General features: G+C 39.8%; 52 protein-coding genes and 1 pseudogene (2 of these 53 cut by a window edge). 16 read left to right on the forward strand and 37 right to left on the reverse strand.

Annotated elements, in window-relative coordinates:
* From U735_RS0122545 to U735_RS0122625, 17 genes are all read right to left on the reverse strand, one after another.
* A protein-coding gene (locus U735_RS0122545) for an efflux RND transporter periplasmic adaptor subunit (RefSeq protein WP_031445985.1) crosses the window boundary here: on the reverse strand, positions 1 to 1,028 show its 5' portion. The gene continues 52 nt to the left of window position 1, outside the view; the window shows 1,028 of its 1,080 coding nt (coding positions 1-1,028); the start codon lies at positions 1,026 to 1,028; the stop codon falls past the left edge of the window.
* Between the two features lie 48 nt (positions 1,029 to 1,076).
* Positions 1,077 to 2,381, reverse strand: coding sequence for a TolC family protein (locus U735_RS0122550; protein WP_031445986.1), 1,305 nt, complete (start codon positions 2,379 to 2,381; stop codon positions 1,077 to 1,079).
* A 93-nt stretch (positions 2,382 to 2,474) separates the two neighbouring features.
* A complete protein-coding gene (locus tag U735_RS0122555; RefSeq protein ID WP_051892298.1) occupies positions 2,475 to 3,377 on the reverse strand; it encodes a hypothetical protein in 903 nt (300 codons plus the stop codon).
* A 74-nt stretch (positions 3,378 to 3,451) separates the two neighbouring features.
* Positions 3,452 to 4,126: a DUF6799 domain-containing protein gene (locus U735_RS0122560; protein WP_031445988.1), complete on the reverse strand. Its 675-nt coding sequence runs from the start codon at positions 4,124 to 4,126 to the stop codon at positions 3,452 to 3,454.
* Positions 4,127 to 4,393: 267 nt separating this feature from the next.
* Positions 4,394 to 5,023 carry a DUF2202 domain-containing protein gene (locus U735_RS0122565; protein ID WP_083260587.1) on the reverse strand — a complete coding sequence of 210 codons (630 nt, stop codon included), beginning with the start codon at positions 5,021 to 5,023 and terminating at the stop codon, positions 4,394 to 4,396.
* Positions 5,024 to 5,342: 319 nt separating this feature from the next.
* Entirely contained in the window at positions 5,343 to 6,083 is a 741-nt protein-coding gene (locus tag U735_RS0122570; protein ID WP_031445990.1) for an LOG family protein, read from the reverse strand.
* Positions 6,083 to 7,204 carry an ABC transporter permease gene (locus U735_RS0122575; RefSeq protein WP_031445991.1) on the reverse strand — a complete coding sequence of 374 codons (1,122 nt, stop codon included), beginning with the start codon at positions 7,202 to 7,204 and terminating at the stop codon, positions 6,083 to 6,085. The genes U735_RS0122570 and U735_RS0122575 overlap by 1 nt, the downstream gene beginning before the upstream one ends.
* Positions 7,205 to 7,405: 201 nt before the next feature.
* Positions 7,406 to 8,512 (reverse strand): ABC transporter permease, encoded by a 1,107-nt coding sequence (locus U735_RS0122580; RefSeq protein ID WP_031445992.1) that lies wholly within the window; start codon positions 8,510 to 8,512, stop codon positions 7,406 to 7,408.
* A 10-nt stretch (positions 8,513 to 8,522) separates the two neighbouring features.
* Positions 8,523 to 9,257 (reverse strand): ABC transporter ATP-binding protein, encoded by a 735-nt coding sequence (locus U735_RS0122585; RefSeq protein WP_051892299.1) that lies wholly within the window; start codon positions 9,255 to 9,257, stop codon positions 8,523 to 8,525.
* Complete coding sequence (locus U735_RS0122590) at positions 9,258 to 10,169, reverse strand: ABC transporter ATP-binding protein (protein ID WP_031445994.1); 912 nt, start codon at positions 10,167 to 10,169, stop codon at positions 9,258 to 9,260.
* A 65-nt stretch (positions 10,170 to 10,234) separates the two neighbouring features.
* The gene (locus tag U735_RS0122595; protein ID WP_031445995.1) at positions 10,235 to 10,618 is read right to left on the reverse strand and encodes a hypothetical protein; all 384 of its coding nucleotides are present in this window, start codon (positions 10,616 to 10,618) and stop codon (positions 10,235 to 10,237) included.
* Positions 10,615 to 11,481 carry an HlyD family secretion protein gene (locus tag U735_RS0122600; RefSeq protein ID WP_232233317.1) on the reverse strand — a complete coding sequence of 289 codons (867 nt, stop codon included), beginning with the start codon at positions 11,479 to 11,481 and terminating at the stop codon, positions 10,615 to 10,617. Before U735_RS0122600 ends, U735_RS0122595 begins: the two co-directional genes overlap by 4 nt.
* A 58-nt stretch (positions 11,482 to 11,539) precedes the next feature.
* Positions 11,540 to 12,805 (reverse strand): TolC family protein, encoded by a 1,266-nt coding sequence (locus U735_RS0122605; protein WP_031445997.1) that lies wholly within the window; start codon positions 12,803 to 12,805, stop codon positions 11,540 to 11,542.
* A gap of 113 nt (positions 12,806 to 12,918) precedes the next feature.
* Positions 12,919 to 13,521, reverse strand: coding sequence for a TetR/AcrR family transcriptional regulator (locus tag U735_RS0122610; protein WP_031445998.1), 603 nt, complete (start codon positions 13,519 to 13,521; stop codon positions 12,919 to 12,921).
* 278 nt (positions 13,522 to 13,799) lie between these two features.
* Positions 13,800 to 14,846 carry a c-type heme family protein gene (locus tag U735_RS0122615; RefSeq protein WP_031445999.1) on the reverse strand — a complete coding sequence of 349 codons (1,047 nt, stop codon included), beginning with the start codon at positions 14,844 to 14,846 and terminating at the stop codon, positions 13,800 to 13,802.
* Positions 14,847 to 14,868: 22 nt separating this feature from the next.
* Positions 14,869 to 15,141 carry a heavy-metal-associated domain-containing protein gene (locus U735_RS0122620; RefSeq protein ID WP_031446000.1) on the reverse strand — a complete coding sequence of 91 codons (273 nt, stop codon included), beginning with the start codon at positions 15,139 to 15,141 and terminating at the stop codon, positions 14,869 to 14,871.
* Between the two features lie 42 nt (positions 15,142 to 15,183).
* The gene (locus U735_RS0122625; RefSeq protein ID WP_031446001.1) at positions 15,184 to 15,528 is read right to left on the reverse strand and encodes a rhodanese-like domain-containing protein; all 345 of its coding nucleotides are present in this window, start codon (positions 15,526 to 15,528) and stop codon (positions 15,184 to 15,186) included.
* 589 nt (positions 15,529 to 16,117) lie between these two features.
* Here U735_RS0122625 and U735_RS0122640 point away from each other — a divergent pair.
* From U735_RS0122640 to U735_RS0122665, 6 genes are all read left to right on the forward strand, one after another.
* Complete coding sequence (locus tag U735_RS0122640) at positions 16,118 to 17,338, forward strand: hypothetical protein (RefSeq protein ID WP_031446004.1); 1,221 nt, start codon at positions 16,118 to 16,120, stop codon at positions 17,336 to 17,338.
* A 22-nt stretch (positions 17,339 to 17,360) separates the two neighbouring features.
* Entirely contained in the window at positions 17,361 to 18,056 is a 696-nt protein-coding gene (locus tag U735_RS0122645) for a formylglycine-generating enzyme family protein (RefSeq protein WP_051892300.1), read from the forward strand.
* Positions 18,057 to 18,100: 44 nt separating this feature from the next.
* Complete coding sequence (locus U735_RS0122650) at positions 18,101 to 20,440, forward strand: alpha-glucuronidase family glycosyl hydrolase (RefSeq protein ID WP_031446006.1); 2,340 nt, start codon at positions 18,101 to 18,103, stop codon at positions 20,438 to 20,440.
* 4 nt (positions 20,441 to 20,444) lie between these two features.
* On the forward strand, positions 20,445 to 21,377 hold the full coding sequence (locus U735_RS0122655) for a dihydrodipicolinate synthase family protein (RefSeq protein WP_031446007.1): 933 nt from the start codon (positions 20,445 to 20,447) through the stop codon (positions 21,375 to 21,377).
* Between the two features lie 154 nt (positions 21,378 to 21,531).
* Positions 21,532 to 22,443, forward strand: coding sequence for a dihydrodipicolinate synthase family protein (locus tag U735_RS0122660; protein WP_031446008.1), 912 nt, complete (start codon positions 21,532 to 21,534; stop codon positions 22,441 to 22,443).
* 6 nt (positions 22,444 to 22,449) lie between these two features.
* A complete protein-coding gene (locus U735_RS0122665; RefSeq protein ID WP_031446009.1) occupies positions 22,450 to 23,442 on the forward strand; it encodes a Gfo/Idh/MocA family protein in 993 nt (330 codons plus the stop codon).
* A gap of 125 nt (positions 23,443 to 23,567) precedes the next feature.
* Here U735_RS0122665 and U735_RS25115 read toward each other — a convergent pair whose 3' ends face one another.
* From U735_RS25115 to U735_RS0122725, 11 genes are all read right to left on the reverse strand, one after another.
* A complete protein-coding gene (locus U735_RS25115) occupies positions 23,568 to 26,309 on the reverse strand; it encodes an endo-beta-N-acetylglucosaminidase (protein ID WP_051892302.1) in 2,742 nt (913 codons plus the stop codon).
* 245 nt (positions 26,310 to 26,554) lie between these two features.
* Positions 26,555 to 28,771 carry a DUF7133 domain-containing protein gene (locus U735_RS0122675; protein WP_051892303.1) on the reverse strand — a complete coding sequence of 739 codons (2,217 nt, stop codon included), beginning with the start codon at positions 28,769 to 28,771 and terminating at the stop codon, positions 26,555 to 26,557.
* A gap of 61 nt (positions 28,772 to 28,832) precedes the next feature.
* A complete protein-coding gene (locus U735_RS0122680; protein ID WP_227021008.1) occupies positions 28,833 to 29,921 on the reverse strand; it encodes a bile acid:sodium symporter family protein in 1,089 nt (362 codons plus the stop codon).
* A 26-nt stretch (positions 29,922 to 29,947) separates the two neighbouring features.
* The gene (locus U735_RS25120; RefSeq protein WP_051892304.1) at positions 29,948 to 30,472 is read right to left on the reverse strand and encodes a nuclear transport factor 2 family protein; all 525 of its coding nucleotides are present in this window, start codon (positions 30,470 to 30,472) and stop codon (positions 29,948 to 29,950) included.
* A complete protein-coding gene (locus tag U735_RS0122690) occupies positions 30,466 to 31,392 on the reverse strand; it encodes an RraA family protein (protein ID WP_031446014.1) in 927 nt (308 codons plus the stop codon). The genes U735_RS25120 and U735_RS0122690 overlap by 7 nt, the downstream gene beginning before the upstream one ends.
* 14 nt (positions 31,393 to 31,406) lie before the next feature.
* Positions 31,407 to 31,883: a RidA family protein gene (locus tag U735_RS0122695; RefSeq protein ID WP_031446015.1), complete on the reverse strand. Its 477-nt coding sequence runs from the start codon at positions 31,881 to 31,883 to the stop codon at positions 31,407 to 31,409.
* Between the two features lie 61 nt (positions 31,884 to 31,944).
* Complete coding sequence (locus tag U735_RS0122700) at positions 31,945 to 33,576, reverse strand: aminotransferase class V-fold PLP-dependent enzyme (protein WP_031446016.1); 1,632 nt, start codon at positions 33,574 to 33,576, stop codon at positions 31,945 to 31,947.
* A 242-nt stretch (positions 33,577 to 33,818) separates the two neighbouring features.
* Positions 33,819 to 35,063 (reverse strand): amidohydrolase/deacetylase family metallohydrolase, encoded by a 1,245-nt coding sequence (locus tag U735_RS0122710; RefSeq protein WP_232233318.1) that lies wholly within the window; start codon positions 35,061 to 35,063, stop codon positions 33,819 to 33,821.
* A gap of 60 nt (positions 35,064 to 35,123) precedes the next feature.
* Positions 35,124 to 36,098 carry an SMP-30/gluconolactonase/LRE family protein gene (locus U735_RS0122715; RefSeq protein WP_198036673.1) on the reverse strand — a complete coding sequence of 325 codons (975 nt, stop codon included), beginning with the start codon at positions 36,096 to 36,098 and terminating at the stop codon, positions 35,124 to 35,126.
* A 90-nt stretch (positions 36,099 to 36,188) separates the two neighbouring features.
* Positions 36,189 to 37,961 carry a c-type cytochrome gene (locus U735_RS0122720; protein ID WP_031446019.1) on the reverse strand — a complete coding sequence of 591 codons (1,773 nt, stop codon included), beginning with the start codon at positions 37,959 to 37,961 and terminating at the stop codon, positions 36,189 to 36,191.
* A gap of 13 nt (positions 37,962 to 37,974) precedes the next feature.
* A complete protein-coding gene (locus U735_RS0122725; protein ID WP_031446020.1) occupies positions 37,975 to 39,147 on the reverse strand; it encodes a DUF5009 domain-containing protein in 1,173 nt (390 codons plus the stop codon).
* A 378-nt stretch (positions 39,148 to 39,525) separates the two neighbouring features.
* Here U735_RS0122725 and U735_RS0122730 point away from each other — a divergent pair, with 378 nt between their 5' ends.
* Complete coding sequence (locus U735_RS0122730) at positions 39,526 to 40,587, forward strand: sensor histidine kinase (RefSeq protein WP_051892305.1); 1,062 nt, start codon at positions 39,526 to 39,528, stop codon at positions 40,585 to 40,587.
* Positions 40,588 to 40,759: 172 nt separating this feature from the next.
* On the forward strand, positions 40,760 to 41,509 hold the full coding sequence (locus U735_RS0122735) for a LytR/AlgR family response regulator transcription factor (protein ID WP_051892360.1): 750 nt from the start codon (positions 40,760 to 40,762) through the stop codon (positions 41,507 to 41,509).
* A gap of 311 nt (positions 41,510 to 41,820) precedes the next feature.
* Here the strand turns inward: U735_RS0122735 and U735_RS0122740 are convergent, their stop codons facing one another.
* The 4 genes from U735_RS0122740 to U735_RS0122755 all read right to left on the reverse strand — a co-directional run bounded on the left by U735_RS0122740 (position 41,821) and on the right by U735_RS0122755 (position 45,735).
* Positions 41,821 to 42,897 carry an ABC transporter permease gene (locus tag U735_RS0122740; RefSeq protein WP_083260588.1) on the reverse strand — a complete coding sequence of 359 codons (1,077 nt, stop codon included), beginning with the start codon at positions 42,895 to 42,897 and terminating at the stop codon, positions 41,821 to 41,823.
* The gene (locus U735_RS0122745; protein WP_031446024.1) at positions 42,887 to 43,864 is read right to left on the reverse strand and encodes an ABC transporter ATP-binding protein; all 978 of its coding nucleotides are present in this window, start codon (positions 43,862 to 43,864) and stop codon (positions 42,887 to 42,889) included. Before U735_RS0122745 ends, U735_RS0122740 begins: the two co-directional genes overlap by 11 nt.
* Positions 43,864 to 45,012, reverse strand: a complete 1,149-nt coding sequence (locus U735_RS0122750; RefSeq protein ID WP_031446025.1) for a COG1470 family protein — start codon at positions 45,010 to 45,012, stop codon at positions 43,864 to 43,866. The genes U735_RS0122745 and U735_RS0122750 overlap by 1 nt, the downstream gene beginning before the upstream one ends.
* 294 nt (positions 45,013 to 45,306) lie before the next feature.
* Positions 45,307 to 45,735 (reverse strand): hypothetical protein, encoded by a 429-nt coding sequence (locus U735_RS0122755; protein ID WP_031446026.1) that lies wholly within the window; start codon positions 45,733 to 45,735, stop codon positions 45,307 to 45,309.
* Between the two features lie 453 nt (positions 45,736 to 46,188).
* On the opposite strand from U735_RS0122755, the gene U735_RS25820 reads away from it, so the two are divergent.
* The 4 genes from U735_RS25820 to U735_RS0122780 all read left to right on the forward strand — a co-directional run bounded on the left by U735_RS25820 (position 46,189) and on the right by U735_RS0122780 (position 48,502).
* Entirely contained in the window at positions 46,189 to 46,455 is a 267-nt protein-coding gene (locus U735_RS25820) for a transposase (RefSeq protein WP_031443010.1), read from the forward strand.
* 35 nt (positions 46,456 to 46,490) lie between these two features.
* Positions 46,491 to 47,333 (forward strand): IS3 family transposase, encoded by an 843-nt coding sequence (locus U735_RS25630; protein ID WP_232233225.1) that lies wholly within the window; start codon positions 46,491 to 46,493, stop codon positions 47,331 to 47,333.
* Between the two features lie 166 nt (positions 47,334 to 47,499).
* On the forward strand, positions 47,500 to 48,126 hold the full coding sequence (locus U735_RS0122775) for a rolling circle replication-associated protein (protein ID WP_455550046.1): 627 nt from the start codon (positions 47,500 to 47,502) through the stop codon (positions 48,124 to 48,126).
* A 10-nt stretch (positions 48,127 to 48,136) separates the two neighbouring features.
* On the forward strand, positions 48,137 to 48,502 hold the full coding sequence (locus U735_RS0122780) for a hypothetical protein (RefSeq protein ID WP_031446028.1): 366 nt from the start codon (positions 48,137 to 48,139) through the stop codon (positions 48,500 to 48,502).
* A 67-nt stretch (positions 48,503 to 48,569) separates the two neighbouring features.
* On the opposite strand, the gene U735_RS0122785 is transcribed toward U735_RS0122780, so the two are convergent.
* The 4 genes from U735_RS0122785 to U735_RS25125 all read right to left on the reverse strand — a co-directional run bounded on the left by U735_RS0122785 (position 48,570) and on the right by U735_RS25125 (position 51,401).
* Entirely contained in the window at positions 48,570 to 49,382 is an 813-nt protein-coding gene (locus U735_RS0122785) for a hypothetical protein (protein ID WP_031446029.1), read from the reverse strand.
* A gap of 19 nt (positions 49,383 to 49,401) precedes the next feature.
* A complete protein-coding gene (locus U735_RS26215; RefSeq protein ID WP_083260716.1) occupies positions 49,402 to 49,710 on the reverse strand; it encodes an HNH endonuclease in 309 nt (102 codons plus the stop codon).
* A gap of 38 nt (positions 49,711 to 49,748) precedes the next feature.
* Positions 49,749 to 50,923, reverse strand: a protein-coding gene (locus tag U735_RS0122790; RefSeq protein ID WP_232233195.1) for an IS3 family transposase whose coding sequence is annotated in 2 segments (ribosomal slippage) — positions 49,749 to 50,668 and positions 50,668 to 50,923 — 1,176 coding nt in all. Because the reading frame shifts where the segments join, the coding sequence is not laid out codon by codon here.
* 4 nt (positions 50,924 to 50,927) lie between these two features.
* Complete coding sequence (locus U735_RS25125) at positions 50,928 to 51,401, reverse strand: hypothetical protein (RefSeq protein ID WP_051892306.1); 474 nt, start codon at positions 51,399 to 51,401, stop codon at positions 50,928 to 50,930.
* A gap of 182 nt (positions 51,402 to 51,583) precedes the next feature.
* On the opposite strand from U735_RS25125, the gene U735_RS0122805 reads away from it, so the two are divergent.
* From U735_RS0122805 to U735_RS26055, 4 genes and pseudogenes are all read left to right on the forward strand, one after another.
* Positions 51,584 to 52,504, forward strand: a complete 921-nt coding sequence (locus U735_RS0122805; protein ID WP_031446031.1) for a hypothetical protein — start codon at positions 51,584 to 51,586, stop codon at positions 52,502 to 52,504.
* Between the two features lie 372 nt (positions 52,505 to 52,876).
* Entirely contained in the window at positions 52,877 to 54,190 is a 1,314-nt protein-coding gene (locus U735_RS0122810) for a tyrosine-type recombinase/integrase (protein WP_031446032.1), read from the forward strand.
* 221 nt (positions 54,191 to 54,411) lie between these two features.
* Positions 54,412 to 55,974, forward strand: a complete 1,563-nt coding sequence (locus tag U735_RS0122815; protein ID WP_031446033.1) for a Fic family protein — start codon at positions 54,412 to 54,414, stop codon at positions 55,972 to 55,974.
* 552 nt (positions 55,975 to 56,526) lie between these two features.
* A pseudogene (locus U735_RS26055) lies at positions 56,527 to 57,144 on the forward strand (type I restriction enzyme endonuclease domain-containing protein).
* An 87-nt stretch (positions 57,145 to 57,231) separates the two neighbouring features.
* On the opposite strand, the gene U735_RS0122835 reads toward U735_RS26055, so the two are convergent.
* On the reverse strand, positions 57,232 to 57,671 hold the final stretch of the coding sequence (locus U735_RS0122835; protein ID WP_034248702.1) for an AraC family transcriptional regulator. 565 nt of this gene lie beyond the right edge of the window; only the last 440 of its 1,005 coding nucleotides appear in the window; its start codon lies off the right edge, out of view; the stop codon is at positions 57,232 to 57,234.

Raw genomic sequence — 57,671 nt, forward strand, 5'->3', positions numbered from 1 at the left:
ATATATTGTTCCTCGGCGGAAAGACCTGACAATACCTCTACACTATCGCCATAAGTCCTCCCCAACCGCAACCAGCGTAATAGTGCCGTATTGCTCTCACTAACCGTATACACTCCGGATAACTGTCCGTTTTGCACTATCGCCTCCAGAGGAATAAGCACCCTATTGGTATTCGCTTTTTTTGCAGTAGGAAATTGAACAGTGGCGTACATTCCAGAAAGTAGTTTAGAATTGGACTCATCCAACATTACCTTAACCATATACTGTCCTCCAGTATTTTTGGCAGAGGTACTCACTTCCGCTACTGTTCCCTTAAAGGTTTCGTCCAGGGTCTTGATCAATACCTCGACTTCCGAACCCGACTTGATCTCTAGAATTTCCGATTCCGGTACCATGGCCAATACCTGAAAATTGCCGGGACTTTCTACTTCCACTAAAGGCATCCCTGGATTTGCCATATCCCCAACCTTAATAAATTTGTTGGTGACCACTCCGTTAAAAGGAGCCCGAATATTGCTATAGGAAAATTGGGCATTCACCTCGTTCTTCATTTGTTTGGCCGCTTCCAATCTGGCCTTGGCCATGTTGTAGTTGGCTGTAATGTCGTCCAGTTCCTTTTGGGAAGCACTGTTCTCCTTAAACAAGGCTGTATACCTGTTATAATCTTTTTCTGCATTGTTAAAAGCAGCAGTTGCTTCGGTAATACCGGCGTTTACTTGGGCCAACTTAGCAGATATATCTGCATTGTTTATACTTATCAATTGCTGTCCTTTATTAACTTTATCCCCTACCTGTACGTAAATCTTATCTACATATCCCATCATTCTGGTACTTATATTGGCACTGTTCACCGCCTCTATCTTTCCGCTGGCGGATAGGAACGGACTGCTGTTCCCTTCAGAAACCGTGCTTACTTCAACGGCCACGGCAGGAGAATTGTCCGCCACAGTTTTTTTATCATCGCTCCCACAACTGCTAATCGTTATGGCGAAGATGAACAGTGCTGCTATGTATAATTTTGTTTTCATATGTATAATTCCTTTAAATAGTTTCTTATATTGATTAATTGTATGCCCTTATTCCTTGGTTAAAAACTTTACATAAGCCAAGGCGTAATTATAATTGAAAATAGTGGTGTAATATTCCAATCTCTTCTGGGAAAATTGGGTTTCGGTATTTAATAGGTCAGTCGTTTTCTCCAACCCCTGTTTAAATCTATTGGTACGTATGCGGAGGGATTCTTCCGACTGTTGCAATGCCAATGACGTAAGCTCCAAATTGTTTTTGGCATCTTGAAGCAAACGCATGGCCCTATTCAACTCTACCTGACTTTCCGCTTTATATTGATGCAGTTCCAGCTTGGATTTTTCAAATTCGGCCCTACTCTTTTGGATCTTTCCAAAACGTTTGCTGCCTTCAAAAATGTTCCATTTTAATTCTGCCCCGATCAAATATCCATTGGCATCGCCCTGAAAAACTTGATCATCGTGCAATTCATAGGTTCCAAAAGCATTTAAGCTAGGAAGGAAACTCATTTTGTCTGCCCTGTACATTTGTTGATATGCCTCACTGGACAAGGACATGGCCTGTAGGTCCTTTCTATTCTCAGGCAATCCTTCCGTATAAATGTCACTGACCACTAAGGTCAAGGAGTCCGATGGTTGTAAAACTGCATAGCTGTTATCGTTCATCAAGACAGATATGTAATTCGAAACATTGTGGATATTGCTCTTGGCATACTGCAACTGATTGTCTATTTCGGTAAGCCTAACCTCTACTGCTAGGACATCCGATTTTTGAAGATATCCCTGCTTAAAACTATTATCCGCCAAACGCTTATTTTCCATTGCCGCCTTTTTCGCCTCTTCCAAAACCGAGACGGACTTATAGGCCAACTGCAACTGCATATAGGCCTTTTCCACCTCCAAGTCCATATAATCATTGGTCCTATCCGCTTTTAACTCCACTGCATTCAATTTGGCTTTTGCAGCCTTACGTTGAAAAATTCCGTCCAAATTTACCAAAGGCTGCTGCACAACTATGCGCGTGGCATAATCCTCGATCTGACTGGGGTTGTTTAATAAAAGGGGATTAAAATCCGCTTGGGTCAAAATTTCCTGGTTCAATTTGGAACCGAATGCCATTAGAGGATTGGTGGTAGCAATAGCGGTATGGGAGACACTTATATTAGGCAATATTACCGCATTGGACTGATTAAAATCTCCTTTGGCGGCCAACACATCCTGTTGGGACATTTTAAGGGTATTGTTGTTTTCCCTCACTTTGGTCAATACCTCTTCCTTGCTGATCAACACTCTTTCCTGAGCGTGAACCAAGGACAAGGTTCCCAAAAAAGACAGTATATAAATGATATTCTTCATCGTTCTAATTATTTAAGACAAAATTAGGGGGAGTAAAAGGATTGCACAGTAACTAATGTTACCAAGGAATTGATCCCATTGGGATAACCAATTTTAGTTTCCTTTTTTGGTATAAAACCAATAGCTAACGCTAATGGTCCAATAGAATGTATTTTTTAGATCTTCCTTTATAATGGTATCCTCGGTGCTAATAGTGGCACTGCTTTGGGGAAAAGACAAGGAAGGGGTAAAAGAAAAAATAAATTGCTTGTGATAAAATTGCGCAGGAAGACTTAACTCCAGGTTTAAGAGATTAAACTCTGATGCCTCCTTTATTTCCACCACAGTGGAGGTAGTTGGTTCTGTATCAGTAGCCCCCTTTCCTTTTCCCTTTCTGTTGCCTAAACGACTGCTACTATAATATTCCTGATAGAAATATTGTGATCCGGCATACAGGGAAATACCCGGATCTAGCAATAGCTTGTTCCCAAGAGTATAAAAGGTTCTATCCAGTTTTAGTCCAGTAAAAATATCTACTGAACTTTCTTTATTAAAATATGTACTTGCCGAAAGTGTAATTTCCAGAAACTTTAAGTCATAACTTAAAACTCCGGTAATATCGCCAATAACTTCGGACCTAACATTATAACTGTCCTCATTAAAAAAATAAGCGGTTCCCGATATTCCTCCACTAATCTGTGATCCATTAAATATAAACCCTGAACTGATTAAAAAAAGATCTACCCTGTTTTCGTTGGATGCCGTTAAATACGATACTGAGGCATCTGCAAAAAAACCCGTCTTATCGTAATAGCCAATAGAAGGGTAAATATATGGGGCGGCAATAGAATCGCGCCTTCCCATAAACACAGCATCATTTATGTAGCTCACATCGGTTAGAACGTAAGATTCATTGTCATTGGATTTTTCTTGGACAGATTTTTTATTATTTTGGGACATCACCCCGGTATGAAAAGCAAAAAATATTAATGTAGATATAATTAGCCGGGATTTCATTAGATATAAGTTTATGTTCTTTATTGGAAATGGGATGTAGGAATTTATAAATTCCTACATCCCATTGGTATTTCTTAATTGTTGCCTTTATTCTTTTTCATAGTCGTTGACTTCTTAACTCCGCTTTTCATCTTCATGTTTTTGTTTACTTTCATATTTTTTTGAACCATCATTTTACGATGTAGATATGAATTCTTATACATGGTACCATCCATATTTAAACATTCTCCATCTTGCAATTTAAGCTGTTTGCGGTCTTGGATCTGGTAGGTTCCATCAGGATTGACCAATATTCCGTCGCCGAGGTTTAATTGCTGCTGAAGACGTTTTTGTTCTTGATTTCTAATTTGATATACTTCACCACCTATTTGCATAATCTGAAACCTATTTTGGTTACGTTCCTGCATTTGAGCCTCGGTAAGACCTTTGTTCTCCTGTTTAACTTTGTATCTGTATTGATACTCATTGCGGTATTTAATACCATCATTGTCCAAACATTCCCCATCCTTTAGACGTAAACGATCCTTATCCCTTGTTACATAAGAACCATCAGGATTTACTACTGTTCCATCATTTAATGTTACGGGATCTTGTAATCTTATTTGGTCACGATCTCTAATTTGTAGTACCTCACCATCGACCAACATTAATCGATCTTGGTCCCTATCCCGTAATTGGTCTTGGTCCTGTGCATTAAGCATTATTGATCCAAATGCAATAAATACCATTGTAAAAATTATTCTTTTCATGATTTGTGTTTTTATTAATTAATGTGGTTAAATGTATATTCTATAATGGGGACAGAAAATGATATATGTCAGTCAATATATTTTAAATCAATAAGTTACACCTAATGTTGTGTAACAATTGTCACACAAGAAGACCTAACTAAAGTTATTTATGGTCAAAGAATATAGTTTAAGACAGCCAACAAGTTTGAGGTATTTGAACTGTGCCCAAAATTGGGTCGGCCATATTATTCAGTTCTTGTTTGGAAGTCTGTTTAATAAAATCCTTTACGGACCACATTGTTCCTGACTATCATTGATTATTAGGGTATAGTCTTCCTGAGTCAAATACTGGGGCTCATAAGTATTCCCCGATAGTTCAATGGCATTGACAAAGCTCCTGAGGTGGTTGCGGCTTCCACATTGTAGGCTTTCAAATACTTGTATCATGGCATTATTGGACGTGGCACCAATGAATTTGGCCAAATCCACAATGTCCAAATCTTCGATGTTGGCACCGACCTCCAAGGCCTTTGCCTTATTTTCACTACCGTATTCAATAAACTGATCATAAAGCTTTTGAATGTCCGGGTTATTAAACTCCCCATATGCCAAAAGAGAATAGGAAATATCATATTGGTCCAAAAGGCCAATAACGGCATTCATATGGCTTTGTTCACTTTTCTTAATATTTGAAAACTGATTTATTTCCCATAAATCCTCCAAATAGGTATAGGTATCCCTTGCCAACTTTTCCTCTTCCAACATAAACAATAACGCCGCATTGTCATCATTAGTGAGGTTTGTATTCTCCTGATCCGCAACTGATGAATCATCATTGTTACAGGAGAACACTGCCAACAGTAACGGCAAGCCAAAAATGAATAAATTGGTTCTTATTTGTTTAAAAAGTTTCATTGCCAATAGATTTAAATTACATAAGCAATATCCAACATATTAAACAGATATACAGCTACTTAAGTTACACAGGCTTTGGGTTGTGAAACATGGAAGAAGGCTATATCTTGTCGAAAGATTTTCTAAATTTCAGGGATGGGACTTCCAATTTATAAAGAATCAATGCTAGAGCAATTGGTGGTTCGGAATATTTTTCGATACTTAAAACCAAATCGAACTTTTGAAAGGCTGCGAGGCTCACTCAATTTCTTATTTTGCCCCTGCCATAACGAATTAAAAATCTATATTTAGAGATATTCAAAAGTAATTCAGGATCACATTATTCTTCCCCAAACAACCAACTAGGTCTTTGAGGTTTTTTAACCAATTTAAACCTTTCAATAGCATGGGTCTTTATGTGCTCGGCCATCTCCTCCACAGAGTCTGTTACGAACAACAACTCCATGTCCTTAGGGCTTATACTTTCATTCTCCGCCATAATCCTTATGTGTTCACAGAGTTCTTTATGGTATTCAGACCCGAAAATGACCACGGGAAAATTTTGGATCATTTTGGTCTGTATCAGGGTAATAGATTCAAAAAGCTCGTCCAAGGTGCCCATTCCACCCGGCATCACCACAAAGGCATAAGAGTATTTGATCAACAGGAACTTTCGTACAAAAAAATACCTAATGTTGATCCATTTGTGCAAATAAGGGTTCGGTTTTTGTTCAAAGGGCAGTATTATATTGCAGCCTACAGAATACCCTCCCGCTTCATAAGCCCCTTTATTGGCGGCTTCCATAATTCCGGGACCCCCTCCTGTCATCACCGTAAATCCCATATTGGCCAATGCCGCTCCAACTTGTTCTGCCTTTTTGTAGAAGGGATTGGTCTTGTCAAATCTGGCGGACCCAAAAACCGTTACGCAGGGACCTATAAAGTGCATTTTCCTAAATGCCCTGATAAAACTGTATTGTACCCTAAAGGTGAAAAGCAGTTCTTTAAACCTGGAGCGCGGTCCGGAAAGAAAACGCGACTCTTCTGGTTGTAAATGGTTATTGTTAAGGTTATTTTCCATTAACTTACTTTTTTATAGCTGATTACCGCCAATACATTCATAGCAATGGCAAATATGAAGGTTTTTACAACTTGCGGGTAAATATCGGAAAGGCCGGCCCCTTTTAGCATCACCATTCTCATTACCTCAACATAATATTTAATAGGATTGAATTCAGTTAACAACTGCGCCCATTGCGGCATACTTTCGATGGGCGTGAACAAACCGCTCATTAAAATAAAAATGACCATAAAAAACCAGGCTATAAACATGGCCTGCTGTTGGGTATCCGTAAAATTGGAAATAAATAGGCCCATCCCCAAAATCACTAAAATGTAAATAATGGTATAGAGATACATTATGGTTAGACTTCCGATTATTGGAATCTGAAACAACAGTTTTGAGATAATCAAACCCACGGTCAACAATACCATGCCCAAAACCAAAAAAGGAAATAATTTTCCAATAATAAACTGGTGCTTTTTTATGGGGGTAACGTTTATTTGTTCCAAAGTACCTATTTCCTTTTCCCGAACAATGTTCATCCCGGATAGGAAAAGGGTAATCATGGTTACCAAAAGTACCAATATTCCGGGCACCATAAAGGTTTTGTAATTTAAGGTCTCATTGTACCAAAAGGACGGGATGGTTTCAATATTCAGAGGCTTGTTTCCAGAACTATTAAAAAGGGATAATTCTACATGTGCCTTTTTATTGAACTGTTGCACAATCTGATTTATATACACATTTTCTACCCCCGCAGCTGCTCCATCTATAGCATTAATTATAATCGAAAGATCTGCTCTTTCATTTTTAATAAGTTGTCTTTCAAAATATGAGGGTATCTCTAGGATTACATCCACCTTGCCTTCCAACATTGCCATGCCGGCCTGTTTAGCCGATGGAAATTGGGATACCACATTGAAATAGGTAGAAGCTTCAAATTTTTCCACCAACTCCCGTGAAAGCGATGTTTTATCATTATCAACAAAGGCAAATTTTATATTTTTCACTTCAAAGGTGGCGGCGTTGGACAGAATAATCAGTTGGATCAACGGCAAGACAAAAATAATGGGCAACATCGCCTTATTTCTAAAGATCTGTTTAAACTCCTTTTGGATGATATAGCGGATGATGTTCATATACTTTTTAGTACTTAGTTTTTAAAAACTAGAGTTATTTGGTGTAATTTTGTCGGGTCGAGCGCAGTCGAGACCTAATTTTAAAGATGTAATTCTCCTGAACCTCTCGACTTCGCTCGAGGAGACTAAAACATTATCAATTTGATAATCCGTGATGTATAATTCATTTTCATTGACCCTTAATTAGCTCCCAAATTACCTTCACTCCAATCTTATTTTATATTTTTTTACGCTCAAGCCTATAAAAAATATGGTCATTCCAATCAATATTAAAGTTTCTTTCCAGACGTAGGCCAATCCCACTCCTTTTAGCATAATTCCCTTTATGATAATTATAAACCATTTGGCAGGAATTATATTACTGATCATCTGTAATGGTAAAGGCATACTGGAGATAGGAAAAATAAAACCCGACAATAATATAACCGGTAACATCAGCCCCATTAATGAGGTCATCATGGCCGCCTGTTGGGTCGCCGCAACTGTGGAGATTAGAATGCCCAACGACAGTGCATTTATGATAAATAAAGTACTCTCCGCCCCCAATAAAAACAAGCTGCCCTCCACCGGCATTTTAAAAACATAAATGCTCAAAAGAATAATTACCACGGCGTTAATAATGGACAGCAAAATATAAGGAACTACCTTGCCCACAATAACTTGGAACGGGTTTAGGGGAGATACCAGCAAAATTTCCATGGTTCCCAATTCCTTTTCCTTGGTAATAGATATCGAGGTCATCATGGCCGATACCAGCATTAGGATAATGGTCATAACCCCAGGCACAAACATATATACACTTTTTAGTTCAGGATTAAATACCATCCTTGTTTTTGGTATTATTTGGTAAGGAAGCTTTAGTCCTTGATTTAATTCCTGTTGGTAATTCTGTAAAATAGACCCTATATAATTGCTTATCGTATTCGCCGTATTGGGATCGGTGGCATCCGTAAGAATTTGAACGGTGGCTTTTTTTTGGGTAACCAGGTTCTTGCTAAAATCCTTTTCAAAATTGAGTACTGCCTTTATTTTGCCTTTTCTAAAGGTAGGTTCAATCTCATCCTCATGGCTTATAAACCCTTTGATACTGAAATATTTTGAAGTCGCTATTTTATTTATGATCTCTTTGGTATTTACATCTTTGGAATGGTCCAAAATGGCAATATCTACATTATTTATCTCGTTGGTAATGGCAAAACCAAAAAGCATCACCTGCACTATGGGCATGCCGAACAAGATAAACAATGAACGCCTGTCCCTTAAAATATGGTAAAATTCCTTTTTGATGAATCCTAAAAATCTGTTCATTTTGCCCTTGTTATTCTATGTTCCTTGCCAATCTTAGGAATACCCGGTTCATGGAATCCACTTGAAACTGACGTTTTAGATTCTTTGGCGTGTCCAAAGCCTCTATCTTTCCAGCTACCATTATGGACACCCGATCACAATATTCGGCCTCATCCATATAATGGGTAGTTACAAAAATGGTAACCCCTCTATTGGCCTGCTTATAGATCATTTCCCAAAATTGGCGTCTGGTAATGGGGTCTACTCCACCAGTGGGTTCATCCAAAAAAATAATTTTTGGATTGTGGAGCATTGCAACTGAAAAAGCCACTTTTTGCTTCCACCCCAAAGGGAGGGAACCTACTAGGGAATCGGCCATATCATGCAATCCCAATTCATTGATCATGGCCTGTGACTTTTCTTTGATGTCCGCAGATGACAAGCCATATATGCCCCCAAAAAAGACAATATTTTCCTTAATGGTCAAATCATTGTACAGGGAGAAGCGTTGGCTCATATACCCAATATTCCTTTTTACTTGCTCAGCATGTGTAAGCACATTATATCCAGCCACGGTGGCATTACCGTGGGTAGGTTCAGAAATTCCGATCAACATTTTCATAGCTGTTGTCTTTCCGGCCCCATTGGCACCCAAAAATCCAAAAACCTCACCTTTTCCCACCTCAAAAGAGATGTTATTTACAGCGGTGAATTCCCCGAACATTTTGGTCAAGTTCTCGACCTGTATCATATTATCTACTGTCATCTATTCGTTTGCTTTAGATAGATCCATAAAGGTATCCTCAATAGTTGCCACGGTCTCTTTAACCTCAATCTCCTTATGCTGTCTTTCCTCCAAATATTTGGTTAAATCCATTGGCCTAAATGCTTCGGACCTAGGGGTAAAATGAAGATATTCTCCAAAGGGATACGCGCTATGGGTTTCTGGGTAAACTCTTAAGTCTTCGATTAATTGATAGGTATTGGCACTACGTACCTTAAATATTTTCTTTGGGAACGATGCGATAATTTCCTGGGGCATGTTGATCTGCAATATTTTTCCGTTGGTGATCAGCGCAATCCTATCACAAAGTTCAGCTTCATCCATATATGGAGTAGATACCAAAATAGTGATGTCCTTTTGCTGTAACCGTTTTAACATCTCCCAAAACTCTTTACGGGAAACGGGATCTACCCCTGTGGTAGGCTCATCCAAAAACAACACCTTGGGTTTATGGATCAAAGCACAGCAGAGGGCCAGTTTTTGTTTCATCCCACCCGATAATTTTCCTGCCCTACGATCTTTAAATGGTTCTATTTGGACATAGATATCCTTGATCAAATCATAGTTCTCCGCTATTGTAGTTCCAAAAATAGTAGCGAAAAAATTAAGATTTTCTTCCACCGTAAGGTCTTGGTATAAGGAAAACCTCCCCGGCATATAGCCCACGTGATTTCTGATATCCTTGTATTGCTTTAGAACATCAAATCCGGCAACAGTAGCATTTCCCTTATCCTGAATCAGTAAGGTGGTCAAGATTCGGAAAAGTGTTGTCTTTCCTGCCCCGTCCGGACCTATCAGTCCGAACAGTTCCCCTGGCTTTACCTCAAAGGAAATATCGTCCACAGCTTTTACTTTGTTGTACGATTTGCTGATATTGTTTAGTATGATGCTCATTTTCTTAACCGCTCAATAAAAACTAAGGATAGCACTATCAGGAAGGTGATTTTTAGTTTCATGGCTCATGATTTTATTTTGTTACTTAATGTTTTTGTATGATTTAGAAGTACCAGAATTAGTATTGCTACCCATATGCCTACCCTAAAGGCCATTGCCTTTATACTCTCATCAGCTACCATATCATTAAAAAAGTACAAATAGACCAATACCAAAAAATGCAAAAGCAGGATGGTCATTATCATTAATTTAGACCTACTGTGTTGTTTACCTATTTGATAGGCCACCAAAATGGATATAATTCCAAGGGTAACGTTATAGACCACCAACCAATCCAGTACCCTATAATCCACGGAACGCAGCCCCAAAAGGACCATGGAACCTGAGATTACGGATAGGATGCCGATCAGGATTGCAAGTATGGTCGCGATAATCAAGGTCGTTTTCATTCTTCATTAGTTTTTGTGGCAATCCACATTTCTGCAGGCATCCCAATTTTTAAACTTCCATCATTACGGACTTTAACTTTAACTGCGTAGACCAGATTGACACGTTCTTCTTTGGTTTGAATAATTTTAGGAGTAAATTCTGCGCTTTCCGCGATCCAGGATACTACCCCTGGATAAGATTTCATCTCCTCGCCTGCATCAATTTTTACGCTTACCTCCTGCCCAATTTTCAGTTCGGACAATTGGTTTTCACTGATATAGACCCTTAAAATCATGTCTTCCAGGTTGGCTATTTTATATAAGGGTTTCCCAAATGCAGTAATTTCATTGGGTTCGGCATATTTAACCAGGACCGTGCCCTTCACAGGGTTCTGAATGACACTTTTATTGATCTGGTCTTCAATTTGCCGTATTTGTATTTCTATACTTTTTATCTCATTGATAATGGGAGAATTTTGAGTTTCCACACTCTTAATCTGTTCTTTGATAATGTTGATCTGTCCATTAATGTCGTCCAATTGTTTAGTAGTTGCGGCTTTTGCCTGCAATAGGTTCTCTACCCTGGCCCTATCATTTTGGACCACTTTTAATTGTTCCTTAAGTACTTCCCTTTGTGATAGCACGTTCCTGGATTTTGAAAAAATGGTGTTTTTGGAAGCCAATAATTGGTCGCGCTTTAAGGAAAGCTGAACGGTGTCTATAACGCCAACAACCTTATTTTGGGCCAGTACATTTCCTTCTTCCGCATCCAGGAACAAAATTTTTCCATTGGCCTCAGCCGAAATAGTTATTTCCGTAGCTTCAAAATTACCGTAACCATCGGCCTTATCCCCATTGCCGGTACAAGAACCTAAAATGCTCATTAGAAGACTTGTTAATATTAAATATGGATGTTTCATTTTATTCAGGTATTGTTATATATCAGTTATTGTAATAGCTTCCTTTAGTAATTTCATATTGAATTTTGTGCAATAGCAATTGTGTTTCGTGTAGATTTAGATTGCTTTTTGCCTCATATAAATTTGTGAATTCGGTAATATAGGCCGATGCTGTAATTACACCGTTGTCCAATTGGGATTCCGCCGTTTTCAAAATATCTTCCCGTAATACTATAATCTCCCTATCGGTGAAAATCAAGGCATCGATCTTATCAATTTCAGACTCGAGTTTTACCAATTCCAAATTGTTGTTCAGTTCAAAGGTCTCTTTTTGGGTATCTATAATTTCCTTGTTTATTTCAAGGGATTGTTTCTCGGCCCTGGTCTTGTTCCAGTCAAAAATGTTCAGATTCAGTTTTAAACCCGCCATGTAGAAGGTTTTAAAAGAATTATCCAACATATTTAGCCCCGGATTGCCATAACCCCCTTGGGCAAAAGCATTGATTTTTGGGAGATTGGTCTTTGAAATTAGTTTGGAGGAAAAATCTATCTGTTCCTTTTGAAGGTCGAAAAGCTGAATTTCTGGTCGTTGGGATTCCGTTTCCGATATGAAAACTGCTGGACTTTCAAGATTCACATCGGAAGATAATTCCCTGCCAATTAGCAAGGACAGCCGTTGCAACAAGTCCATTTTATTGTAACGCAACTCTGTAAACTGTTGCATTAATTTTAAGAGTTCCGCTTCCAGTGTCTTTTCCGAAGATACCAACACAGTCCCATATTTTACCCCGGCCTTAACATCTTCTAAACGAGCCTTTAATTGCTCTTCCTTTGCTTGGAGCAACGCCTGGTTTTCCTGAAGCAATAAAACGGATAAGTAGATGGAATTCACCTGACTTTTTAATCCGTAGAGGTTCACTTCCAACTGCTGTTGGTTTACCTTTGAGGCTGCCTCCTTCACCTTGGAGGAAGCATTGATCAACCCCCCGTTATAAATCATTTGGTTTACATCTAAGGTGGCGCGATATTGGTCCTTATTGGGAGTTTCCACCGTTACATTCGGTATCTGGATCGGCAAACTTGTTACATCGGACTGGTAGGTGGCTTGGGCGTTGAGATCCAGTTTGGGCAAATAGCCCGTTCTTAAGACTTCAATATCCATTTGTGCCTGGCTTTCCAATAATCCGGTTTGTTTGGCCAAGGGATAATTCTCGGCAACAAGGTCAAAACACTCCTCCAACCTTAGGGTCTGCTGGGCCAAGGCGCCAAGAGGTATAGTGAAAATTAATATTAAAAAAAGTCTTTTCATGTGTTTTTATTTATTGATTTTCAGTGGTAGCACTAGGCCGACAAAGTCATTCTGGCGGGTGCAACATCCAAATAATTTCTTTCCCAGTGTGTTTTAAACTAAGCATGAATGTTTTATTTTTTAATCGAATTAATTAAAAGCTCTGGAATCAAAACCTTACGTTCCTCCATCATGGCTTTAAATGTTTTTTCATCCAAGTTCAATATTCCACGGACCAGGCCAGTCCCTACAAAGGAAAATGCGGTCAAGGAAAAAAGGTTTAGCAACAATTGTTTAGGGTCTATGGGCTTTAAAATTCCCATCTCAATTTCCTCCGCTATCTGCTTCTTAAAGCGCAAAGGGTTGGGTGCGATTTCGGAGCCAAAAAATAAATCCGCAAACTCCGGATTGTTATTTATTTCCTGAATGAGAAAGTTGGGCAGGTATGGATTCTCCATAACAAAGGAAATATAGCTATCTGTAAATTCCGTTATTTTTTCAAAAACGCTTTTATCGGAATTAAAAACGTGGTTGATATGGGGAGCAAACTTTTCAAAGGCCTGCCTAAATACCGCCTCGAACAATTTTTGCTTACTCTTGTAATAGTAGTGCAGCATGGCCTTGTTAATTTTAGCCTCATCCGCAATCTCCTGCATACGGGCTCCTGCCATACCTTTCTTTTCGAAGACGCTTACGGCTGCCTTTAGTATATTTTCTTCTGTGCTTTGATCTTTCATTAACTAAACGGTTTAACCAGTTGGTTAACAAATTTACAAATTTTTTTAATTCAAAAAGGACAATGACAATATTTCTTTGTTATTTAGTTTAATTTCAACCATTTATAAAATATATTTTGGGAAATGGTGAGGGCTATATAAAAAACAAATTCTATACATTAAATGCTCTAAAATTCTTATTTCTTCCTAAATATCACTACACCCGATATCGATATGTAGGTATATTTTCTTCTCAAGGCGATAAGGACTTTCAACCTATATATGGCCAAAAAAAATGTCTACTTATTTTTATCAAAAACCACGCTCCATATTCCACGGACCTCATTTACATTATAGCCAACCGCCTTATCTTCCGGGTATAATTTTCTTAAAGTGGCCAGCGTAGATGGTTTGACCTGTTCGTTGGGTTTCCCATGGCATTGGAGGCACATGGCGTTTGTAGTTATAGGATAATATACCGTTACTTCTTCGTTACCAGGAACTACTACGGGGTCTACTTCGATACCCGCGGCGACCTGCTCTTTAAAAGTAGCGATATATCCCAGTTCTTCCTTGTTGGCCTTATTACCCGGATTTCTTGGCTTATCGGATACCCTTTTTATCTGGGCATTGTTCATCACAGAAATACTATCTGTTAATTCTATAGCCCTGAGGTTACAAAATTCTACCGCTCCATCCGTACCTTTTTCCTGTATGGCCTTCATTAGGTTTTTCCCCAGTGCTGCCTTTGTAGCCAAGGCATAACCCAGACCTATATCCCCATAATCCGTTTGTACTCTATGTCTGGAACCTGGGCCCATTCCATTTCCCATACCTTTACCTTTGCCCATTCCTTTACCCATTCCCTTTCCTTTGCCCATTCTTCTACCATGCTCCCTCTGAAAATGTTCATCGAACCATTCAGGTTGTGCAATTTCATAGTCGTACATATATTCGGCAATAAGACTTATGGTTTCTTCGGGATAGGGTTGATAGGGCATTATCCCAAATCGATTTATGGCACCTGGCATTTTGGATTTTTCCTCCTCTGGATCATTGATCCAACCTACAATAGCTTTTGTAAATTGTTCCTTGGTAGTTGTTGAATCAATATAATGCTTCTTAATAGCCACCATGGGAGGTGCAATCATGCTGACCTCTGATGCCTTAGGATTATGACATAAATAGCACTCTGTCTCAATAATCTTTTTACCTGGATGTATCTTTGCTTGATCAGCCGATGAGTTTTCTAACATCGTTTCCACAGGTATAGATTCCGTTTTTTTAGCCTCCTTACAGCCAACCAGGGTGATTAGAAGGATTGTCAAGAAAGATAGATATTTCATAAAGCTAATTTTTTTTTTGGATTTATTCCTTCATCATCCTTCCCGAAGCACAGCTAAGAAAGGATTTGGCCTTATCTCCCAAGCCATTTTTGGCATCCACTGTAGGATAGCCCAAAGCTTTAAGGGTATCCCTTAACCTTTGTGTGGCCGTAACGTTGTTCGATTCAAAAGATACCGTTCCCGAGTTTACATCAACCATAATCTCCGAGATATTCTCCAATTCCGATAATTTTGTGGTAATTGTTTTAGCGCAACCCCCACATTTTATATTTTGAACACTGAGCGCTAATTTCATAATGTTAAAAGCCAAATTTATAAACTCTTGTTGGCAAGGATATTATCTCCATGACATGTAGCCACCCCTCAGGTCAATTACTTTTTCAAATCCCATACCTTTCAATTTATGCGCCGCTCTCTGACTCCTTGCACCAGAACGACAATACAGATACACAGGCTTATCCTTGGCCAATTTTTCACAATATCTTTCAAAGCCTGTGGCATTGAAAAAGTCAACATTTACAGCATTTTTTATATGACCACCACCATATTCATTAGGCGTACGAACATCTATAAGTTGTACTTTTTTACCCGCTATGGCGGCTGAAAAGTCGGCCTGATTCAATATTTCAATTTTATCCGATTTCTCTTTGCTTGTTCCGAAAAGTGTACTAAAAATAGACATATAATTTCTTTTTTGCGTTAATCTGAATTACTTGTTTAAAAAAGGAAACCGTCACCTTTTACAATGACCGTTTCCTTATACAACCAACCAAAACATTTATTTATAGTGTAAAGATAGGCCAGGCATTTAATGTCCACAGCAACTTTTGTTACACTAGGTCTTTTTCCCATAAAAGGTTTTGACCTAAGAAATAAATCCTCTTCCAGAGAATTAAAAGCAAATAATACCGTCGGCAAACAACAATGGGATTAGAAATGTTAGCTGCAAATAGGAGCCCAAATTCATATAATTCCCTGATCCTCTCCATAAAAGAACAACACTTTACAATAGCCATATAATATATATTACTTATTGTACATTATATATTAACCCAAACTAATATTTAATTGGTTTTATTGATTAAAATGAGTTAATATTATTGCATTAATAGAGTAAGTAAGGAATCAACAAGCCCAATAGCCCTTCTTTAACGAACAACATAGCGTATAGAAGGACCCATGGTATTATTGATAAAAACATTGCAACCAAAATTAAAAGTCCAGTAGCAACTTGGGCCAAAATCTTAATCGCACACAAATAGGAACTAGCCATGTCTAAATATTGTTTATTGCCCTTGGTTTCGGTTTTCATTTTCATAAACCATGGCCTGCTTGCCCAAAAAGTAAACGAATTCCCAAAGAAAACAGACCCCCTACACAAAAAGGTGGAAATGTTCGACAAGTTGATGCTCGGAAACCATTGGAACGAGGGAGCCATAATGCAACACGTTATTTTTCCTCCAGCTGGACAGGAGCAGCCAATAATAGGTTCCCAGGCCGATTGTCTTGATCCCACTTCCGAAATGCTGGCCGCCTACTCACATAAGTACGCCATTACAGGAGACCCAAAGGACAGGAAAATAGCCAATGACATTTTCGAGGCCATACTAAAACTGGAAAAAGTAACCGGGGTTGAAGGTTTAGTGGCGCGCAGTTTCAATAGGACCAACGAACCCCTTTGGCACGAAGAAGTTTTTTGGTACCATGAATGGCACCAGTCGTCCTCCATGCCAGGTTATCGCTGGCTGGGCGATTTAAGCGCCGATAAGTTTACGTCCATTTTTTACGGTGTGGGAACTTTTTGGGAACTATGCGCCGATGCAGAATACAAAGAGAAAGCATCAGGCCTTCTCGACCGATTTATAGGTCGGGTAGTGGACAATAATTTTAAACTTACGGATCTAGACGGAAAAATGACCTTGTGGGGCAACTTTTGCCCCAACCTTCCGCACCAAGAACTCAACTCCTTGGAAATGTTGGCCGCCCTTAAGGTAACCCATTATATTACTGGAAAGGAACGGTACAATGCAGCCTACCATATGCTTATAGACCGCTATCATTATGACGACCACCAGATTAACTCCAAAATACTATTCCCCAAAGAATGGCGAAATGTAGGGGACGACTATCATGCGGCCCGTTCCCTCTATATGATTATGCGATTAGAGACCGATCCCAGTCTACTCAATAAATACCGAATGAATTTAAACAGACATTGGTACGACTGGAAGGATATTGAGTTTACTTGGGAAAGCAATATTTGGTTTTTAATGGTCTATAAGGTAATTACAGGGGAAGACGTTTTTACAGAAGAGAAAAAGCAGGGCATTAAGGACATGTGGGGATTTGAACGCAATACCAGGGAATTTAAAATCCCACAAAAAGATGGCAGTTTTAAAATGGTACGTTCCGAGGAAGAACGCACTGCCGCGGCCATGATCAGAAATTATTGGTTTGGTAGGTATTACGGTATTATTGATGAAAAATGGTAATCACAAATAATTTAGGAAGCGTATGAAATTTTGTATAACACTTCTCACTTTTTTAGTACATATACTTTATGTAGTAGGGCAAGAAAAGCCTACTCCTCCCGAGGGAATGGTTTTTGTTCCTGCCGGTGAATTCATTATGGGCAGCGTCTATGGCGACCCGGATGAACGGCCTCAGCAAATTGCAAGTACAAAGGCGTTCTTTATAGACGAATATGAAGTTAGCAATACGGAATTTGCCAAATTTGACCCCACTTTTAAATTCCCCCCAGAAAAAAAGAACAATGCAGCAATAGTGACCTGGTCCAAAGCGGACGCCTATGCCAAATGGGCAGGCAAACGTTTGCCTACGGAAAAAGAATGGGAAAAGGCGGCGAGGGGTATAGACGGCCGCGTATTTCCCTGGGGAGATACCTATGACAACACCTACGTTGTTTGGGACCAAAAAGAGACCCGCGGCACTTCCATAGCCAAACCCGCAAGTCCGTATGGTTGCTATGATATGGCCGGGAGTGTGTGGGAATGGACCTCGGACTGGTATAAACCCTACCCTGGCAATACCGTACCCATGGAACAATATGGCGAAACCTACAAAGTAATGCGGGGCGGCTCCAACTTTAACAACCACTCCTTTATTCGTACCTCACAGCGCTATTATGTGTTACCGGAAAAAATACACGTATATCCGGTTGGAATACGATGTGTAAAGGACATAGATTAAAACAACGCTCTCAAAAAACAGTATTATAAAAAATGTCTAACAAGATGAAAAGACAACTAAAATTTTGGCTGGTATTTATTGGAATTGGCAGTATGCTGTCTTGCGAAAAAGAGCAGCAGAAAACCTTGGACCTTTCTCAAGCAAACATTGTAATATCGGCCCAGATTAAATCTCCTATCCAAGAAACGGCTGCGAGTATTCTAGTGGAAGAAATTAAAAAACGAACAGATCTTCAACTCGAATTAAACAATAATTGGGATTCCAAAACTACCATTGCCTTGGCCTTGGCCAATGAAAAGGAATTGTTCGGAAAAAAAGTACCGGCCCGTAATGGCGAAAATACCCCCGAAATAAAAAAAGAAGGCTATCGTATTTTCCATCAAAAAGATGGCGACAAAAATACGCTATGGGTTATTGCTGCAGATAAACGGGGCATTCTTTACGGTATAGGTAAACTCTTGCGAACAGCCAAAATGGAAAATGGCAAAATAACGCTAAACCCTAATATTGACTTTTCCGAATCCCCGGAATATGCCCTTCGCGGACATCAGTTCGGTTACAGGAATACAGCCAATTCCTGGGATGCCTGGACCGTGGAGCAGTTTGATCAACATTTTAGGGAACAAGTACTTTTTGGGGCGAATAGTTTTGAAAACATACCTTTTCAGGAAGCCGATTCAAGTCCCCACTTTAAGGTAGATCCCCAGATCATGGAAGTGGAACTAAGCAAAATATGCGAGAAATACGATGCCGATTATTGGGTCTGGACACCAGCTCCCCATGACCTCACCATAAAAAATGCACATCAGGACGGACTTGCGGAGCAAGAGGCATTTTATGCAAAATGCCCAAGATTGGATGGTGTATTTGTTCCTGGCGGAGATCCAGGGGAAAACCATCCTGCCCAGCTAATCCCTTACTTAAACGACCTGTCGGAGATTTTGCACAAATACCATCCAAATGCCGGTATTTGGGTTTCACTTCAAGGGTTTAATAAAGAAAAAGTAGAATATTTTTTTAACTACCTAAATTCCGATAGTCCTGATTGGCTTAAAGGGGTTGTTTATGGCCCCAGTAGTCCGCCTATAGATTTGGAACGGGAAATGTTGCCGAAAAAATATCTGCACCGCTTTTACCCAGATATAACCCATACGGTTAGATGTCATTATCCGGTAGATAATTGGGATCAGGCCTATGGATTGACCCTGGGAAGGGAGCCTATCAATCCCCAACCACTAATGTACACCCAACTTTTTAGGAGGGATACCAAACATACTGATGGCTTTATTACCTATTCCGATGGTTCCCATGACGATGTAAATAAAGTGCTATGGAGCCAATTGGGTTGGGATTCCAAGAAAGATCCCAAAACTATCGTCCATGAATACACACAGTTTTTCTTTGGCCCAAAAGTTGCCGAAGAAGCGGCCAAAGGCATATTTGATTTGGAGAAGAATTGGGACGGTCCTATTTTGGAAAACAATTCCATTAAAGAAACTCTGACATTGTGGAAAAAATTGGAAGAAAACAATCCCGATCTGGCAAGTAATTGGAGGTGGCAACAATTGATTATGCGGGCCTATTACGATGCTTATATTCAAGACCGACTTGCCTACGAAAAAAGGCTGGAGGCCGAAGCGTATGAAATACTGGCCCAGGCCAATACCATTGGGGCCGACAAAGCTATGAGCGATGCCCTACAACATATTAAGAAGGCAGATACCGAATTGGTTTCCCAAGACCTGAAGGAAAAGGTTTTTGAATATGGCGAGAAACTATTTCAATCCATAGGAGCGCAGACCAGCGTGGAAAAATATCAGGCACGTAGTGCAGAAAGAGGGGCCATTTTAGATTTTATAGATTATCCTTTGAACAATAGATGGTGGTTGGAAGACGAATTTAAAAAAATTGACGAATTAAAGTCGGAAGCCGAAAAGCTAGCGCGATTGGAATTTATTAAAAACTATGAATCTCCGGGAGAAGGCAGTTTTTACGACAATATTTCCAGTGCCGATGCCAAACATGTAAGCTCAAAAACCGATGATGCCATAGACTTCCTATGGGAAAACGATGGTTTAAGTAGAAAGCGGCTCTCCACCCAATTATTCCAATTTAGCCCAACCTTGGAATACAACGATCTGGATCCCAGTTCCAATTACTTAATTCGTGTTTCAGGATATGGGGAGGCCCTTTTAAGAGCCAATGGAGAACGCCTAAAACCTACCAAATATGAAAAAGGCTTTGAAGAATTTAAAGAATTTCCGCTTTCCAAGGATTTGATCAAGGACGGCCAACTAAAAATTAGCTTTGACAAACCTGACGAAGAACACCTCAACTGGAGAAAACAATCACGGGTAACCGATGTCTGGCTTATTAAACAATAAGGAGATGTTGGCCCAAAAAAAACTCTTTCCATTAAAAGGAATTGTTAGCGTGCTCAACACTCCCTTTACCAAGGAGGACACCATTGACCATGCGGCATTAAGAAACAATGTAAAGGAGGCATTAAGAGCCGGGGTTGCCGGTATATTGGTCCCCGCCATGGCTGCAGAAGTATATAAATTATCCCATTCGGAAAGATTGGAAATGCTATCCACGGTTTTGGAAACCGCAGGGGATAGGATTCCGGTTATTGGTGGTGCAGGGGAACAGGATCTATCCAAAAGCAAAGAACTCCTAAAGGCTTATATAGATTTAGGTTGTAAAAATGTGCTATTCCAAATTCCCTTTGTTGATGAGAACCAGTTTAGAAATCATTTTATGGAATTGGCGGCCCTTGATCCGGAAATGATTATGCTACAAGATTGGGATGCTACCGGTTATGGCCTATCGGACGACCTTATATGTGATTTATTCGAAAAAGTGGCAGCCTTCCGATGTTTAAAAATTGAAACCGTACCAGCGGGTCCCAAATATTCAAGAATTTTAGATCTGACCAAGGGACAATTGAACGTTAGTGGGGGCTGGGCCGTTACCCAAATGATGGAAGGGCTACAGAGAGGTGTACATGCGTTTATGCCTACTGGTATGCATTTCATTTACACTTCCATATACCGTATGTTCACAGAAGGTAAAACGGAAGATGCAGAGGCCCTGTTTGGGCAGATAATTCCAGTGTTGGCATTTTCCAATCAGCATTTGGACATTTCCATACATTTTTTTAAACGGCTATTATATCGCCAAGGCATTTATAATACCCCCAATGTTCGTAATCCTATACTTCCCTTTGATGCGCTACATAAAAAATTGGCCGACAAGCATATAGATACAATTATTAATCTTGAAAACCAACTTATGGCCCAAAGGCCCTATAAATACTAATATTGGAGATACTCTTAATATATACCGCCTAAATAAATTCCCACAAAACCTTGCGTTAAAAGACACAATGGTCAATATATTATCTGTTTTAAATAATATAGTTGTGGTACACCCCTGCCTTTTAAATTTACTTTGTTCCAACTAAAAATAACATATGGCATTAAAATTAAAAGGGATTATTCCCCCAATGGTTACCCCTCTTAACGCTGACGGTGGATTGGATGAAAAAGGATTGGAAAAACTTATTGAGCATCTTATTACTGGAGGTGTACATGGCATATTCCTTTTGGGCACCAATGGGGAAGCTCCCAGTCTTAGTTATGAATTACGAAAAGAGCTTATAACAAAGGCTTGTAAATATATCCGTGGAAGGGTTCCCGTATTGGTAGGAATAACCGATACCTCCTTTAGCGGTTCCTTGGACATTGCAGCCCACTCCAAAGAAGCTGGTGCAGATGCAGTGGTTGTTGCCCCTCCTTATTATCTTCCAATATCGCAGGAAGAAATGATGGACTATTTGGAGCGTTTAATTCCACAATTGTCCTTGCCCGTTATGATGTACAATATGCCAAGCTGTACCAAACTACACCTTTCCCTGGAGACCGTAAAAAAAGCTAAGGAATTAGGTGCAATAGGTATTAAGGACAGCTCAGGTGATATGTCCTATTTCTACTCGCTGATTGAAGCTTTTAAGGAGACTCCGGATTTTTCCATTATCGTAGGGACAGAAATGTTTTTACCAGAAACCATACTACATGGTGGTCATGGTGCCGTTGCTGGTGGGGCAAATTTCCTGCCAGAGTTATTTGTTGACCTGTACAACGCTTCCGTGGCAAGTAATTTCGAGAATATAAAAATACTGCGTGATAAGGTGGCTTTTGTTAACAGCAGTATTTATTGTGTGGGCAAGAATGCGTCCAGAATAACCAAGGGCATTAAATGTGCCCTATCTGTAATGGACATCTGCGAGGACCATATGGCCTTACCATTGAGAAAATTTGAAAATAGGGAAAGGGAAAAAGTAAAAGATTATTTAGACCAGTTCGCAAGTCCACAGGTCATATAAAAATTGATGGGCAAAAAAATAAAATGGGGAATTTTGGGCAGTGCCCATATTGCAACAGAGCACGTAATTCCGGCAATGCTCAGTTGTCAATACGGAGAAGTGTATGCTATTGCCTCCAGAAGTACAGAAAAGGCCCAGAACATAGCTGAGCAATTTGGTATACCCGAATGCTACGGTTCCTATGAGGAATTGCTGGTAGATAAGGAAGTAGATGCCATCTATATTCCATTGCCCAATCATCTACACGTGCAATGGGCCATTAAGGCCTTGGAAGCGGACAAGCACGTTCTGGTTGAAAAACCTGTTGGGCTATCCAGTAAGGAAGCCGAAAGATTGTTGCAGGAAACCAAAAAGTACCCGCACTTAAAGGTTATGGAAGCCTTTATGTACAGACATCACCCCCAATGGATAAAGGTTAAGGAATTAGTGGACCAAAAGGCTATAGGTGATATTAAAACCATTCAATCCTCTTTCTCCTTTTTTGAAGATGACCCCAATAGCATTGTCAACAGCAAGGAGTTCGGGGGCGGAAGTTTAATGGATATTGGCTGCTACCCTATATCCCTCTCCAGGTTTTTGTTCAATTCGGAACCCAAAAGCATATCATCGGTTATTGAATACCATCCCAATTTCAAAGTAGACGTCTTGGCCTCTGGAATACTGGAATTTGAAACCGGTACTTCGGTATTCTTCAGCTCCACACAATTGGCGGACAATCAACAAGCACAAATATTTGGAACCAAGGGAAATATAAAATTTGAACTGCCTTTTAACCCGCCTATAGACAGGCCTTCCAAAATATGGGTCACCATAGGCGATGATTGCCAAACCATTGAATTTGAGACCTGTAATCAATACACCATACAGGCCGATCTTTTTGCCTTGGCAATAAGAAACAATACACCAGTTCCCACTCCTTTGGAAGATTCCGTAAAGAATATGATTGTCATAGAAAAATTGGAGGAAAGTAATTTAAAAAAAAAGAGTGTAACGCTCTAATAACTTCTTCAATCTGAAGATCGAATTCAAAGTAAATACTTTCATCCAATAACTAAATAAAACCCAATCCCTACAACGAAGGGATTGGGCTTATCTTAAATGTTTAAAGTACTTATTTTTCGGATTTAATTTTTGATAAAGCGCTTCACCAAAACCTCCCCTAGATCATCATGCCCCATGATATAATACATACCATTGGCCATATCCTCAACATTCATTTCATTACCATCGGTACCTGTCATGCTTCTAACGAAAATACCTGTATGTGTATATACATCCCAACTAGAATTAGGACTTATTCCTTCTCCAGTCATTCGGATTGTAGAGGTGGATGGATTTGGAAATAACAGCACCGAACCTGTTTCCTCCATTGGTGGGCCAAAACTGAAAGTCGACATTTTTAAAGCCACAGCTCCCGAAGAGGCACTGTTGCTGCCTGCAGGTCCCAACAACTGGATCTCTGCCAATTGTGTTTCCGGTTGATTGTCATCATTCTTGGCAATTACCAATTTGTAATGCGTATAGGATGTGGTATTGGGGAAGGTCCATTCGATTCTTTCATAACGGGAGGTGAAATCTATTCCGTTCTGTTTTGTCAATTCATCGTAATTCACCCCATCATTGGACGCTACTAAAAGAATTTTTTGAGGATCTGTACCCAAATTATCATCGGAGCTTATCAAGGCCAGTTTATTTACAATTTTAGCCTCAGGGAACTCTATTTGTATCCACGAGGGATCATCATTTTTAGGTATTCCAGAAGCATCGACCCATTTGGAAAAATCATTGGGTGTGTATCTATTGTCAAAAGCCCTATATCGGCTTTCGCCCTCATTCTTTTCGGACCGTGCCGTAATAATACCACCAAAATCGGAATGATCTACCTCGGTATCCTCCGCTAGAATGGTTATATAGCCAGTCTTAAGGAGTTCATCTTCCCCGGCAATATTGGCCACTCTCAAACTCACATCATAATCACCTGGGGTATGATATTCTACTACTGGGTTCTGAAGGTTACTAGCGGCAGGAATTCCACCCTCAAATGTCCAAGACCAAGTCGTGGGACTGTCCGAAGACTGATCTGCAAAAGCTATGTTATCCCCCACCACGGCAGTCGTACGATCTGATGAAAAGCCAGCAATTGGAGCCGGTGAATTGTCATTTTCGACTTTGATCTGTCCAATGTTAATGCTAAAATCACTTACGGCGGTTGGAGACGACATCTCCAAGCCAATAACCGCTATCTCCTGAGCATTATATTGTCCCAAATCAATTCTCTTTGTAGACCAGCCGCTATCTGGACTATCTCCCAAGTCGAAGCTTACAAAACTATTGGGGTCATCGGAAAAAGACAACATAAGCTTGGTATTACTAGGCAGTATTGCACCCATTTTAAAAGTTAAGTCAATTTTAGTATTGGCTGAAATACCCAGTTTTGTCTTATAAAGTTTAAGGCGATTAATGTCACCGGCATTAAGACTCCCAGAAATATTTATCGATGAACCCCCATCAAAAGCCTGGGAAAAATCAAAATTAGGAATTAAAGGGCTGTTACCAGTTAAGGAAAATTGCCAAGTTGGGAGTATGTCCTGCTTGCCCATATCGTGCCAGTCTCTAACCGTTTCAACACCATTGTTGGCAAACAGTCTGCCGTGACCCGTATTAAAACTGGTTTTAAAGGGTAGTTTAATAATAACAGATTTGGCGGGAATATAATGGCCCATTCCTTTCCATTTTCCAGAAACATCTACCATATCTATATCACCATCATCCCCTGAAAAAAATCTTCTTTCCGTGTCATAGAAATTTTGAACGTCATTGGGGTCGTCTCTATAATTGTTAAATTTGGCATAAGTGAAATTGGTAGCGAAAAGAGCTATGGAGGTAAGGGGATCTGATAGATTTCCGTTATTGAATATTTGATCTATCCAGGTTACATCGTCAAAGACGGGTTGGGCATTTCTATCAGGCCAAAGATCTGCTCCCATGTAAACATCAAATTTACTTCTTCCCAGTACAGTAGTATAATTAGAGGAATTCTGGACATAGGCCGAATTCCAATTGTAATTTGTAAACATAGCATCTGAAGTTCTCTTGAGGTTTTCCAGATCTTGCAGATAGGCATCGTTCAAAGAATTTAATTGATTTTGCCATATAACAGGTCCCGTTTCTATCATGGCATCGTACCAATGTATCTCCATTTCCTCCGGTTTATTTTCCTGAAGATAGGCCATAAATGTTCGCATGGCGGTTGCGACAGCTAAGGAGGTGGAGGTTTCCTGATTAAAAAGCCATCCGTCAAAACCATAATATAAGGCAATTTCGATCAGTTTGTCCGCTGCAATATAATTGCCATTGGCATCCTGTTCCATGAAATTGTCTATAACCGCAGAATTTCCACCCCACGCAGTAGGTGCAAAAAATACCGATCCTATTACCTTAACCCCGTTCTTGTGTGCTGCATTTACCCAAGGAGCGGATGGCATAACTATATTCTGGGAAGCCGTACCTCCAAACCAGTTCAATACATCAATGTACTGCCAATGACTGAAATTAAATAGGTTAAACTTACTTTGTTCCGTCATATAATTGCCCAAATTATTTATCCCATCCGGAGCTGATAGCACTTTGATATCGTTACTTAGATTTGGATTCAGTTGGCTATTGGTAGCGGTGAACCGTTGGGCAAGAGGTACTGATGCAATGTTATTGGCATTTGCGGTTGGAGCCGTTGGACTCCAATTTTTCAATTGGTCCACATTAAGGACATAGGGAGGCGATCCACCTTCTATTTGTGCCTTGGCAGATGGCAGTAAGAATAAGCTTAACAGTAAGAAAAAGAGTAAATTGAGTAGTTGTGCTTTCATTTTTAGGGGATTTTTAATAAACTAGCACTTTGGTTAAAGGTTAAACCTTTTCACTTCAAGTGACATAGTTTCGTTTGTTTATAAGTTAAGGGAATAATCGTTAAGTATCCTCAAATTTTCGATGAACAACCAGCGCGAAAACTCCAACGTCTATTTTTTGAACTATCAATTCCGTAAAAAAAGTACTTTATAGATGCACAATTTTTAATTATTCCATCTCTAAATTTGGAATATACTATTTAATGCTATTTCAACAGCTCCTGTAACGTCCAATAGCTATTCCTTTCCGTGCTTTTGGCACGGATGTCCCTAACCTCATTTTCATGGACCATAGTCGTGTCGTTCATGGAACGAATGTAGGTGGCCACATGGCCTATCCAATCATCATCGTTACTTCCCATTGGCAACATTATGCCGTATTCCTTACCGTCTATAGGTCCGGTAAGTCCGTTTAAAAGAATTTTAACGAGTACTTCCTTATCGCCCATAACTCTTGGCGATCCAATTAAAGATGGTGCGATCAAGGAATTTTCGCCATTGGGAACCCCTTTTAAATCGGAACCATGGCAGGTAACACAGGTCTGTTTATAAATATCGTAGCCATCCAAAGCCCTCCATTTATGACCATTGCTTTTATTGGCCAGCCTATGCTTTAATTGTAGTAAATCTGAATCCTTTGCTTTTAAACCCAGATCAACAGAGGCAGCTACCAGCTCATTGTCTGCATATTCTTCTTGTACAGAACTTAAGATATTGGAGCTTTCTGCACTTTTGGAATATCTTAAACTCAATACTAATTGATTGACGACATTGATATCGCTGTCCTTTTGCAATTTGGCCAAGGCCTGCATTATTTCTTGATCTTCTTTCTTCAAAAATTCTTCACTCAGTCTTATCGCCGTAATACGAACCCTGGGATCAGCATCCTTAAGCTTTTCAAGTATCAACTCCTTGTCTACAACCCCAAGTCCTTCTAAGGTCCAAAGGGCATGGATCCTTTCAATGGGATAGTCCCTATCCCCAAAGTTGTCCGTCCAAAAAGACTCGTTGTCCCTTGCCAATTCCTTTAGCTTGGGTACAATACCCATATCCCCTTTTAAAATGATCAGCTTTTGGGCCGTATTCCTATACCAACCATTGGGGTGTCCCAAGTAATCGACCAGCTCCTCAGCGGACTTATCCAAAAGCTTGGGTTTTCCACTAGGTTCCATCTCTTCATGGACAATACGATATATCCTACCTCTTCCAATATTCTTATCCAAACCTTTACGCAGAATAACGGGTCGTAAATGACTGCCTTCCCTGGTCCAGTTGCCTTCTTGAATTATACCACGGTACATATCAACTATATAAAGGCTCCCATCTGGTCCTGTTTGCGCTTGGACCGGTCTAAAGTTCAAATCTGTAGACGCCAAAAACTCGGCTTGGTCGTAGGCATTGTACAACACTTTTTTACCGTTCTCATTTTTTATTTTTGCCCTACGGATCAATCTGCCCACCGGTTCCGGAATAAAGAGATCCCCATAAGTGGATGGAGGTAATTTATCGCCTCTAAATATTTCTTGGCCTGCCACACCGGTAAATTTATTTAAGGTACCATCTTCCTTCAATCTTAATTTGGCCCCACCCTGAACATCAGGCGTTCCAACAACTGGCCATGGCTCCATAAAGCCTTCTGAAATTTGCCCTTCCAAATTTACTTCACCGTAGATAGGAGGAACTTGAAAACCATAGGCGGCTGTTTCTCCACCCGCAGAAGAATAATACATATTTCCAAGATCGTCCTGGGTTAGACCCCATTGCCCACTGGAACCATCTACCAAGGAATCTACTTTTATCCCGTCCTTATTGAACCTGAACCGTAATGGGTTATAGGTGGTATATACCCAATTGTCCAAGTTCCAAACCAGACCACTCTGCTGGTGCTCCAGGTTTCCTCCCCTTCTTTTTGGATTTTCATAAACCCTAATCTTTTCGTCCGCCACTCCGTCGTTATTGGTATCCCTATAACTCCATAGATCATAGGAGTAGGTTTCATTTACGATAAGTCGGTCATCAAGTGGCAAAATCATTCTTGGCAAAAGAAGACTATCTATAAAAACGGTGCTCTTGTCCATTTTTCCATCCCCATCCAAATCTAACAAGAGTTTAATCTGACTAATGGGTTCATCTTCCCCAAGCGCGTCCACATTTTGCATATAGGTGTCCATTTGGGCTACATACATCTTGCCGTTCCCATCCCAGGCAATAGCTACAGGCTCATTTACCATAGGTTCGCTAGCTACCAACTCAATCTTATAGCCCTCGGGCAGGTAGAACTTTTCCATACTTTCCTCGGGAGAAAGAAAATCCGACGGGGCTTCCCTTACAATTTCGGGTTTTACATAAATTTTATCCTTGTATTCCTTTTTACCACAACCAACAATGCCCACAAGAAGTAGGAACGCACAAATTTTATTCATAACTAATCAACTTGTTATTCAAATATTTCTAGTTTGGCCAAATTTAACTTTAATATTTAGATCACTGGCCTTCTTTCGGAGGTCTCTTATGCCAATAGGAGGCTAAAATAGACCCGGTAATATTCATCAAGGGTCCAAATACGGCCGGTGCCAGACCCATAGTGGCTATCTTACCCAAGGAATTTGCGATGCCCGAAGCAAGGCCCCCGTTCTGCATGCCCACCTCCAAAGCAATGGTACGTGAATCCTGCTCATTCAAACGCAATAGTCGGGCATACCAATACCCTAGCGTGTAGCCAAATAAGTTATGTATGAGTACCAACAACATTAAGATTCCGCCTATATCCAACAGGCTATCCCTACCTGCAGCGGTTATTACAACGATTATAAGCCCAATGCCCAACATGGAAATTACCGGAAGTGCTTGGTCCAGCCATTTTCCCTTGTCCCCTCGCAATTGATTTAAGAGAATGCCTGCTCCCAGAGGTAAAATAATCATCTTTATTATACTCCACATCATATCCATCACATCTATCTCTATAAATTCCCCTGCCAATAACTTCATTAAAAGTGGGGTAACGAAAGGTGCAAGAAGTGTTGAGATAGAAGTAATGGTGATGGAAAGGGCCAGATTGGCCTTCGCCAAATAGGCCATTACGTTAGATGCCACCCCACTGGGGGAACACCCTATCAGCACGATTCCTGCGGCAATCTCGGGAGGGAAATTACTAAATTTTGCCAGCACAAAGCCCATTATCGGCATTATGCCCAACTGTGCAGTGACCCCGACCATAACGCCTTTAGGTGCCTTGACAACCTCGGCAAAATCACTAATCCTCATAGAGGTTCCCATACCGAACATAATAAGTTGGATCAAGGGTATGATCAGCCCAGTAAGCTTAAAATCGCCTATCTGAAGAAAATACTGTGGATAATAAAGAGCTAGGGCTACCCCGGCAAATATAGAGGCGGTAAAAACATAGCTGTTCAAAGATTTATACCCACTGAAGCCAAGGGCCAGCAGTGCAAAAAAGGCCATTATTAAAAGACCTGCCCTTTCTAAATTTTGTGAAAAGATCATGCCTAAAATTACTAGCAGCAATATAGCGGCCATACCAAGGCATATGGAATAAATAGTTGGTTTTTTCAAAATTGGTCAGTTTAGGTGGTTTAGTTTTAATTGGGCAACTTGTAAGCCTGTCTGGCCAAAAGTTTAAGTGCCCCATCGCGGGCTTTTTGGTAAACCTGTGTATTTCCTATACGGACATCTGCAGGTTCGCCGGCGTTGGTGCCCTTGGCCAAAAAAATATGGCGAACTATTGCCGTATTACCAGAAATAGTGATGGTCTGATCAGCAGCTTCCAAAGACAAAAAATCGAATGGCCCATTCACTATATCATCTATAAACGCTGCCTTGTTCTGGATCAGCCCACTGGAATGCCCATAGGTGAGCTCATCAGCGCATAAGCTGTCCATGAGTTCTGTGCTCGGATTTACCATGGCTTCATTAAAGGTGGACACGGTGCGCTGAACTTCGTCGATTGTAATCAAACCTTGTCCTTCCTCCATCATGTCTGCTGTTGATTGGGACTTGGGTGGATCAACATTTTGTTTGCACCCCATCAAAATTAACAAGGCAAAAATGGGTAATATCCAGCTGCTACTTACACGCTTTATCCATGTATTTCCTCCGATTACCATGTCCTTTTGCTTAATATCTTATTCAAAGTCTCCTTGGACATTTTTACCAATTCCGGATGTTTGTCCAACCAGGCAAAAAATTCCTTTTTTAGCTGTTCGTTCCAATCATTGTCTATCTCTCCAGTGGAATATTTCTTGGACTTCACCATTTCAAAACCAAACTGGTCCTTAAGGGCTACAAATTCTGCGGTGCCCACTACCTGTTCGGCCAAATGTGCGGGAATGAACAATACTCCCTCCCTTTTTGCCAGGACAAGATCTCCCGGCAAAACCATTACCTGCCCTATCCTTATGGGGGTGTTGAGTCCCATTAGCACTTCTTCCTCCAAAAAAGAGGGGTGAAAATCACGTACAAAGGCATTGAAGCCTTCGATTTTGCTTATACTCTCCAAATCCCTTGCACTACCATTAAAAACCACTCCGTTTCCGGACTTGCTATAAATAGAAGTTGCCAGGGTAGCCCCCATCAGTGTACCCGCATCGATCTTGCCAAAACTATCGGCCACATATACGTCACCTTTGGTGAGCACTTCAATGGGCCATGAATTGGTGTTGCCCTTTCTCCCTTGGGAATTTATACCCCTTTCCTTAATGCTTTTCTCCACATCGGGCCTACTGGGCATAAACAAGGCGGTAAGTGCCCTACCTACAACTGGAACCTCATCGTGTACCATTTTCCAATTGCCTTCGAACTGATTTTTATATCCTTCGTTTTCCAGGACGGTCCATGCATCATCGATCCCAATTTTTTTTGCCCGTTCCAAAAGATCGTCCGGAATTTTAGGGCGGCCGTCATCAAAGCGTTCCCCTTTCCATTCGGAGGTCAGGAAAATCAATTCCTCCTTGGGAATGGTCTGTCCAAAAACGACGGAATTCAACACAAAAAAACAAAGAATCTGTAAAATAATATTGAACCTCATAATTTTTAAATCTTTTAGTCCAGTGCAGCTATACAGTCCATTTCAACCAAAGAATTTCCAGGAACGCCCCCGTAGGTGGCCACTGTGGTCCTTACTGGAGGATTTGGTCCAAAACGGCCCCTGAACACTTCGTTCATTCCCTTATAATCCGCCAAATCGGCCAAATACACATTCACTTTCAAAACCTTTTCCATGGAAGAACCATGCTTTTTGAGCTCCTTTTCCAACTCCTGCAAAACAATCTCCGTATGTGCCTTTATCTCATAAGGTTCCACGTGTGCCCCTTTGCCAGCTATATAAAGGGTGTTTCCATGTTTTACCCCTCCTGAAAACAATGGTATATCCTGATCCATGACGATGTCTCCCACTACTTCCTTTTTTGGTTTTGAACCTCCGTCCATTGCCCTGGCCGCAGCACCTATTCCGAACATAGCTGCCAAACCCATTCCTAATTTTTTGAAAGATGCTCTTCTTGTTGTTTTGTTTTCCATGGTTTAAAAATTTATGATTTAATTGCTTATCGATTATTACTTATGTTTTCGTCTCCAATTTCTAAGTGGCCAAGGGAGGACCTCCCGGAACGCTAATTTTTTTATGTTCCACTTTATAATCCAGCTGTTTGGCAGTAAACTTGGCAGTAAGGTATTCGCCCAAAAAAACAGTCCCACTAAAGACTCCGTTGGATACTTTTCCCGAAAACCAATAATGGATGGAGTTTCCTGGAACGTTAAAATGACTCTTAAGTTTCACCTCTTCTCCCTCTATCATTCCGGCCATTTCCTGCATGCCATAATCACTGGTATGAGTTCCCTTGATCCAATTCCCTTCCTGTTCCAAGAAAAATTTATGGGTACTCTTGGAGGTAAAAAACTCCATCTCCACTTTCCAATGCCCTGTAATGTTAACACTTGCCTGGGCCATCTTGTCCGATCGAGGCTCACGCTCTGCCGATAATATATCATAAAGTCGGTTGGCCACCAACTTGGCATTTCCCGGTCTCATTTGACTTGGGGTAATGGATATGGTTGTTGTCGCGTCCTCTGAAGATCTGCCTCCAATGGCTATCCTTGGTCTGTTGCGTGCCACATCCTCGGCAATTTCTTCCCCGGTAATATGAAGCTTGTCCGGATCCCATTTCAGGATGAGTCTAGGGGCCCTATTATCCAAACTCGTCGGCAATTGTACTTCAGTGCTTATTCCCTCTATTTTGGTGAGTTTTGAAGAAATTTCCTCCAACCAGGACATCCAAGTGTCCCACTCCTTATCATGGTCCCTGGTGGTCCAGGCCTCTACGGCCGCCAACATTCCCAGCATTTCCTCCTTCCCTACCTTATTGTCCCTTCCCGGGCCATGGTGTGGGGAACTGGCCTGCCAGGCTGCCATCAATATATCCTTATCCCCCAATAAAAGGCCGGCACATTGTGGTCCGCATATTGCTTTGCCGCCGCTATAGGCCACTACGGTAGCGCCCCTTTCCAGATGCACACAGGGAATACTCAAATTCTCCGCAGCCGCATCGGCCAAAATAGGGATGTTCTTTGATTTGGCAATCCCACTGATCACTTCTAGGGAAAGCGGCCTTCCCGTTTCATTATCTCTTCCGGTCATTATATAGATCATTGCCGTTCTGGAATTAATGGCCCGCTCCAATTCCTCGGGAGTTTCCACCATAATTACCTTGACCCCTATATTGCGAATGGCCTGGTCATAAACATTTCTGGAGCTACGCGGAATAATGACCTCATTTTTCTCAAAACCCTCCAAGTTGGGAATCCTGATCAACTTTTCCGGATTGCCCCCTGTTACACAGGCCGCGGTTACGTGTTTCATACCTGCGGCACATCCCGATGAGACCATTCCCCATGGCGCCTTGGTGAGTTCCGCCAAGCGGCGTCCTATGCCGAAGGCCAATTCATCGTACTGCACAAAATAGCCTGTAGCTGCCTCCATGGCCTTCAATACTTCAGGACGTTCCGTTGAACCTCCCAAAATGGTAAAGGTACCGCGACAGTTGATGATGGTATCCACACCAATAGATTCAAAAATACTTTGCCCAGCGGAGTATGGTCCTCGCGCCAAAGGCCCCGTTGTGCCAAAGGTACTCCCGAACATGGTTTCACTGGCCATTAAACTCCCTGCAATGGGAACAACACCCAGCTGTTTAATTATTTCCCTACGATTCATACTTGTTTTTTTTGTTCCGTTTCAATTATAATTCTATCTCCCAAACCAGTACATTGTCCAATACTATATTACTTTAAGAGTGCCATTGGCCCACGGTTTTTGAATATAAGAAAATTTCTCCATCCCTAACACGGCCATTCCTTTAATTGTTGTTACTGTACTGTAAATTTTAGAACTAACTTGGTCCATACGGGAAAAGATCACAATAATCCTACCCCCCTAACCAAAATTCAAACAGTTTATTAGTCCTTCCAATTTTTACCTGAAAGTCCGTTTAGATCGTAAACAACTTCCCCATCCTTGATAGTAAGTTCGCATTCCAATTTTTGGTTGCCCATGATCTTTACCCCCTTGGTATCCATAAAACCAAACTGGCCCTGTCTAATACTTAAAACGGCCACATCGGCAATGGCGCCTACCTCCAAATGTCCAAGTTCCGGCCTATGTATATACTGTGCAGGATTCCAGGTAACACTTGCAATAACCTCGGGCAATGCCATATTCATATTTAAAAATTTGGACATGATATTTAGTATGTCCTTCATCCCTCCGTTCATACTCCCTATGTGCAAGTCCGTACTTATGGAATTTGGTTTAAAACCCTGATTCATTGCCGGCATGGCCTGTTCAAATGCAAAACTCCCTCCGCCGTGTCCCACATCGAAGATAATTCCCTTTTTCTGGGCCTCAAAAACAAAGGGCTCTACATTACCATTGTTATCTACCACTTTTCCCCTACTATTTAAAGAAGCATAAGCATGGGTAAAAATATCGCCTGGCCTTAATTTTTCCAGGAAAAGGGTTTTCAACGATAGGGCTGGTTTACTGCCTCCAAAATCCACCATTACCGGTACATTGGCAATAACGCCTGCTTCTACAGCTCTTTCCAAAGGATCCCATTCATAGCCTTCGTAATGTGCCAATTTAACCCCCACTAATTCTGGATTGCTTTTTACCGTTTTTGCCGTCAATTTGGGATCCATATCGTTAACATCCTGTTCCACGACACCTCCTTTCATTCCGGAACCAACAATATTCAAAAAGGCCAAAACCCTTGTTTTTGAATTGTTAATAGTCTGTTTTTTGAAAATATGAAAATTTCTCCATCCCGAACTTCCGGCGTCCACTATAGTGGTAACCCCGGTACGGAAGGTGAAATTATCCGGGGCTACACTGCTCATACCACCGCTGTACATACCATTTTCGTCCGTACCATAAAAGACATGGCCATGTATATCCAAAAGACCAGGGGTTACCAACATATTAATGGCGTCTATAACCGTTTTCGCCTTTTTTTCTGAAATGCTTCTGGCAATTTCAACTATTTTGCCATTCAAAATAGCGACGTCCATTTTTTTGTTGATTTCACTTTTGGTATCTATCAGTGTCCCATTCTTAATCAACAAATCATATTCTTGTCCAAGAACCGATTTTGAAAGGAATAGTATTGCTATAGATACAATATAGATTTTCAGATTGCTTTTCACACGTTTAAATTTTTTAATGTTGGTTTTATAGTAATTGTTATTATTATGGGATTTATAAAATCATTTGCTCTTGTCCATCATAATAAATTCCCTCCCCGGATGTTCCGTTTCAAAGGCTTCAAAATTGCCGTTGTCCTGAAGGGTTACAAAGGCCATAGTGCCGTCCTTTCCTCCAAAGGCAATATTGGAAGGGGTTTTACCCTTTAACTGGACTTCCTGTAGAATTTTGCCTTCGGGAGATACCTTCACCACAGTTCCTTTGCCATGCCGAGTGATGTACAGATTGCCCTTCACATCAGTGCGCATGCCATCCATTCCGAAATCTTCAAATTTGATAAGAAGACGTTTATTGCTTATATACCCAGTAGGAGAAAGGTCGTATGCCCAAACATTGCGCTGTACCGATTCGTTTACATATAGAGTCCTATTATCCGGACTAACCTCAATTCCGTTGGTGGTACCCATATCCCCTTCCAATAGGGTTATTTTTCCCTCGGTATCGATTCTCCAGATCTGCCCTTTGGAATTCTTCCAGTCAGGATCACTGGCAAAAAGAATATCGTTGTCCATTATTGCAATATCATTGGGCTGGTTCATATCCCCGTTATGGGCAAAAACGCTGATCTCTTTGGTGTCCATATCCACTTTTAAAATGTTATGCTTTGTATAATCTGCTATGAACATTTCACCTTTGCTGTTAAAACGGATCCCATTGCCTATGCTGCCTTCTGGCAAATTCACAAATAAGGAGGCCATTCCTTGAGGAACTACCTGTCCTATGGTTCCTGGTATTTCAAAATTAACGGCGTATAAAATTCCATTGGCGTCTACCGCAGGACCTTCGATACCCGATGGGAAACCGGAAGGTTTGGTAAATTGGGAACTATGGTACAAGGACGAATTTGCCTCTTGGACAATTTCACCAGGTATCATTGGCGTATCCTTTGGCTGTTTGTCCTTACATCCGGTGACCATTAGCAGTAGACATATCACGGATAGATTGAATTTTATAAATGGACTTAGTTGGTATTTCATGCGGTTTTTGTTTAAAATCTCTTCTAATATCTAAAATACGGTTTATTCATTTTGACCGCATATAGAAGTTGGTATTTCTTTTATGGTGTCTCAAGAGCCATTGGGAACGGTCTCTCTAACATTCGCAACTTCCTCGGGTTCAATAGGTGAGGCATTGTTGCCAAAATTCTGTCTTATAAAAGTCAAAATCGCAGAAATTTCTTCGTCCTTCAACATATGCAATTTGGGCATGGCATTGTTATAGGACTTCCCTTTCACCATTATCTCTCCCCTAAGCCCTTGAAGGATAACATTGATCAATTTCGTTTTATCCCCTAGGACCCATTCCGAATTGTCCAAAGGTGGAAAACGCTCATTGCCCTTCCCGTCCCTTTGGTGGCAGACCGAACAAAAAATATTGTACAGTTGGCCGCCTTTGGACAATTTATCCTCCTCTACTTCCCCAAAATATCCATCGGGAACGAGTATATCCTCTTTTTCATCAGGTGTCTTTATATTAGTAGCGGTCCTTTTTCTTTTATCCATGGCAGCAAGCTGGGAACTCCCAAAATCCGCTTTGTTCCCCTTGTACATAATTCTCCATATTTTTCCCATTTTGGAATCGGAAACATACAATGATCCGTCTGGCCCAACGGCCAATCCCATAGGCCTATATTTGGCTTCACTAGTGTTCGCCACGGTATCCCTGCCCGCAAAACCGTCAGCAAATACCTCCCATGGCCCCGTAGGAATACCATTTTGCATGGGTACAAAGCCTACAAAATAACCGGATTGTGGATAAGGGGAACTACTGGTAGACCCATGAAAGGCTATAAATGCCCCGTTCCTGTATCGATCCGGAAATTGGTCGCCTTCATAAAACAGGAGGTCATTGGGGGCAAAATGACCCGGAAAACCCACTACAGGCTCTGTAAGTTTACTTATGTCGCCCTGCTTTTCCCCATCGCCCCCATACTCTGGATTAAGATAATAGCCTTTCTTGATCTGATCATAATAATGGTAGGGCCAACCGGCATCGTCCCCTTCCCTAAGTCTTAGGAAGACCTCTGAGGGCAAGACCGCACCTTCCCAGGCAGTAAATTCCCTTGGCCAGGTATTGTGGAGGTAATCGCGACCATGAACCACGGCATACAGGTTGTTATCCTGCTTGTTCCAACTTAATCCTACCACACTTCTAAGTCCGGTGGCAAATTTTGTTCCGTCCTGTTGGAACTGCCCCTTTTTGTTGGCATCAAATTTCCATATGCCCGCCCTGTGTTCCAATAACGGACATGGAAAAATACCAGGGGACATAGGCGACCTATCATCCACCTGGCAAGCATCCGAAGGCGCACCAAAAACAGTGTACATATTTCCCTGATTATCAAAGGCCAAAGGCTTGGTAGCATGTTGTCCGGGACGTTCAGTTTCGGACAATATCAACTCCAACTCCGTATCCGGCACCAAATCTTTGGTAAGTTTTTGACGAAAAATACGCGTAACCGAACTAAAATATAGATATCCATTGTGAATTTTCATTTCAGTTCCATAACTGCTCCTGTCCAGATAATCATCGAAAGTTTTGACAATATCCGCTTTCCCATCATTGTCGGTATCCCTAAGCGCAGCATTGCCCCCAAGGGAATCCGGAAACCTCAGCTTCACATAGATATCTCCATTGGTGTTTACCGTTAGGTGCCTTGCCCTTCCCTTTAGACTGTCTATCACCACTACCGCCTCAAAATCTCCGGGCAAATAAAGTCCGCCATTGTCCTTATCCGCTGCAGGAAGGTCATTATTGAACTTACATTTTACATTAAGTAACATACCGATTACTATGATTGATAGGAAGAAAATTAACTTCTTAAAAAATGTTCCTCTCATGATCATCCGTATTTTAAAGTTTTAGTTTAATTCCTTTTTTTACCAACCATCCGGTAAGTAAAACCACTATATAGGCAAAAACCAGGGAGCCCAAAAGCCCCATAACTCCCGTATTAAAGAAATGTGGCAATCTGAACGTACTTAGATTTCTTATAGGGTAGATAAAGTATGGCAACATATAACAGGTTAATGTTGCCGTTCCCGCCGGGGCTATGAATTTTGCCCAGTGGATAATCCCCTTTTGATCCGCGAGGTAATGGAAAATTACAAAAACCAGAAAGCCCAGTCCGGAACAGATGGCCAACCATGATGGAGTAGCTCCCAATTTGGAGATGCCCCATAAAGGACGGGTAACTATGGCAAATGCCAGGCTTGTTATCCCCAAAAGACCCAATATAACATACCCTTTTTTTAAACTTGCCCCGGACCATTTAATAAGCACCAAGGAGGCGATCATTCCGGAGGCGGTAAATGCAGGAATCGTTCCCTGCACGATAGTTGAAAAATATCTGAATATCCCTTGCAGTTCAAAGGCGGCATCGGTTTGGTTCCAAACGGACAGCACATAAAATAACAGCCAAAAGGACACTATCACGGTCCCATTGCCCCGTGAAAGGAGAAAGATAAACGCATTTACCAGATAGGCCCACCCAATAAGCCCTAGTATGCCCCACCACTGGGGTCGCATCCAGTACTCCCCTGAGCCACCCCCTTCATAAATCATCGCGAGAAAAAGTAAAACAAGAAAACCCAAAATCTGCAAAGGAAATTGCCATTTTCTGGAGACAGGACTCTTTTTCCAATCGGTCCAGATAAGAAATATAGCAAGGGCCATTAAGATGCCCCAAAAATATTTTCCAATTGGAATCCCCAAATTGTAGGCAGTATCGTAATTGACCATAAATAGACCGATCAATAAGAGCGAAAAAGACCGTATTATGATATGCTTACCAATTTCCACGAAGCTATGGCCCTTGTCAAATCGACTTTTTATGGCAAAAGGAATACTTAAGCCTACGATGAACAGGAATAAGGGAAATATGATATCCGAAAAGCCTAAATAATCTTCATTGACCTTGGCATGCAGCAACCATTTGGGAACGTTGTTCAATGTCCAAAAATCATTGACCCAAATCATGAAAAACATGGTCAGTGCCCTTAAAATATCAATGGAATACAATCTCATGTTTCGTATTAATTTTATGGCTTATAGGTATTCCTTCTCCAATTATAAGATTGGATATTGCTGGCAAATACCCATACGTCCCCGATTTTAACCTACTATCCTCTCCCAATAATCTTATATTATATAAATATTTGTTATTCAGACAGATAAATCTAATAGATTATAGGTTATCCGAAGTTATTATTTTTATTAATGCGCATTCCGCTTTTTATCCCAACAGCGTCCTTTTCATAATCAACTACCTACTGCAATGGATATTAGTATTTATTACATTGAAAATTAGGTAATTGATCATAGAAACTGTTTAAATTTTGTTTTTGGAATATTTTGCTGGAACTACATATATCCCTATTTTACAATCTAATTTCAGGGAATCCAATGCAAATTAAAAAGCTGCTCCAAGAAAAGGGGGAACATGCCAGGCCTACAATACCTAGAAGGTACCATATTATTTTTTGGATAATATATTTTACCTTCAACTCCATTCGCTGGGGAAGCTATTTTGGTGATTATTGGCATTCTTTCAAATCCAATCTGGTAGAGTTTCCGCTACATATTGCTATCGTCTATTTTAATATCTATTATTTGGTTCCCAAATTCATCATAGGCAAGAGGTATAAAACCTACCTAGCCCTTTTTTCCGTTGTACTTGGGCTACATTATTTTGTTCGAATAGGCCTTTTTCATTGGCTCGTTCCCAGTAACACCGCTACAGATGTGCAGGCTGCCCACGGCTTGTTCAGTTTTAACCATATCGTTACGGTTACCCTGGGCGAGATCTATGTAATCGGGCTGGTCTCCGCCATTAAATTCACTATAGATTATGTTATTGAACTGAACAAGAACAACCTTCTTTTGGAGCTACAGTCCGAAACCGAAATGAAATATCTCAAAGCCCAGATCCAACCCCATTTCTTCTTCAATACATTGAACAATCTATATGCCCTTACCCTTAAGAGATCAAAAAAAGCGGCCGAGGTGGTTTTAAAATTGTCCGAAATCATGGAATACATGATATATGATCTGAACAAAAAAAAAATATCCCTTCGCAAAGAAATCAACTATGTAGAAAATTATATTGAATTGGAAAGGATAAGAAAAAAAGATCTGGTAGCCTCCAATATTGAAATTATAGGACAGGTAGATGATATAATGCTTCCGCCATTTCTTTTTCTTCCCTTTGTTGAAAATTGCTTCAAACACGGACAATTGGGCAATGGAAAGCTATTTATGGAAATGAAATTTATACGAAATGAGCGGCATTTGGAATTTCACCTTAAAAATGATTTTGAAAAAAACAATAATACGCGCGACAATTCCGGAATTGGACTTATAAACATAAAAAGGAGATTGGAATTAATATATGGAAACCAGTTTGAACTGGAGAACTATTCTTCAGGTTGTCATTATATAGTGGTCCTAAAAATCCCAATAAAATGAAACAGACATATTTAAAATAATCTTAAAACGCACAGAGGAATGATTATTTTTAAACATCAAACCTGTCCATACCGGCACAGGCGTAGGTTACACCCGCCAGAATGACTTTGTCGGGCTGGTATGACATTTGAAAAACCTGTCTGCCGAACAGGCAGGCAATAAACATAAACACATGAAAATTAATTGTCTAATAATTGATGATGAGCCCCTTGCCATAAGTATTTTGGAATCGTATATCAAAACCCTTGACTATATGACTATTGTAAATTCATATACCAATGCGGTAGATGCACTTTCCGATATTAAAGAGGGGAGCATAGACGTTATATATTTGGACATCAATATGTCTCGAATAAACGGACTGGAATTTCTCCGTACCCTCAAAAATCATCCCTTAATAATAATAACAACGGCGTATAGGGAACATGCCTTGGAGAGTTACGAGTTTGATGTGCTGGATTATTTGGTAAAACCTATCCCTTTTAACAGGTTTGTGAAATCGGCCAATAGGCTTGTAGATCGCCTTAAGGCCAAAAATGAAAACAATGGACGGCCCATGTTGGACAACCATGTATTTGTAAAAGTGGATAAGAAAATGGTAAGAGTAGTTTTGAATGAAATCCTATTTATTGAAAGTCTAAAAGATTATATTAAAATTCATACTACAACAGGTTCCCTTGTTGCTTATAAGTCATTATCGAGTATTGTTGAAGAGTTGCCTTCCGTAAATTTTATCCGGGTACACAAATCATACGCCATAGCAATTGACAAAGTTAAGACTGTAGATGGAAACAGTATCGAAATAGATAACAGATCCATCCCAATTGGTAGAATCTATTTAAGAAAAGCGAAGAAATTCATTCTTTCCGATAATGCCATATCTCCCAAGAACTTTACCTTCCCCAAAAAAGATAGCTTATAATATCCATTCTTTGATGCAAATCCTAACAATGACAAGTTTGTTTGGATATTAAAATAGAAAATCATGTAATTTAAGTAGGCTCCTGTAAATTGGTGCTTAAGACCTTCAAACGGTATCTTCATAATTCATCGAACCTCAATTCAATTGGCGAAAGTTCGGTCTGGACAGGGGTAAAAGACGATAAAAATAGGCTTTGGTTTGAACTTAAGACGGTAAACAACCATATGACCATTGGTAACTTTCAGGATATGGATTAAAGGTTGCGGAATGAACAGTTCCCTTAACCTCCATTCAAATAGAAATAAAAATCCCTATCCCCTGGAGCGTATTTCCCGCTTCATAAAGATTATATAAGAAAGCAGAAAACACAGCAACGTAAGCGACAATAAACCCGTAAACTGTGGCCATACCAACATAATACTCTGTCCCAATGGCAGGGAACTGGGAATGGCCCCTTGCAGCTGCTCTATGCTAAGTGGCCCCAAACTACGAACCGAAGGCACTAAAATTGCGGAGGTAATCCCATCAAACAGCTCATTGGGCATGATCTGTAGCAAATAAAACTTCAATTTTTCATAGAAATAAATGGCCCTCGAGGAGGCGAATTTAGATGGTTCATAGGCCTTTATGAAGATATTGGCGATCAAAGGATAAAAAATGGTGAAAAATAACCATACCGCTATACCCAACAGGGCGGAAGTGGCAGATTGCTTAAAACGGACCGAAAACAAAATAGCAAGGTTCAGCCAAAAGGATACATAGACAATACTAAGTACCGTATATACCATGATACGCATAAATTCCTCTGCGGTGGGCGGTATTCCTAAAGCTATCAATCCCGAGCCTAAGACCAAGAAGCTCAATGTAAAGAACATGACACCGATCACGATAATACCTGCCAAGAATTTAGCGTTAAGGATACTATCTCTGGGAACAGGTTGCGCCATAACCCTGCTCAAGGTTCCCCTTTGTTGTTCCGAACTAATGGCATCGAACCCCAAGCTTATACCAAACAAGGGGCCAAGGAATCCCACAAACCCAAAAAACGGCGGCAGGGTACCGTCGGATTTGGTAAATAAATTCAAGAAAAAAAAGTTGTTCTCCGCACTGTCGGCAACAAGGACCTTCATGCCATTGGCCATAGTGGCAAATAATGTTCCCATACAGGCCAGGGAAATAATAACAAATAGAATTATAAAACGCCAGTTCCTAATATGGTCTGAAATCTCCTTTTGTACAATAGCCTTGAACGGACCCCATGGAAAATTTCTTTTACTGGTTACTGCATTGTCATCCCTGAACACCAAGGAGTGCAGCTGGGTAATCCTATCGCGAAATTTTAATTCGTTTAATTTTGATATACTTAATCTTAAGACTTTATTTTTCATGTGCTTTACCTTCTTGAAAATATTGATAATAAATATCGTCCAGTCCATATTCCTTTTTGCTAAGGAAATTTAGACCGTATCCCGACTGTACTACTAGTCTTGACAATTCAGCAGAGACATCCTTATTGGATTCTACTACAAATCGGTTTTCCCCAAATTCCACATGTGCAACCTCGGGAATCGCATTCATTTTGTGGACCAATTCCTTAATTGACAAGGAAGGTTTAACATATTGCTCCACAGAAGAAATACCCCCTTCCAAGGTAAAGGAGTTTTTGGAAAACAACTGTTGGGCCAAGGAGCTAATTTTGCCCTCTGCCAGCATTTTACCTTTCACAAAGATCCCCACCCTGTCACATACCTGTTGAATCTGGTGCAAATGATGGGAGGAGAACAATACGGTGATGCCCTTTTTTCTACTAAGCCGCACAATGAGCTGTAGAAACTTTTTTACCCCCTCTGGATCTAGTCCTAGGGTAGGTTCGTCCAATATTATGACCTCCGGGTTTTTTATAAGCACATCTGCCAGACCAAGACGTTGCCGCATTCCTCGGGAATAGCTGGCCACCTTACTATCCTTGACATCTTCCAAACCCACCTCTTGCAATATCTCCAAGGCCGCCCTCTTGGCCTCTTCCTCCCGGATGTCGTTTAAACGGGCTATATACATCAGATTCTGCAATCCGGAATAATCGTTGTAAAAACCAACATCTTCCGGTAGATATCCTACTTTTCTTTTCACTTCCAGCGGATTCCTGCTACTGTCTATACCACATACCTTTACACTCCCCGAATCCACTTCGGTAAGCCCCAATAGCATAAGGATGGTGGTAGATTTACCCGCGCCGTTGGGTCCCAATAGACCAAAAATCTCACCCTTTTCTATGGACAGGTTTAAATTGTTTACCGCAATGTGATCACCGTACTTTTTGGTGAGCCCCTTTATATCTATACTCTTTTCCGCCATTACCTTCTACCGTATTTTCTAAACAGGTAATAAATTCCACCCAATGTGCCTAAGATGATAAAAATCCCGAGCCAACCCCATAGTAAAGGAGTCTTAACCAAGACCCTAATGGCAGCAGTTGACGAGACCTCAGGAGTCTTGGCCGTAATCTTGGGAAGGTAATCGCCCGGAATGGTCTTATCGGCCGACTTAATAATAGCCTGGACCTTTGTACTGCCACCGGCCTGAACCACTGCAATGGTGTCCGGCTCAATGGAAATTTCCCAATCCTTGGGTTTTGAAGTGCTAAAACTAACATTCCTCAGTTCGCTAGATCCGGTATTTCTCAACAGCAGTTCCAGTTTCTTTTCCCTTCCCGAAGTAATACTGGAACTCAACAATCCAGTTGGGGTGGTAAGCTCCATATCATAGGATCCCTTTATGACCACCTCCAGTTCCAATTCGGCCGTGCTGTACTTGTTGGTAGCCTTTACCGGTATTTTATAGGATCCGGATGTTACTTGGGAGGAAGGCTGTACCTCCACCGTAATATTGGTGGTTTTACCCGCTTCGATCTCTACTGCCGTGGCCTGTCTGCCATTGGGCTTAAAGGCCAGGTTCCAACCCCGTGGCGGTGCTGCCATTAAGGAATACAGCTGCTTTTCGCCGGTATGGTTTTTTAATTTGGTAGAAAAATTGAAATTGGATTTGGAATGCCCCTCCATATTTATTTGGTCCGAGCTAAACTCGGACTTGAAAGTTCCCTCCTCCGATACGTTCACCACTATAGGGAGCACATCGTAATTTTTGGCAATGAGCCTGAGGTTGTATTTGCCCTTATCTACCTTTAAGGGTACATTTAAGGTTAGGGATACGGTTTTTTTCTCGCCCGGCAATACCGCTATCCGCTTAATGGAATAACCCCCTGCCTTTAGGGTAGAATTCCAATCTTCAGGTAGCCCGGAAAAGTCAATTTCCACATCCTTTACCTGGCTGCCATAATTTTTAACCTCAACGGTATAGTCGATTGATTCTCCAGGGGGTACCGTAATATAGGTATAAGGGGTATATAGTATAATACCATTCCCCGCCTTGGCGCCCTGACTATAAAAGAATAATAAGGCAATTAAAAAGAGTACACTTCTTAAATTAGGTTTATTCGATTTCATAAAAATTGGTTTATAATTCATAAAAATTTAAAAGTTTGGGCCGAGTTAACGGCTGGTCTATTACAGTATTCATTATTATCAATGTGCCAATATTCCCTGCATACTAGTATTGGCTTAAAATCACTATAGGAATCCATTGCACCAATACCGCTGACTCTGGACCACAGGTTTCAGTCAGTTTTTCAATTTGTTCATCCATATGCAATACATCATTATTTATTACGGTAAAACAATTATTTAGCGTCCCGTAAGGACGTGGATATCCCTACAAGGGTAAGGCCAAATCATTTGCCGTTAATACGGTACTGATGAGTTAATGAAATTGGAAATCTTAGATGGTTCCGCGTACTTTATGGCAGCTCTCCCACGGTACCCATCTACAAGATGAATCTGCAGGCTACCGTTTTGAAAGCGAACGGAATTTATATGCCAGTACTTTTTTTGGGGCAAACACATTTTAAAATCCATATCCTTGTCATGGACCCCTTGTGAAATGGTATTATTGGCATACCCGAACAGATCTGTGGATCGTTTGATCTTTAAGTGTAGCATCCCATTTTGTACCCTTACGGAATGATTACCCTTTTTAAGAAAATTGGCCGAAATCAGGATATGGACTCCAGTTTTATCCATGTTCATTTGGAATTTCCTGAATTTCAGCGTAGGAAGGGAATTTAGTCTTTGGTGATAGTTTTTTTTCTTATTTGTCTTTATTGCTTCCATAACTATTTATTTAAATTATACTTCACTGTTAGCAAGTAATCGTCTAAAGAAACAGAACGAAATAATGATTGATTTTTGCGCTAAAAAGAATTCCCACCACGGCCTTTATTGGCCAAAGGGTTTGCGGAGCCGTCACTCACATAAGCTTGGGCCGTTATGCCCTCATCTATAAAACTTGAATTCAAAGAGTTCATTCCCCTGAAGATTAATGGGGAGTAGAAATTGGAACAACATCCCTAGAGCGGGAGGTTGCAAAAAATGCCCACTTTTAGTACTATTTGACAATAGATTCTTGGTTACTTTTTCAATTGACCAAACTGAAAACGTGGGCGAAAAATCGTTCTCTCGTTTAATAAATTGCATGATATTGTAGGCTTCCCTAAAAATGTAGGCTTCCCTAAAAATAGGACAGTATAAAATTCGAATTTATTAATTTTAAATTTTAACTGTCACATGAAAAGAACAAAATTTACGGAAAGCCAGATTGTCAAGGCACTAAGGGAAAACGAACAGGGAAGATCCGTTGGCGATATTTCCAGGGAACTGGGTATCGACAAAAGTACATTTTACTACTGGCGCAAGAAATACGGAGGTATGGAGCAGCAGCAACTGAAACGTCTAAAGGAGCTCGAAGAAGAGAACAATAGGCTAAAACAAATGTATGCGGATGTTAGTCTGGACAATAAAATGTTAAAGGACGTTTTGTCAAAAAAGTTCTAAGGCCTTCCGACAAGAGAGTTCGAGCAAAATATCTCATCAAACAATATACGGTTCCCATATTACGTGCGTGTAAACTTGTTGATTTAAGCAGATCAATGTGGTATTACCAAAGTAGACGGGATGACAGCGAAGTCATCGACAAGCTAACCGAGTTGGCCGAATCATATCCGACCCGGGGTTTTGATGAGTATTATCATAAGATCCGTCGTGAGGGCCTAAAATGGAATCGAAAGCGTGTGTTGCGTGTGTACCGCAATATGAAGCTGGGCCTTAGGCGCAAGCACAAGAAACGTTTGGTAAAACGTGTAAAGCAACCCTTGGAAGCACCTTCACAGCTCAATGAATGCTGGAGCATGGACTTTATGAGCGATGCGCTTAGCGATGGCAGAAAAGTACGCGTATTCAACGTTATTGACGACTGTAACCGTGAAGCTATCGCCATTGATGCCGGACTATCCTATCCGGCACGGGCGGTCATTGAAACATTGGAAAACCTGAAAGAAGATATAGGGACTCCCAAATATATAAGATGTGATAACGGACCGGAATTTATCTCAAAGACATTTATGAACTGGTGTAAAAAGAACTTTATAGAAATCAAATACACCCAACCTGGAAAACCGATGCAGAACGGATACATAGAACGGTTCAACCGCTTTTTTAGAGAAGACATATTGGACGCTTATTATTTTAATGACGTATATCAGCTCCAAAAGATAAGCGATAACTGGCGGGAGGACTATAATTTTAACCACCCACATAAATCTCTGGGCAATAAATCGCCCAAAGAATATATGCCCAGATTTGATGAAGAATTTAAATTCTTCATCAAATCTGACCTAAACAACAATTATTTATCGAATTTAGAGGTGTCCTAAAAAGGGGAAGGCTACAGTTCCGAAAGATGAATTTTCAGGCTCTGCGCTTCAACGTAAGAAAAAAGAACCTGAAAAGGATAAGTCCAAACCAAAATCCAAAAAGACTGATGGAAAAATAAAACTGCGGTCCCTTTCAAGGAGGTCAAAGCAAAAAATCAGGAAGAAAATAACCTGCTTTGCAAGATGCTATAAGCGATTAAGTTTTGTTACCCTCACATTTTTGAACAAGGTAGAAGATAAACAGGCTGTGGATGTCCTTAGAAAATTCTTGGACAACGTTAAAAAACGCAGTACCGATTTTCAATATGTATGGGTAGCGGAACGGCAAACCAAAAACGCAGAATTTGAGGGCAATGTTCACTTCCATATCATCACCAATAAATATTGGAAAATAGACAAATGGTGGAATTATTGGTTGAATTTGCAAAAAAAGAACGGGATAGAACCTAGGGAAAAGGATTTCAAGCCCTCTAGTGCATTTGATGTAAAGCAATTAAATTCGAGTAACATCAGGTCAATTGCATCTTACGTAACCAAGTACGTTACCAAGAACAATGCAAAGTTTAAATGCCAGGTCTGGAACTGTTCTAGGCGCGTTTCTGAACTGTACACAGACTTTTATACTACTACGGAGTTTACAGACCATTTTAAGCGTCTAAAAGCCGTTTTAAAGGAAACTGTGATTTTAGGGGAAAGAAATCAACCCGCCCTGAACATAAAAATGATTGACCTGAATAGGCAAACCTTACCACTGTACAAAAGATTGGACGATAAAAACAAAACACTTAAATAAAACTATAAATATGAAAACACAAAAAGAAAATATATTGGAAAATTACTTATATGATATCAATTTGGCTGATGAACTTTTTATCACTCTAAACATAGACAAAATAAACACAAACGGCGATAATTTTAGACAATACACTGTTGATGCAATGGATATTGAACACACAATATTTTGTATTGCATTCTATCATATAGGAAAAAACACAATACTCACAATACTTGAAGGTGAAGAAACACTGTACCATCCCGAATATGAACTAAAAATAAACAGTCAATTTTTAATTACTAAAAATGAATTATCTGAAAACTTGGAAATTAGGGATTTAGCTAAATATGTTAATCCTGAAGTGGCTGATTTGGTTTTTGGGTACTTTGATTAATAATAAAGAAAAAGGTTCTGTAATACATATATTCAGAACCTTTTTTATTAGGATTATGATGATTATTCTAATCCGTTGGAAATTCAACAGTTTGATTTAGCAAAACCCTAATGTTTGAAATTTCATTTTTAATATTTTCATTATCGAAGGCATATATAAAATCAATATCCTTTTTAATTGTGGCTTCAATCTGTTTAAGTTGCCCCACAGCTTCCGGGGCAACAATCTCTAAAAGACATAGGTTCGCGTCATTTAAGTTTGTAATTGTAAAAGCATAGGCATTTTCATCTGTTTCCTTTATCTTTTTTAAAGACAATTGTAGTTTACTTGATAAGCCATGAGATTTGGCCGCCACAATATAGAAATGAAAGGCATTTACATAATCATTTTTCGCTTGGTAATATTGACCAATAGATGTATTAAGATTGCCCTGTGTTAAATGTAAAGTCATTTGTGTTGAACTCAATTCAGTCTTATATACATCTAATTTTTTGTTTTGACTATTAATTCTTTTTAAAGTAAATTTCTTAATCTGCTTTATTTCGTAACGAAAAGCTGTGAATGATATCAATGCAACTAATGCTAAAATGCCAGAAATAATTAGGGCAAATCTGGTTGATTGTTCTGACAACGCAGATGAATAGTAATCTTCCTTAACTCTATAAAAAAGGTTTTCCTTTTCTAAAGAATCTAAATTCGACCTAGTCAAAAGGAGTTGCTCTATCGCTTGATTATTAATCTTGTTGTAATTCTCGTTAACAATACTAATACTGTCAATTCTTTTATTTATTATTTCCCATTGTTCTTTGGAAGTAAAATTCTGGGAAGCAACTGTTAATGATGTCAAAAACAGCAAAAGTAAAATAAGAGTTTTATTCATGACATTGACTTATTACTTTTTAGTTGGAATTAAGGATTTCTTTTAAAGTAGATATACTTAAAGTACTTATTTCCTTATGTAGCATTCTATGACAATTAGAACAAACCAGGGCAAGGTCCGAAAGTTTTGTTTCTGTGTTTGGCTCCAATTCTGAAAGTGGCGTCTTGTGGTGACATTCAATAAAGCCTTTGCCTAATTCACCATATTTCAAATAGAAATCAAATCCACATACCTCGCAATCTAACTTTCCATTAGACTTAAAATAACTATTCTTTTTAGCCTTAATAATTTTAGTATTACGCTCTCGGAATTTATGAAGCTTATAAATTACTTGACTGAACTTGCAACAAAAAACGGGACAAAAAGTTAAGCTACATTTTTAAATTGCATTATTTGTTCAAATTCTAGTATTGTGCGGTTACCCAGAGCTGAATGTCTTCTGTTTCGGTTATACCAGGTTTCTATCCACTCGAACACAGATATAGCGGCCTGTTCTTTTCTCTTATAACGGGTCCTGTATATGAGTTCTACCTTTATGGATTTAAAGAAGCTTTCCGCAACGGCATTGTCCCAACAGTTCCCTTTCCTGCTCATACTCTGCTGAACTCCTTCATAACTGCCCAATAGGTTTCTAAAGGCATTGCAGGCATATTGTACGCCCCTATCCGAATGGAATATCAATTTTCCCGAAAGCGGTCTGTTTTTAACAGCCATTCTCCATGCGGCCATACAAGTGTTTGCGGCACTCAGATCGCTACTGAGTGACCAACCTATGACCTTACGGTCGAAAAGGTCAATAATTATCGTTAAGTAAAGCCATCCCCTCCCGGTCTTTATGTAGGTGATGTCCGATACCCAGGCCCGGGCCTTAGCTTGCGCTGAAAAGTTTCTGTCCAATTTATTTTCTGCTACCGGATATTTGTGTTTGGAATCGGTGGTGACCACAAACTTTTTAGCATGCACGGCCCGTATACCTTTTTGTTTCATCAGCCGGGCCACCCGTGGCCTGGACACATCGAATCCTTGGGCCCTGAGCTCATCGGTTATCCGCGGGCTTCCGTAGGTCGCCTTACTTTTCTGGTGTATCCGCCCAATTTGAAAAAGTAGCATCCGGTTCTCATTGTCCCGGTCGCAAGGAAGCATTCTTTGACTTCTGTAAAACCCACTTTTGCTCACTTTAAAAACTTTGCACATCTTCCCAACATGAAATTCCAATCGGTGGTCCTTCATGAATTTGTAGATTTCCTGTCGCTCGCGGAGAAGATGCCTATCGCCTTTTTTAAGATATCCCGCTCCATGGTTACATCGGCGAGCTCCCTTTTTAACCTGGCAACTTCTTTTGCTTCCGGGGTGAGCTGTTTATTCCCGTTGCCACTAAAGGACAGGGAAGGATCATGGGCAAACTCTCGTCTCCAGCGATAGAGAAGTTCCGATCTGACACCCAGTTCACGGGCAATATCGTTCACATTGCCACGAACGTGGCTCAATTCCACCGCCTTTTGTTTAAATTCTTTACTGTAGATTCTTCTGTTTTCTTTCATCGTTTTAACAAGTTAAGGATTTTTCAATATTGCCCTTAACTAAGTGTCCCAACAAATGTAGCAAGACCAGACCTTCTTTAACTGAACTTAATTCTTCATCGTTTTCAACATTTGAAAGGCTTAAATTAAGACTTGTTTTATTTACAGTTGATTTTATTTGATTTGCAATTTTAAATAGTTCATTCTTTCGATTAACAAACTCCTCAAAAATCTCCTTATCCAATCTACTATACGATTGCATTCCTTTTTGATTACTGTTCGGGTCAATAGCTAAGAAGTTACTAAGTTTGAGACTTGCTCCATTAGGGTTCCTAAACTTAACAGCATCTGGTCGCTCTTCGTGTAAAGGCAATTTATTTAGGAGTTCAGAAAGTGTAATTATCGCGGGATTCCTGGAATGGATTTGCCCAGGCTCTATTTTGAAGTATAAATCTAAAGCCAGGATTATTTCATCTCGATGCCATTTCGGATTGCGCATTAATTTTCCTCTTTTTTAGATTAAGTTCTCATAAAACTAATAAATAATGTCGTATAAATGTTTAGTAAGTTATAGCATTCTATAATTATACTAATGCCCTATATTTCCTAAAACTTGAAATATAGGCAATGTGTTCTTTCTTATATTTACAGTCAAAATTCATTAACCCTCACTTTTCCTCTATGAAATATGCAATAATTACTACTATTATAACGGCATTAGGAGCAATACTTTTATTATTTATAGATACAGGTCTAACTAAAAATGATAAGTCATTTATAATTACAATTCTCGTCATTTTGTTCCTTTCGGGTGTATATTTTTCAATTAAGGACATTCGTGAGAAAAAATTAGAATCTGTAAAATTTGAAAATAAATTAGACGGGACTTTAAATAATACTGAAAATATCAAGCTTAAAGCTGATAAAATAATTTCAAATCTGGATGAAAGCCTTGAAGAAGCACTTAAAATTAGTGATTCTATTAAAGGCTTCAATAAGACATTAGGGGTAATTGAGCAAAATGTCTCTAATCAAATTAGAATTTTGAATAAGACACTAAAACAAACTGAAATCTTCGAAAGAAAAGTGCAGGAACAATTGACGTTGGATAAAGCTCGGTTTGCTCTAGAAAAAGCTGATATTATCGTTTATGGTGCAGATGTGATGTTAGTAATATCACCCAGAGATTCAAGCAAGTTGTCCGTTGAATATAAATTATATAATTCAGGTAAAAGATCAGCTATCAATATCAATCACAAATTTGCCCTCATAGGTTTTGATAATAATGATAGTATTCTTGGGTTTGAAACATCGAAAGAATATGAAAAAGGACAATTGAAAGGAGATATTGCTGCTTTTGAAAAAGTAACCAGTTTTCCGTTTCTTCCCTTAAATTCTTTGGATTCTCACTCAAGTATTGTATTAATCATAAAACTAAATTTTAAAGATGAATCTGATAATGAAGATATTCAAAAGAATTTCTTTTTCCAGTGGACAAGAAAACAAAATCAAGACCATCAATTTTATTCCATCAAAGATAATTTTAGGAATAGATGCATCAAATATATTAAGGAAAAAAACATTGATATTTTAATTGATTAACAAGAATTCAGTTTCAATCAATTCGTAACCGACATAGTGATATCCCAATACAATAACTTACCTGTCTCCCTCAACCGAAAAGAACAATTAGAATTTGCACTGGTTTTATTCCGCCCCGTATTCCGCCCCTGAAATAAAAAAAGCCCCGTAAACGTAGTGTTTACAGGGCTTATCAAGCGATTTCTGTGGTCCCACCTGGGCTCGAACCAGGGACCACCTGATTATGAGTCAGTACAAATATGGTCTCATATAACTTAATATGGCTTGAAATGCCCATTTTACGGGTATTTTTCATATCTTCAATATCACATTAAACCATCTGAAATCAAAAAAAGCACGCCGAAAGCACGCCGAAAAAAACACTCACTTTTTATGGCCACTATTAAGATAGCCCTTGATAAACGGGCAGACCACACTACCAAAGATAATAAACACCCGTTGGTTTTACGCATAGGGCACGCCGGAAAAACACGAGATATTCCATTCAATTTACACTTAAAAGAAAATCAATACAATTTTAACACTGGAAAAATAACAGGTATATTGAATGCCGTGCGCCATACCAAGCGAACCCATAAAATCTATTCCGATGTGGATTTATGGGTCCATGAAAACCAGGGCGGAATCAAGAAATGGGAAATGGATCGTTTGAAATCAGAAATTGAAGAACGCTTTTTTAAAATTTCACCGTCCCGGACCATCTTAAACCATGGAGGGAAATATCTTTCTCGCTTGCGCCTGGAACAACGCTTTTCCACCGCCAGTTCTTACGAAGATGCATTAAAGTCCCTGATTAAATTTAGGAGACATTTAAAAGGAATGACGGACACTAAAATAAAAACTCTTTATGAAATCAAAGAAGACAAATTGGTGCCTCTTGATGAATTCAAGGATTTGGACATGGAAATCAAGGCCATAGACTATGGTTTTGCGAAGGACTTTAAAGCCTATTTAAGTAACCGCTATAAATCAAAAAATACGCCGGCAATATTCCTAAGAAGTTTACAAGCTATTATGAACGATGCAGGTAAGACTTTTGAGGATCTAAGAAGCCATAAGCCATTATCGAACATCAAAAAGAAGAGCCATGCGAATGCTCCTGCCCCACTTGATTTGGAGGATATTCATAAAATTAGAATGTTGGAATTAGAGCCTAGAACCCCGATTTGGGACAATCGAAATTATCTATTGTTCATGTTCAATAATATGGGAATGAATTTTTTTGACATGGCAATATTAAAACGTTTCCAGTTTGAGGATAATCGTATCAAGTATTTTCGAAAAAAAACTCATTATGAGGGGGATTATTTTAGCGTACTGCAGAGTGATGAATCATTAAAAATTATAAATCATTATTTAAACGGTCAAAAAGATAACGAATACCTATTTCCAATCATACCTGAAAATACTTCACCAGAACGCTTGCATAAAGTAAACAAAGCAAAAGCAAAAATTTTCAATGAGTATGCAGCGAGAATTGCCGCCTTGTTGGGAATAGAAAAAAAGATTACTACATACACGCTTCGGGACACGTGGACTAATATTGGTCTTGACATGGGAATAGACATCCGTAAAATATCTTCCGGACTTGGTCATTCGAGTGTTCAAGTGACCGAGAAGCACTATGGCAAAAGCGTTACGGCAAAAATACTCGATGAAATTAATGCCAAGATTACTGGAGCATAAAAAGCAATTTTATAATGACAGGTATTTGAGTCCTATACGTCTACAATTCAATTTTGGAAAGCCAAGAAGTAAACAAGTTGAAATTTAAGCATTCATCCAAAGTCCATAAATGAACCATCATCGAACAATGCCCCTATTTTAATTCCAAAAATATAATTTGCGCCCATATTTCATCTTACGCACTCGAATTTTTTATATATTGCGCCTAAATTCTACTTTTTATGTCTTCTAGCCCTCATTTTTCAACTCATGCACCCATTTTTCAAGGAAGAAAAGTTCCTGAAGAAGGAGTCATTGTCGGATATGCTGCCATTATTCAAAAATTAGGGTTAAAAGTACCTATGCCAAGTCAAATCGCATTGGTCTGCCAGCAAAACAAAAAATATCAATCCGAAGATTGGAACGTTTTACCAAAAAGTTACTTGCCGGATGACAATGGAAATCTCACAGAAATAGAAGCGCTTTACAAACACTTGGTATTTTCGTTAAAATATGAAGGCATCAATCTTTTGTTTTTTAGCTTTCTAGCCAAACACTATTACGAGGAACAACTATCAATTTTGGTAAGCATAGAACCAACCGGGCAGTACAGCAGACGTATTTGGTTCTTGCTAGAATGGATTATGCAGAAACCTTTGGCAGGAAAAGAAGATCTGACCAAGAAAAGTTATGTGCCATTATTGGATGAAAATCTGCAATATGCTATAGAAGGTATAAGGTCATCTCGGCATTTAATTATCAACAATCTACCAGGCACCCCTGATTTCTGTCCTCTCATATTCAAGACTGAAAAGTTAGAGAATTACATTTCCTCTAAACTTTCAGAACGAGAAAACGAGTACTTAAAAGGAATCCGCAAAGACATTCTGCAACGTGCCGCGGCATTTCTACTATTGAAGGATTCCAAAGCATCGTTCACAATCGAAGGGGAGAGTCCTCGAAGTAAAAGGGCTGCCCGCTGGGGACAAGCCATAGGCCAAGCTGGCTATAGTGATCTTAGCAAAGAGGAATTCATCCGTCTCCAACAAATTGTAATAGAGAATCCAAGGTTTATAGATATTGGTTTTCGAAAAAAGGGAGGATTTGTGGGAGAGCATGACCGCACAACTGGGGAACCTATTCCAGATCATTTCTCTGCACGCTGGCAGGATATAGAAAAATTGATCAACGGTCTTTTGGAAACCAATCGACTGCTGTTGAGTACCAATATGGATGCGGTATTGATTGCAGCTTCGATTGCCTTTGGTTTTGTTTTTATCCACCCTTTACAGGATGGCAATGGCCGGATACACCGCTACCTTATTCATCATATCTTGGCAAAAAAACAATTTTCGCAACAAGGCATCATATTTCCAATATCCGCTTCTATTTTGGATCATATCACCGATTACAGAAAAGTACTGGAGGCCTATTCCCATCCGCTGTTGGATTTTATTGAATGGAAAGAGACACCTGACCATAATGTAGAGGTTATCAATGAAACTCTAGATTACTATCGTTACTATAATGCCACCAAACAGGCCGAGTTCTTGTTTGATTGTGTGAACGACACCATAGAGAACGTTATTCCCAAGGAAGTGGTCTATTTAAGAAAGTTTGACGCCTACAAAAGGTTCTTGGAAGATGAATATGAAATGCCAGATAAGATGATAGCAACATTGGTTCGCTTTTTGGAACAAAACGAGGGCCAGCTTTCCCAAAGAGCACGGAAAAAAGAGTTTAATCAGCTAAAAGATGAAGAAATCCATCGTATTGAAAAAAAGTTCAATGAAATCTTCAAATAATTATTCGACAGTTATGTTTTGGATGTAGCTATTGACTTGTTACTGCTATAAAATGCTGTTGATCAATGATTATTCTTAAACAAATTCCTTATTGATAAAATTAAGTTGGAAACCTTTATAATATCCTTGATTGATCGATTTCCCTGCTTTAAATTCTTTCATTTTTTTACTTTTCCTAAATCATCCTTAATTAACAAAATTATCGCTTTCTTAAATAACTATATTCTTATTTAAGATTTCTGTATAAAAGCTTAAATAGCTGGCTTCTTGTTCAAGCCTTTGAGGAAACATCCCCCCAACACCTAACTATCGTATCTCCACCAATTGAATTTCATTAACGTTTAGATAGATAGAACCCAATGGGGCATCCAAAGCATTTTGAATACTTTATCCTCTTCTTCCCCCTAACCACTAATAAATCACCCATAGTGAGCAAATTCCAATAACGGAACAGCTTTCCTGAAGTCTACATCGAAAGACCCCTGCCCTTATACTTGGAATAATCCGTCAGCTCATCCTTGAAGCCGTTGAAGGCTTCTTGGCTATTTCGGAGTGACGAACCGAAGTATCCAGGAAATTGTTGATTTAGCAAAAATGTACAATCTGGATAAAATTGATATTTCCATAATAGACGATCGTTTTCAAGAGATTGTTAAGGAAAAGGGCAGGGAGAACATAAAAATAGAATTTCTACGGAATATTATTAATGATGAACTCAAAGTACAAATGGTCAAGAACATTCATAAAATGACAAATCTTAGGGATGAATTGGAAAAGGTATAGGGCAAGTAGCATAAGAACAGCATGGATTCTATAGCAGCCATAAAGCACTTGTTGGACATTGCCCAGGAATTGGAGCAAGATGATATCAGAACAAAACAATTAGGTCCTAAAGAGGATGAACTGGCGTTTTACGACTTGTTGGCTGCAAACGAGAAATTATTGAACGTAAAGGGTCGTATTCAAGATTTAGTGCATTACGTAGTCGCATCGGTTAAGAAAAATCTACAACTGGATTGGACCAAGAAAGAAGATGCCAGGTCAGCAATACGCCTGGCGGTAAAAAAGGAACTGAATGGCAAGATCCCTTTCTGTGAATTGGGTAATCTTTTAAAAGAGTCAGTGGAACAGGCAGAAGGTCAGTATAAGGATTGGCCGTTGATGGGGTGATTACCTTGTGCATGGCAAGCATACTTTAGGTATAATTTGGGAAAAGATTTCGAATTCAACCTAGAAAATCATCAAAAACAAAAGTGTTCAGCTTTTTATATACTTAGCGGAATATTCACTTGGGGTACACTTATAATGGTTTTTAAATACTGTTGCAAAGTACTGGGAAGTTGAAAAACCACAACTATATCCAACGTCTGTTATATTCTTGGACTTATTCTCTCTTAATATTTCCGCAGCTGCATGAAGCCTCAAGTTGATTAAATAATCAATAGGGGTCATATTGGTAAGCTGTTTGCAATATTTGGACAGACTTGTCTTACCGATTCCGCAATGTTCTGCCATATCGTCAAGTGTCCATAACTTTTCGTAATCACTTCGTAAATAGTTCAAAAAAATTTCCACTGTACGCAAATTTAAGGTAAGGGATTCATCAAGTTTCACCTTGCCTGTTTTAAATAGGCAAAGTATTTCTAAGAGAAGGTCGTTAATTAAAATATTAAATTTAGATTGTGGGATTTCTAAAT

Source organism: Arenibacter algicola, assembly GCF_000733925.1.
GTDB lineage: Bacteria > Bacteroidota > Bacteroidia > Flavobacteriales > Flavobacteriaceae > Arenibacter > Arenibacter algicola.

Coding starts and splice junctions, on each gene's coding strand:
- U735_RS0122550 (WP_031445986.1), bottom strand. CDS start 2,381: ATGAAGAATATCATTTATATACTGTCTTTTTTGGGAACCTTGTCCTTG.
- U735_RS0122555 (WP_051892298.1), bottom strand. CDS start 3,377: ATGAAATCCCGGCTAATTATATCTACATTAATATTTTTTGCTTTTCAT.
- U735_RS0122560 (WP_031445988.1), bottom strand. CDS start 4,126: ATGAAAAGAATAATTTTTACAATGGTATTTATTGCATTTGGATCAATA.
- U735_RS0122565 (WP_083260587.1), bottom strand. CDS start 5,023: ATGAAACTTTTTAAACAAATAAGAACCAATTTATTCATTTTTGGCTTG.
- U735_RS0122570 (WP_031445990.1), bottom strand. CDS start 6,083: ATGGAAAATAACCTTAACAATAACCATTTACAACCAGAAGAGTCGCGT.
- U735_RS0122575 (WP_031445991.1), bottom strand. CDS start 7,204: ATGAACATCATCCGCTATATCATCCAAAAGGAGTTTAAACAGATCTTT.
- U735_RS0122580 (WP_031445992.1), bottom strand. CDS start 8,512: ATGAACAGATTTTTAGGATTCATCAAAAAGGAATTTTACCATATTTTA.
- U735_RS0122585 (WP_051892299.1), bottom strand. CDS start 9,257: ATGACAGTAGATAATATGATACAGGTCGAGAACTTGACCAAAATGTTC.
- U735_RS0122590 (WP_031445994.1), bottom strand. CDS start 10,169: ATGAGCATCATACTAAACAATATCAGCAAATCGTACAACAAAGTAAAA.
- U735_RS0122595 (WP_031445995.1), bottom strand. CDS start 10,618: ATGAAAACGACCTTGATTATCGCGACCATACTTGCAATCCTGATCGGC.
- U735_RS0122600 (WP_232233317.1), bottom strand. CDS start 11,481: ATGAGCATTTTAGGTTCTTGTACCGGCAATGGGGATAAGGCCGATGGT.
- U735_RS0122605 (WP_031445997.1), bottom strand. CDS start 12,805: ATGAAAAGACTTTTTTTAATATTAATTTTCACTATACCTCTTGGCGCC.
- U735_RS0122610 (WP_031445998.1), bottom strand. CDS start 13,521: ATGAAAGATCAAAGCACAGAAGAAAATATACTAAAGGCAGCCGTAAGC.
- U735_RS0122615 (WP_031445999.1), bottom strand. CDS start 14,846: ATGAAATATCTATCTTTCTTGACAATCCTTCTAATCACCCTGGTTGGC.
- U735_RS0122620 (WP_031446000.1), bottom strand. CDS start 15,141: ATGAAATTAGCGCTCAGTGTTCAAAATATAAAATGTGGGGGTTGCGCT.
- U735_RS0122625 (WP_031446001.1), bottom strand. CDS start 15,528: ATGTCTATTTTTAGTACACTTTTCGGAACAAGCAAAGAGAAATCGGAT.
- U735_RS0122640 (WP_031446004.1), top strand. CDS start 16,118: ATGTCTAAATATTGTTTATTGCCCTTGGTTTCGGTTTTCATTTTCATA.
- U735_RS0122645 (WP_051892300.1), top strand. CDS start 17,361: ATGAAATTTTGTATAACACTTCTCACTTTTTTAGTACATATACTTTAT.
- U735_RS0122650 (WP_031446006.1), top strand. CDS start 18,101: ATGAAAAGACAACTAAAATTTTGGCTGGTATTTATTGGAATTGGCAGT.
- U735_RS0122655 (WP_031446007.1), top strand. CDS start 20,445: ATGTTGGCCCAAAAAAAACTCTTTCCATTAAAAGGAATTGTTAGCGTG.
- U735_RS0122660 (WP_031446008.1), top strand. CDS start 21,532: ATGGCATTAAAATTAAAAGGGATTATTCCCCCAATGGTTACCCCTCTT.
- U735_RS0122665 (WP_031446009.1), top strand. CDS start 22,450: ATGGGCAAAAAAATAAAATGGGGAATTTTGGGCAGTGCCCATATTGCA.
- U735_RS25115 (WP_051892302.1), bottom strand. CDS start 26,309: ATGAAAGCACAACTACTCAATTTACTCTTTTTCTTACTGTTAAGCTTA.
- U735_RS0122675 (WP_051892303.1), bottom strand. CDS start 28,771: ATGAATAAAATTTGTGCGTTCCTACTTCTTGTGGGCATTGTTGGTTGT.
- U735_RS25120 (WP_051892304.1), bottom strand. CDS start 30,472: ATGGTAATCGGAGGAAATACATGGATAAAGCGTGTAAGTAGCAGCTGG.
- U735_RS0122690 (WP_031446014.1), bottom strand. CDS start 31,392: ATGAGGTTCAATATTATTTTACAGATTCTTTGTTTTTTTGTGTTGAAT.
- U735_RS0122695 (WP_031446015.1), bottom strand. CDS start 31,883: ATGGAAAACAAAACAACAAGAAGAGCATCTTTCAAAAAATTAGGAATG.
- U735_RS0122700 (WP_031446016.1), bottom strand. CDS start 33,576: ATGAATCGTAGGGAAATAATTAAACAGCTGGGTGTTGTTCCCATTGCA.
- U735_RS0122715 (WP_198036673.1), bottom strand. CDS start 36,098: ATGAAATACCAACTAAGTCCATTTATAAAATTCAATCTATCCGTGATA.
- U735_RS0122720 (WP_031446019.1), bottom strand. CDS start 37,961: ATGAGAGGAACATTTTTTAAGAAGTTAATTTTCTTCCTATCAATCATA.
- U735_RS0122725 (WP_031446020.1), bottom strand. CDS start 39,147: ATGAGATTGTATTCCATTGATATTTTAAGGGCACTGACCATGTTTTTC.
- U735_RS0122730 (WP_051892305.1), top strand. CDS start 39,526: ATGCAAATTAAAAAGCTGCTCCAAGAAAAGGGGGAACATGCCAGGCCT.
- U735_RS0122735 (WP_051892360.1), top strand. CDS start 40,760: ATGAAAATTAATTGTCTAATAATTGATGATGAGCCCCTTGCCATAAGT.
- U735_RS0122740 (WP_083260588.1), bottom strand. CDS start 42,897: ATGAAAAATAAAGTCTTAAGATTAAGTATATCAAAATTAAACGAATTA.
- U735_RS0122745 (WP_031446024.1), bottom strand. CDS start 43,864: ATGGCGGAAAAGAGTATAGATATAAAGGGGCTCACCAAAAAGTACGGT.
- U735_RS0122750 (WP_031446025.1), bottom strand. CDS start 45,012: ATGAAATCGAATAAACCTAATTTAAGAAGTGTACTCTTTTTAATTGCC.
- U735_RS0122755 (WP_031446026.1), bottom strand. CDS start 45,735: ATGGAAGCAATAAAGACAAATAAGAAAAAAAACTATCACCAAAGACTA.
- U735_RS25820 (WP_031443010.1), top strand. CDS start 46,189: ATGAAAAGAACAAAATTTACGGAAAGCCAGATTGTCAAGGCACTAAGG.
- U735_RS0122780 (WP_031446028.1), top strand. CDS start 48,137: ATGAAAACACAAAAAGAAAATATATTGGAAAATTACTTATATGATATC.
- U735_RS0122785 (WP_031446029.1), bottom strand. CDS start 49,382: ATGAATAAAACTCTTATTTTACTTTTGCTGTTTTTGACATCATTAACA.
- U735_RS25125 (WP_051892306.1), bottom strand. CDS start 51,401: ATGCGCAATCCGAAATGGCATCGAGATGAAATAATCCTGGCTTTAGAT.
- U735_RS0122805 (WP_031446031.1), top strand. CDS start 51,584: ATGAAATATGCAATAATTACTACTATTATAACGGCATTAGGAGCAATA.
- U735_RS0122810 (WP_031446032.1), top strand. CDS start 52,877: ATGGCCACTATTAAGATAGCCCTTGATAAACGGGCAGACCACACTACC.
- U735_RS0122815 (WP_031446033.1), top strand. CDS start 54,412: ATGTCTTCTAGCCCTCATTTTTCAACTCATGCACCCATTTTTCAAGGA.